The 53,724-nt window shown below is 61.7% G+C and carries 60 protein-coding genes, 3 pseudogenes and 1 riboswitch (1 of these 64 only partly in view); of the genes and pseudogenes, 35 read left to right on the forward strand and 28 right to left on the reverse strand.

Annotated features, from left to right (window positions below):
* Positions 1-35: 35 nt before the first annotated feature.
* From HMPREF3145_RS02050 to HMPREF3145_RS02085, 8 genes are all read right to left on the reverse strand, one after another.
* On the reverse strand, positions 36-542 hold the full coding sequence (locus tag HMPREF3145_RS02050; RefSeq protein ID WP_070421660.1) for a GtrA family protein: 507 nt from the start codon (positions 540-542) through the stop codon (positions 36-38).
* An 85-nt stretch (positions 543-627) separates the two neighbouring features.
* Entirely contained in the window at positions 628-1,737 is a 1,110-nt protein-coding gene (gene dapC / locus HMPREF3145_RS02055) for a succinyldiaminopimelate transaminase (protein WP_070421607.1), read from the reverse strand.
* Between the two features lie 3 nt (positions 1,738-1,740).
* Positions 1,741-2,064, reverse strand: a complete 324-nt coding sequence (gene fdxA, locus HMPREF3145_RS02060; RefSeq protein ID WP_070421608.1) for a ferredoxin — start codon at positions 2,062-2,064, stop codon at positions 1,741-1,743.
* A 13-nt stretch (positions 2,065-2,077) separates the two neighbouring features.
* Positions 2,078-2,401, reverse strand: coding sequence for a hypothetical protein (locus HMPREF3145_RS02065; RefSeq protein ID WP_210384134.1), 324 nt, complete (start codon positions 2,399-2,401; stop codon positions 2,078-2,080).
* Positions 2,398-3,273, reverse strand: coding sequence for an N-acetyl-1-D-myo-inositol-2-amino-2-deoxy-alpha-D-glucopyranoside deacetylase (gene mshB, locus HMPREF3145_RS02070; protein ID WP_070421609.1), 876 nt, complete (start codon positions 3,271-3,273; stop codon positions 2,398-2,400). Before mshB ends, HMPREF3145_RS02065 begins: the two co-directional genes overlap by 4 nt.
* Complete coding sequence (locus HMPREF3145_RS02075; protein ID WP_070421610.1) at positions 3,270-4,892, reverse strand: ABC transporter family substrate-binding protein; 1,623 nt, start codon at positions 4,890-4,892, stop codon at positions 3,270-3,272. The genes mshB and HMPREF3145_RS02075 overlap by 4 nt, the downstream gene beginning before the upstream one ends.
* A gap of 10 nt (positions 4,893-4,902) precedes the next feature.
* On the reverse strand, positions 4,903-6,819 hold the full coding sequence (typA, locus tag HMPREF3145_RS02080) for a translational GTPase TypA (RefSeq protein WP_070421611.1): 1,917 nt from the start codon (positions 6,817-6,819) through the stop codon (positions 4,903-4,905).
* A 74-nt stretch (positions 6,820-6,893) separates the two neighbouring features.
* Entirely contained in the window at positions 6,894-7,220 is a 327-nt protein-coding gene (locus HMPREF3145_RS02085; protein WP_070421612.1) for a hypothetical protein, read from the reverse strand.
* A gap of 277 nt (positions 7,221-7,497) precedes the next feature.
* On the opposite strand from HMPREF3145_RS02085, the gene HMPREF3145_RS02090 reads away from it, so the two are divergent.
* From HMPREF3145_RS02090 to HMPREF3145_RS02115, 6 genes are all read left to right on the forward strand, one after another.
* On the forward strand, positions 7,498-8,115 hold the full coding sequence (locus tag HMPREF3145_RS02090; RefSeq protein WP_246817466.1) for an Rv1157c family protein: 618 nt from the start codon (positions 7,498-7,500) through the stop codon (positions 8,113-8,115).
* A 3-nt stretch (positions 8,116-8,118) separates the two neighbouring features.
* On the forward strand, positions 8,119-8,655 hold the full coding sequence (locus HMPREF3145_RS02095) for a ribonuclease FAU-1 family protein (RefSeq protein WP_070421614.1): 537 nt from the start codon (positions 8,119-8,121) through the stop codon (positions 8,653-8,655).
* A gap of 388 nt (positions 8,656-9,043) precedes the next feature.
* Positions 9,044-10,747 carry an ABC transporter family substrate-binding protein gene (locus tag HMPREF3145_RS02100; RefSeq protein WP_070421615.1) on the forward strand — a complete coding sequence of 568 codons (1,704 nt, stop codon included), beginning with the start codon at positions 9,044-9,046 and terminating at the stop codon, positions 10,745-10,747.
* A 128-nt stretch (positions 10,748-10,875) separates the two neighbouring features.
* Entirely contained in the window at positions 10,876-11,859 is a 984-nt protein-coding gene (locus HMPREF3145_RS02105) for an ABC transporter permease (RefSeq protein ID WP_070421616.1), read from the forward strand.
* Between the two features lie 103 nt (positions 11,860-11,962).
* Positions 11,963-12,952 carry an ABC transporter permease gene (locus HMPREF3145_RS02110; RefSeq protein ID WP_101733235.1) on the forward strand — a complete coding sequence of 330 codons (990 nt, stop codon included), beginning with the start codon at positions 11,963-11,965 and terminating at the stop codon, positions 12,950-12,952.
* On the forward strand, positions 12,949-14,874 hold the full coding sequence (locus HMPREF3145_RS02115) for an ABC transporter ATP-binding protein (RefSeq protein WP_070421617.1): 1,926 nt from the start codon (positions 12,949-12,951) through the stop codon (positions 14,872-14,874). Before HMPREF3145_RS02110 ends, HMPREF3145_RS02115 begins: the two co-directional genes overlap by 4 nt.
* Here the strand turns inward: HMPREF3145_RS02115 and HMPREF3145_RS02120 are convergent.
* The 9 genes from HMPREF3145_RS02120 to HMPREF3145_RS02160 form a co-directional block, all read right to left on the reverse strand.
* On the reverse strand, positions 14,864-15,328 hold the full coding sequence (locus HMPREF3145_RS02120) for a nucleoside/nucleotide kinase family protein (protein WP_070421618.1): 465 nt from the start codon (positions 15,326-15,328) through the stop codon (positions 14,864-14,866). The genes HMPREF3145_RS02115 and HMPREF3145_RS02120 overlap by 11 nt on opposite strands.
* On the reverse strand, positions 15,325-16,086 hold the full coding sequence (locus HMPREF3145_RS02125; protein WP_070421619.1) for an energy-coupling factor transporter transmembrane component T family protein: 762 nt from the start codon (positions 16,084-16,086) through the stop codon (positions 15,325-15,327). The genes HMPREF3145_RS02120 and HMPREF3145_RS02125 overlap by 4 nt, the downstream gene beginning before the upstream one ends.
* A complete protein-coding gene (locus HMPREF3145_RS02130) occupies positions 16,083-17,417 on the reverse strand; it encodes an ABC transporter ATP-binding protein (protein ID WP_070421620.1) in 1,335 nt (444 codons plus the stop codon). The genes HMPREF3145_RS02125 and HMPREF3145_RS02130 overlap by 4 nt, the downstream gene beginning before the upstream one ends.
* A complete protein-coding gene (locus HMPREF3145_RS02135; RefSeq protein ID WP_070421621.1) occupies positions 17,418-18,020 on the reverse strand; it encodes an ECF transporter S component in 603 nt (200 codons plus the stop codon).
* Positions 18,012-18,115: riboswitch (TPP riboswitch) on the reverse strand. It overlaps the preceding gene by 9 nt.
* A 92-nt stretch (positions 18,116-18,207) precedes the next feature.
* Positions 18,208-19,893, reverse strand: coding sequence for an ABC transporter ATP-binding protein (locus HMPREF3145_RS02140; RefSeq protein WP_070421622.1), 1,686 nt, complete (start codon positions 19,891-19,893; stop codon positions 18,208-18,210).
* Complete coding sequence (locus HMPREF3145_RS02145) at positions 19,890-20,840, reverse strand: ABC transporter permease (RefSeq protein WP_070421663.1); 951 nt, start codon at positions 20,838-20,840, stop codon at positions 19,890-19,892. Before HMPREF3145_RS02145 ends, HMPREF3145_RS02140 begins: the two co-directional genes overlap by 4 nt.
* 37 nt (positions 20,841-20,877) lie before the next feature.
* The gene (locus HMPREF3145_RS02150; protein ID WP_070421623.1) at positions 20,878-21,804 is read right to left on the reverse strand and encodes an ABC transporter permease; all 927 of its coding nucleotides are present in this window, start codon (positions 21,802-21,804) and stop codon (positions 20,878-20,880) included.
* Positions 21,805-21,923: 119 nt separating this feature from the next.
* The gene (locus tag HMPREF3145_RS02155; protein ID WP_070421624.1) at positions 21,924-23,501 is read right to left on the reverse strand and encodes a peptide ABC transporter substrate-binding protein; all 1,578 of its coding nucleotides are present in this window, start codon (positions 23,499-23,501) and stop codon (positions 21,924-21,926) included.
* Between the two features lie 223 nt (positions 23,502-23,724).
* The gene (locus tag HMPREF3145_RS02160; protein WP_070421625.1) at positions 23,725-25,326 is read right to left on the reverse strand and encodes a peptide ABC transporter substrate-binding protein; all 1,602 of its coding nucleotides are present in this window, start codon (positions 25,324-25,326) and stop codon (positions 23,725-23,727) included.
* Between the two features lie 216 nt (positions 25,327-25,542).
* On the opposite strand from HMPREF3145_RS02160, the gene HMPREF3145_RS02165 reads away from it, so the two are divergent.
* The 5 genes from HMPREF3145_RS02165 to HMPREF3145_RS02185 all read left to right on the forward strand — a co-directional run bounded on the left by HMPREF3145_RS02165 (position 25,543) and on the right by HMPREF3145_RS02185 (position 31,220).
* Positions 25,543-26,502, forward strand: coding sequence for a DUF808 domain-containing protein (locus tag HMPREF3145_RS02165; protein WP_070421626.1), 960 nt, complete (start codon positions 25,543-25,545; stop codon positions 26,500-26,502).
* A 20-nt stretch (positions 26,503-26,522) separates the two neighbouring features.
* Positions 26,523-27,599, forward strand: a complete 1,077-nt coding sequence (locus HMPREF3145_RS02170; protein ID WP_070421627.1) for a hypothetical protein — start codon at positions 26,523-26,525, stop codon at positions 27,597-27,599.
* A gap of 53 nt (positions 27,600-27,652) precedes the next feature.
* Entirely contained in the window at positions 27,653-28,072 is a 420-nt protein-coding gene (locus HMPREF3145_RS02175; RefSeq protein ID WP_070421628.1) for a cupin domain-containing protein, read from the forward strand.
* Between the two features lie 127 nt (positions 28,073-28,199).
* Positions 28,200-29,702 (forward strand): DUF4185 domain-containing protein, encoded by a 1,503-nt coding sequence (locus HMPREF3145_RS02180; protein WP_070614106.1) that lies wholly within the window; start codon positions 28,200-28,202, stop codon positions 29,700-29,702.
* A 33-nt stretch (positions 29,703-29,735) separates the two neighbouring features.
* Positions 29,736-31,220, forward strand: a complete 1,485-nt coding sequence (locus HMPREF3145_RS02185) for a DHA2 family efflux MFS transporter permease subunit (protein WP_246817464.1) — start codon at positions 29,736-29,738, stop codon at positions 31,218-31,220.
* 41 nt (positions 31,221-31,261) lie between these two features.
* Here HMPREF3145_RS02185 and HMPREF3145_RS02190 read toward each other — a convergent pair whose 3' ends face one another.
* Complete coding sequence (locus HMPREF3145_RS02190) at positions 31,262-31,777, reverse strand: pyridoxamine 5'-phosphate oxidase family protein (RefSeq protein ID WP_070421631.1); 516 nt, start codon at positions 31,775-31,777, stop codon at positions 31,262-31,264.
* Positions 31,778-31,823: 46 nt separating this feature from the next.
* Here HMPREF3145_RS02190 and HMPREF3145_RS02195 point away from each other — a divergent pair, with 46 nt between their 5' ends.
* A complete protein-coding gene (locus HMPREF3145_RS02195; RefSeq protein WP_070421632.1) occupies positions 31,824-32,600 on the forward strand; it encodes a spermidine synthase in 777 nt (258 codons plus the stop codon).
* Between the two features lie 16 nt (positions 32,601-32,616).
* Here HMPREF3145_RS02195 and HMPREF3145_RS02200 read toward each other — a convergent pair whose 3' ends face one another.
* Positions 32,617-33,108, reverse strand: a complete 492-nt coding sequence (locus tag HMPREF3145_RS02200) for a 2'-5' RNA ligase (protein ID WP_070421633.1) — start codon at positions 33,106-33,108, stop codon at positions 32,617-32,619.
* Positions 33,109-33,146: 38 nt separating this feature from the next.
* Here HMPREF3145_RS02200 and HMPREF3145_RS02205 point away from each other — a divergent pair, with 38 nt between their 5' ends.
* The 5 genes from HMPREF3145_RS02205 (at position 33,147) to HMPREF3145_RS02225 (ending at position 37,619) form a co-directional block, all read left to right on the forward strand.
* Positions 33,147-34,166 (forward strand): hypothetical protein, encoded by a 1,020-nt coding sequence (locus HMPREF3145_RS02205; protein ID WP_070421634.1) that lies wholly within the window; start codon positions 33,147-33,149, stop codon positions 34,164-34,166.
* Positions 34,163-34,450, forward strand: coding sequence for a hypothetical protein (locus HMPREF3145_RS02210; RefSeq protein WP_070421635.1), 288 nt, complete (start codon positions 34,163-34,165; stop codon positions 34,448-34,450). The genes HMPREF3145_RS02205 and HMPREF3145_RS02210 overlap by 4 nt, the downstream gene beginning before the upstream one ends.
* A gap of 118 nt (positions 34,451-34,568) precedes the next feature.
* On the forward strand, positions 34,569-35,780 hold the full coding sequence (locus HMPREF3145_RS02215; protein ID WP_070421636.1) for an ABC transporter substrate-binding protein: 1,212 nt from the start codon (positions 34,569-34,571) through the stop codon (positions 35,778-35,780).
* On the forward strand, positions 35,780-36,862 hold the full coding sequence (locus tag HMPREF3145_RS02220; protein WP_083279338.1) for a FecCD family ABC transporter permease: 1,083 nt from the start codon (positions 35,780-35,782) through the stop codon (positions 36,860-36,862). The genes HMPREF3145_RS02215 and HMPREF3145_RS02220 overlap by 1 nt, the downstream gene beginning before the upstream one ends.
* A gap of 4 nt (positions 36,863-36,866) precedes the next feature.
* Positions 36,867-37,619, forward strand: coding sequence for an ABC transporter ATP-binding protein (locus tag HMPREF3145_RS02225; RefSeq protein WP_070421638.1), 753 nt, complete (start codon positions 36,867-36,869; stop codon positions 37,617-37,619).
* Between the two features lie 56 nt (positions 37,620-37,675).
* Here the strand turns inward: HMPREF3145_RS02225 and HMPREF3145_RS02230 are convergent, their stop codons facing one another.
* Positions 37,676-38,449, reverse strand: a complete 774-nt coding sequence (locus HMPREF3145_RS02230; protein ID WP_070421639.1) for a MerR family transcriptional regulator — start codon at positions 38,447-38,449, stop codon at positions 37,676-37,678.
* A 51-nt stretch (positions 38,450-38,500) separates the two neighbouring features.
* On the opposite strand from HMPREF3145_RS02230, the gene HMPREF3145_RS02235 reads away from it, so the two are divergent.
* The 4 genes from HMPREF3145_RS02235 to HMPREF3145_RS02250 all read left to right on the forward strand — a co-directional run bounded on the left by HMPREF3145_RS02235 (position 38,501) and on the right by HMPREF3145_RS02250 (position 42,290).
* Entirely contained in the window at positions 38,501-38,995 is a 495-nt protein-coding gene (locus HMPREF3145_RS02235; RefSeq protein WP_070421640.1) for a DUF1707 SHOCT-like domain-containing protein, read from the forward strand.
* A gap of 37 nt (positions 38,996-39,032) precedes the next feature.
* Entirely contained in the window at positions 39,033-40,127 is a 1,095-nt protein-coding gene (locus HMPREF3145_RS02240; protein WP_070421641.1) for a hypothetical protein, read from the forward strand.
* Between the two features lie 82 nt (positions 40,128-40,209).
* Positions 40,210-41,721 (forward strand): HNH endonuclease signature motif containing protein, encoded by a 1,512-nt coding sequence (locus HMPREF3145_RS02245; protein WP_070421642.1) that lies wholly within the window; start codon positions 40,210-40,212, stop codon positions 41,719-41,721.
* A 20-nt stretch (positions 41,722-41,741) separates the two neighbouring features.
* Positions 41,742-42,290 (forward strand): DUF488 domain-containing protein, encoded by a 549-nt coding sequence (locus HMPREF3145_RS02250; RefSeq protein ID WP_070421643.1) that lies wholly within the window; start codon positions 41,742-41,744, stop codon positions 42,288-42,290.
* Between the two features lie 37 nt (positions 42,291-42,327).
* On the opposite strand, the gene HMPREF3145_RS02255 is transcribed toward HMPREF3145_RS02250, so the two are convergent.
* Complete coding sequence (locus tag HMPREF3145_RS02255; RefSeq protein WP_070421644.1) at positions 42,328-43,179, reverse strand: trypsin-like serine protease; 852 nt, start codon at positions 43,177-43,179, stop codon at positions 42,328-42,330.
* A complete protein-coding gene (locus HMPREF3145_RS02260; RefSeq protein WP_070421645.1) occupies positions 43,160-43,999 on the reverse strand; it encodes a DUF418 domain-containing protein in 840 nt (279 codons plus the stop codon). The genes HMPREF3145_RS02255 and HMPREF3145_RS02260 overlap by 20 nt, the downstream gene beginning before the upstream one ends.
* Before the next feature lie 83 nt (positions 44,000-44,082).
* On the opposite strand from HMPREF3145_RS02260, the gene HMPREF3145_RS02265 reads away from it, so the two are divergent.
* The gene (locus HMPREF3145_RS02265) at positions 44,083-44,751 is read left to right on the forward strand and encodes a response regulator transcription factor (protein WP_210384137.1); all 669 of its coding nucleotides are present in this window, start codon (positions 44,083-44,085) and stop codon (positions 44,749-44,751) included.
* Positions 44,748-45,779 (forward strand): sensor histidine kinase, encoded by a 1,032-nt coding sequence (locus tag HMPREF3145_RS02270; protein ID WP_070421647.1) that lies wholly within the window; start codon positions 44,748-44,750, stop codon positions 45,777-45,779. The genes HMPREF3145_RS02265 and HMPREF3145_RS02270 overlap by 4 nt, the downstream gene beginning before the upstream one ends.
* On the opposite strand, the pseudogene aac(3)-XI reads toward HMPREF3145_RS02270, so the two are convergent.
* A pseudogene (aac(3)-XI, locus tag HMPREF3145_RS02275) lies at positions 45,776-46,221 on the reverse strand (aminoglycoside N-acetyltransferase AAC(3)-XI). The gene HMPREF3145_RS02270 and the pseudogene aac(3)-XI sit on opposite strands and share 4 nt — an antisense overlap.
* 138 nt (positions 46,222-46,359) lie before the next feature.
* On the opposite strand from aac(3)-XI, the gene HMPREF3145_RS02280 reads away from it, so the two are divergent.
* Positions 46,360-47,397, forward strand: a complete 1,038-nt coding sequence (locus HMPREF3145_RS02280) for an FUSC family protein (RefSeq protein WP_070421648.1) — start codon at positions 46,360-46,362, stop codon at positions 47,395-47,397.
* Here HMPREF3145_RS02280 and HMPREF3145_RS02285 read toward each other — a convergent pair.
* Positions 47,394-47,816, reverse strand: coding sequence for a VOC family protein (locus HMPREF3145_RS02285; RefSeq protein ID WP_083279339.1), 423 nt, complete (start codon positions 47,814-47,816; stop codon positions 47,394-47,396). The two genes, HMPREF3145_RS02280 and HMPREF3145_RS02285, sit on opposite strands and share 4 nt — an antisense overlap.
* 99 nt (positions 47,817-47,915) lie before the next feature.
* On the opposite strand from HMPREF3145_RS02285, the gene relB reads away from it, so the two are divergent.
* Genes relB through HMPREF3145_RS02305 form a run of 4 tightly spaced genes read left to right on the forward strand, consistent with a single transcriptional unit; the run spans position 47,916 to position 49,541 of the window.
* Positions 47,916-48,131, forward strand: coding sequence for a type II toxin-antitoxin system RelB family antitoxin (relB, locus tag HMPREF3145_RS02290; RefSeq protein WP_070421650.1), 216 nt, complete (start codon positions 47,916-47,918; stop codon positions 48,129-48,131).
* Between the two features lie 9 nt (positions 48,132-48,140).
* A complete protein-coding gene (locus HMPREF3145_RS02295) occupies positions 48,141-48,428 on the forward strand; it encodes a type II toxin-antitoxin system RelE family toxin (protein WP_070421651.1) in 288 nt (95 codons plus the stop codon).
* 21 nt (positions 48,429-48,449) lie between these two features.
* Positions 48,450-48,893 (forward strand): alternative ribosome rescue aminoacyl-tRNA hydrolase ArfB, encoded by a 444-nt coding sequence (gene arfB / locus HMPREF3145_RS02300; protein ID WP_070421652.1) that lies wholly within the window; start codon positions 48,450-48,452, stop codon positions 48,891-48,893.
* 48 nt (positions 48,894-48,941) lie between these two features.
* The gene (locus HMPREF3145_RS02305; RefSeq protein WP_083279341.1) at positions 48,942-49,541 is read left to right on the forward strand and encodes a putative glycolipid-binding domain-containing protein; all 600 of its coding nucleotides are present in this window, start codon (positions 48,942-48,944) and stop codon (positions 49,539-49,541) included.
* A gap of 4 nt (positions 49,542-49,545) precedes the next feature.
* Here the strand turns inward: HMPREF3145_RS02305 and HMPREF3145_RS02310 are convergent, their stop codons facing one another.
* On the reverse strand, positions 49,546-49,806 hold the full coding sequence (locus tag HMPREF3145_RS02310) for a HigA family addiction module antitoxin (protein WP_070421666.1): 261 nt from the start codon (positions 49,804-49,806) through the stop codon (positions 49,546-49,548).
* Between the two features lie 34 nt (positions 49,807-49,840).
* Positions 49,841-50,122 carry a type II toxin-antitoxin system RelE/ParE family toxin gene (locus HMPREF3145_RS02315; RefSeq protein ID WP_005290974.1) on the reverse strand — a complete coding sequence of 94 codons (282 nt, stop codon included), beginning with the start codon at positions 50,120-50,122 and terminating at the stop codon, positions 49,841-49,843.
* A 331-nt stretch (positions 50,123-50,453) separates the two neighbouring features.
* Here HMPREF3145_RS02315 and HMPREF3145_RS02320 point away from each other — a divergent pair, with 331 nt between their 5' ends.
* From HMPREF3145_RS02320 to arfB (HMPREF3145_RS02325), 3 genes and pseudogenes are all read left to right on the forward strand, one after another.
* Positions 50,454-50,762: a VOC family protein gene (locus HMPREF3145_RS02320; protein WP_070421653.1), complete on the forward strand. Its 309-nt coding sequence runs from the start codon at positions 50,454-50,456 to the stop codon at positions 50,760-50,762.
* Positions 50,763-50,833: 71 nt separating this feature from the next.
* Positions 50,834-50,902, forward strand: a pseudogene (locus HMPREF3145_RS11965) (hypothetical protein); the annotation flags it as partial.
* A gap of 31 nt (positions 50,903-50,933) precedes the next feature.
* On the forward strand, positions 50,934-51,377 hold the full coding sequence (arfB, locus tag HMPREF3145_RS02325) for an alternative ribosome rescue aminoacyl-tRNA hydrolase ArfB (RefSeq protein WP_070421667.1): 444 nt from the start codon (positions 50,934-50,936) through the stop codon (positions 51,375-51,377).
* A 157-nt stretch (positions 51,378-51,534) separates the two neighbouring features.
* Here arfB (HMPREF3145_RS02325) and HMPREF3145_RS02330 read toward each other — a convergent pair whose 3' ends face one another.
* Positions 51,535-51,897 carry a VOC family protein gene (locus HMPREF3145_RS02330; protein ID WP_070421654.1) on the reverse strand — a complete coding sequence of 121 codons (363 nt, stop codon included), beginning with the start codon at positions 51,895-51,897 and terminating at the stop codon, positions 51,535-51,537.
* Positions 51,898-52,082: 185 nt separating this feature from the next.
* On the opposite strand from HMPREF3145_RS02330, the gene HMPREF3145_RS02335 reads away from it, so the two are divergent.
* The 3 genes and pseudogenes from HMPREF3145_RS02335 to HMPREF3145_RS12130 form a co-directional block, all read left to right on the forward strand.
* Positions 52,083-52,328: a ribbon-helix-helix domain-containing protein gene (locus tag HMPREF3145_RS02335; protein ID WP_070421655.1), complete on the forward strand. Its 246-nt coding sequence runs from the start codon at positions 52,083-52,085 to the stop codon at positions 52,326-52,328.
* Positions 52,318-52,572 carry a hypothetical protein gene (locus HMPREF3145_RS02340; RefSeq protein ID WP_070421656.1) on the forward strand — a complete coding sequence of 85 codons (255 nt, stop codon included), beginning with the start codon at positions 52,318-52,320 and terminating at the stop codon, positions 52,570-52,572. The genes HMPREF3145_RS02335 and HMPREF3145_RS02340 overlap by 11 nt, the downstream gene beginning before the upstream one ends.
* Before the next feature lie 93 nt (positions 52,573-52,665).
* Positions 52,666-52,911, forward strand: a pseudogene (locus HMPREF3145_RS12130) (alkane 1-monooxygenase); the annotation flags it as partial.
* Between the two features lie 46 nt (positions 52,912-52,957).
* Here HMPREF3145_RS12130 and HMPREF3145_RS02350 read toward each other — a convergent pair.
* Positions 52,958-53,347, reverse strand: coding sequence for a heavy metal-responsive transcriptional regulator (locus HMPREF3145_RS02350; protein WP_005290994.1), 390 nt, complete (start codon positions 53,345-53,347; stop codon positions 52,958-52,960).
* Between the two features lie 98 nt (positions 53,348-53,445).
* Between HMPREF3145_RS02350 and merA the strand changes: the two genes are divergently transcribed.
* On the forward strand, positions 53,446-53,724 hold the 5' portion of the coding sequence (gene merA, locus HMPREF3145_RS02355) for a mercury(II) reductase (protein ID WP_070421657.1). 1,143 nt of this gene lie beyond the right edge of the window; only the first 279 of its 1,422 coding nucleotides appear in the window; it begins with the start codon at positions 53,446-53,448; its stop codon lies beyond the right edge, outside the window.

The following is a 53,724-nucleotide window of genomic DNA, read 5'->3' on the forward strand; positions in this document are numbered from 1 at the left end:
GGATAACTCCAACACCAAATTCCACAAACCACTGGTTAGACGGTTTTTGGCGTTTTCGGTTTTCCGAAGGTCCAGACCTTATTGATCACAAAGTTCACCGGCATCGCGATCAGTGTGGAGATGGCTTGGGCCCAGTAGGATTTGGTGCGCAGGCCGGTGGAGTCGTCGAAAAGTGAATCGGAGAGTCCGATGGGGGTCGTCGGGTTCATGAGCAACGTCATGCATGTCAGCGACACCGCGAACGCGAGCGCGCCGGTGGCCAAGAAGGGGAAGAACCCGCGCAGCCAGGAGCGCGCGTGCACCCCACGGAATGTCCAGGAGCGGTTGAGCTGGTAGTTCCACGTGTTGGCCAGGAGGAACGCCAGGGTGGACATGAGGTGGTACCAGCGGATGTTCCAACGGGTGGAGCCGAGTTGCATGAACACGTCGTTGGCGTGCAGATCAAAGCCGTTCTCTAAGGCTTTGTTGGCCAAGTAGAACACGACGAAGTTCACGAGCACGCCGGAGCCGCCGACGATGCCGAAGCGCAAAAATTGCCGCAGCCCGGCAACGAGGCGTACGGCAGTGCTGCCGCTTTCGGGCGCGGTGGCGTGCTGGTCGCCGGCGGCCGGCGACGGATGAGTGGGGTTAGTCAACGGTGTTTCCTAGGCGGGCGACTGCCGCTTCGATGCGCTCGTCGGGTGCGGTGAGCGAGATGCGCACGTGTTGGGCGCCGGCGGGGCCGTAGAAGTCGCCGGGGGCGCCGAGGATGCCGTGGTCGGCGAACCAGTTGAGGAGTTCGCGCGAGTCCATGCCGTCGTGGCGGGCCCAGAGGTAGAGTCCGGCGTCGGAGTCGTCGATAGTAAGACCTGCGTTTTGGAGGCCCTTCATCAACACAGCGCGGCGTGTGGCGTAGGTGGAGCGCTGCATTTGTTCGTGCAGGTCGTCGCCGAGGGCGGCCACCATGGCGGCTTGGATTGGGCCGGGCACGATGAGGCCGGAGTGCTTGCGGATAAGCAGAAGTTCTTGCACTAGGGCTTCGTCGCCGGAGATGGTGCCGGCGCGATACGACGCCAGGTTGGACGTCTTGGACAGCGAGTGCAGGGCGAGCAGGCCAGTGTTGTCGCCGTCGGTGACGGACGGGTGCAGGATGGATACCGGTTCGGCGGACCAGCCGAGGTAGAGGTAGCACTCGTCGGAGGCGATGATTGCGCCGGTTTCGCGGGAGAATTCCACCCAGGCGCGCATCTGCTCGACGCCAAGGACTGCGCCAGTTGGGTTCGACGGTGAGTTGATGAAGACGAAGGCGGCGTCGCGGGGTGCGGCGGCGGGGTCGTCGCAACGAATAACTTCGCAGCCTGCCATCAGCGCGCCGACCTCGTAGGTGGGGTACGCGATCTCGGGGATCACAACTTTCTCGCCGCGCAGGCCCAACAATGTGGGCAGCCACGCGACGGCTTCTTTGAGCCCGATCACGGGCAGCACGGAGCGTTCGGTCAACCCTGCGATGCCGAAGCGGCGGGCGTGGGAGGCCACGATCGTTTCGCGCAATTCCGGCGTACCCGCGGTTTGCGGGTAGCCGGGCGTTGCGGCAGCTTCGGACAGCGCGAGTTGGATGGACGGGGCGACTGGGTCGACGGGGCCGCCGACGGAAAGGTCGATCAGACCGTCCTCATGGGATGCGGCGTGCTTGCGCACGTCGGCGATGGTGTCCCATGGGAAGTCGGGCAGCTGTGATCCGAGTGGGGTGCGTGCCACGGTTTAGTCCTGGTTCTGCGGCGGCAGTGCTGCGACGAAGGGGTGGTCGAAGTCCTGTGGGCCGGTCTTGGCGGCGCCGCCTGGCGAGCCGAGTTCGTCGAAGAAGCCGACGTTGGCGTCGTAGTATTCGCTCCACTCGTCGGGGGTGTCGTCTTCGTAGAAGATGGCTTCGACGGGGCAGGCAGGTTCGCAGGCGCCGCAGTCGACGCATTCGTCGGGGTGGATGTAGAGCATGCGCTTGCCCTCGTAGATGCAGTCAACGGGGCATTCTTCGACGCAGCCGCGGTCCATGACGTCGACGCACGGTTGAGCAATCACGTAAGTCATGGGAAACAGTATGTCACTTCGTCTTGATCAGTGGCCAAACGCCTCCGGCGATTCCGGTGAGAAGGAGTGCGAGGGTCCACCCGGTTGGAGGGAGGATGACCATGGAGGCGAACAGTGCTGCTGCCCAGACGGCAAGCGGAACAATCATGCTTTTCGACGACCACAGCCGCGCCGTCTTCGCCAACACCGCATTAAACACCGCTGCGATGATGACCCAGAACCAGTTCAGGTACGCCACTTCCAGGATGAGCGAGCCGAGGGCGCCGACGCTCAGCCAGGTGATGCCGGCGATGGCTTCCCCGCGTGAAAAATTGTCGCGGATGACGGGTTGGCTCATTTGGGGATTCCGGATAGGACGTGGGTGGCGTCGTCGTGAAGTGGCGTGCCTGCGCCGAGTTGGAAGTGTTCGACGCGTTGGATGGGCTGGGTGATGAGGTTGGACAGGGCGTAGTAGACGACGGGACCTTGGGCGATGGCGGCGTGGGGGTTGACGTCGGTGGTGCGGCCGTCGGCGATCCAGAGTTGGGTGGCGTGGGCACGCATGGCGGCGATTTTGGCGCTGTAGGCGTGGTCGTCAAGGGAGACGGCGATGTCGGAGGTGGCGACTCCGTCGAGTTCGCCGGGTTGGGCAAGGCGCCAGCCGTCGGGGGCGGTCTCGGGCGTAAGCGCTGCGGTTTCTTCGGCGAGGCGCACGGCCCACAGGATGCGCGGGATAGCGACGCGTTCGGCGGCGGTGTGGGTGATTTCGTGGGCGCGGATGTGGTCCGGGTGGCCGTAGCCGCCGTCGGGGCCGTAGGTGATGACAAGGTGGGGGCGCTCGGCGTCGAAGATCGCGGCGAGTTCGGCTACTGCGGCGTCGCCGGAGTTGACAAAAGCGCGCGGGTTGCGGCTTGCGGGCGAGCCGGCCATGCCGGAGTCGCGGAAGCGGCCAGCTCCGCCGAGGAAGGTGCCGCGCGCGCCGATGGCGGCCAACGACTCGCGTAGTTCGCCGATGCGGAAGCCGCCTAGCTGGTCGGCTTCGTCGACGACGAGGTGCTGGTACGGCTCGCCGATAACTTCGCCTTCTTCGCCGAGTGTGCAGGTGACGACGAGGACGTCGGCGCCACGTCGGCTCAGATCGGCGATGACGCCTGCGGTGGTGATGGCTTCGTCGTCAGGGTGGGCGTGGACGGCCACTACCCGGTAGCCGGTGAGGTCGCGCGTTGTCATGGTTTCTCCTTCGGTGTCGGGCCTACTGTATCGGCCAGTTGCCAGCGGGCGGCGTCGCTGATACCCCCGGGCCAGGTGGAGACGCCTGGGATGGCGACGCCACCGGAGGATGCTGCGATGCGTGTTTCGTTGAGGATGGGCACCCACACGGCGTCGCGCTCTTCGGCTTCGGCCACGGCTGCTCGGGCCTCGGTCGCACTCATGGTCCCGTCCAGGATTCGCCCGGCGAGCGCTTCGTTGCCCACGGAGCACAGGCCGGAGAGGTTGCCAGCACGCGAAGTTTTGGACGGACACGCCATGCGGCTGGCAAGCGTGGTCATGGACGTGGAGTTGCGCTGCCACACCACTGCCAGGTCAACTTCCGACGATGGCAGGCTGCGCCCGGCGAGCGTCGTCGCGTCGGTAGAGGTGAGTTTTGCGGGAATGCCGGCGCCGTTGAGGATGTCGACAAGCGTGCGCGCCGCTGCGGCCGCCGCCGGGTCCATCGCATCCGCCCCGACGCGGATGGACACGGTGCGCGCTCGTAGCGCTGCGGTGTCCTTCTCCCCCGGCGTGAACGCATGCTCTGCTACGGCCAGGTTGGTGCTGCGGCCGGCGGCGATGTGGGCGAGCAGGGGGACGTCGATAAGCGATCGCACTTGCTCGCGCATTGCTTGGTCGAGCCCGCTTGTCGCGGAGATGACGACGCCAAGCACGCGTGACGACGACCCCTCGCGCACCTCTACTCCAGGCACCCGGCGAAAGACCTCTTGCGTGGTTTCCTGCGGCGTGACGTCGGCGAACGCGAGCTGGCCGGAGCGCAACTGGTCGGCGGTTTGTGTTGTATCGCGCGCGGCGGTCAGCGTCAAAATGTCCACGCTTGCTGGCTCAGTACCCCAAAACCTGTCGTTTCTATTCAGCACTACCGTGCCGCGGGCCCGGCCGACATCTGCCATGAGGAAACGCCCGGCAGACGCAGGGACCATGTTGCGCAGTGCGAACGGGAAATCGCTGGCGTCAGCGGCGAACAGGTGCGACGGCAGCAGGTAGGCAAAGAGCTCCTCGCGGTTGGCCACGGGGCGCTCAAAGTCCACATCGACGACCTTGCCGCCTTGACCAGAAATGCGGATCGCCTGAATTGCCCGGTAGGCCGCAGGGTTGACGGTGCCGGCGGTGGTCACCATCCCGCGCCACAGGTAGGCAAAGTCGGATCCGGTAATCGGGGTGCCGTCAGACCACTGCGCCTCCGGTGCGATGACGTAGCGCACGGTTTGGGCCGCGGGCGAGGTCGGCAGCGTTGAAACCCCCACCAGCAGGTCCCTGTTCGGGCTCGTGCCCACATATGCGCTAGGCAGGGTGAGGTCTGCGATGGCACGCACCGTCGAGGAATCGTCCGCAATCAGGTGCGGGTTAAAGCCTCCTCGTACAGGGTCGACGCCCACTTGTACCTGGGTGCGGTCGCTGCGGCGCGGGTTGTCGTCGGAAGGTGTCGTCGATACGCCAGATGTCTCGCTTTGGGCGGATTCCGGCTCAACGAGCGGCGGTGGGCCCGGGTTCGCCGAGCACGACGCGACGAGGCAAAGCGCGGAAAGCGCCGCCGCAGCACGGGTGGCTGGGCGGCGCGATCGAGGAGGCTGCATGAAGAACAGGCTAGCTGTTCTTCTGCTTCGCACGGGAGCGGGCACGGCCACGCTCGGTAGCGTTCAGGATGAGCTTGCGCACACGCATCGCCTCAGGGGCAACCTCAACACATTCGTCCTCGTCACAGAACTCGATGGCCTCATCCAGGGAGAGGGTACGGGCCTTCTGCAGCGTGACAGTCGCGTCCGCAGTGGCGGAACGCATATTGGTCAGCTTCTTTTCCTTGGTGATGTTGACGTCCATGTCCTCGTCACGCGAGTTCGCACCAACGACCATGCCTTCGTAGGTCTCGGCACCCGGCTCGACGAAGAAATCGCCGCGGTCTGCAAGCTGCTGCAGGGCGTACGCGGTGACCTGGCCGGAACGGTCGGCGACGAGCGAACCGGTCGGGCGGCCCTTGATCTCGCCGGCCCACGGACGGTGCTCGATCGAGTAGGAGTTGGCAATACCGGCACCACGGGTCTCAGTGAGGAAGGTCGTACGGAAACCGATCAGGCCACGCGACGGGACGTCGAACTCCATGCGGACCCAATCGCCGGAACCCGCGTTGGACATTGCGGTCATCTGACCCTTGCGGTTTGCCATGAGCTGGGTGACAGCACCCTGGTGCTCCGACGGGACGTCGATGATCATGTGGTCGTACGGCTCGTAGGTCTTGCCGTCGATCTCCTTGGTCACTACCTGCGGCTTGCCAACGGTGAGCTCGAAGCCTTCTCGACGCATCGTCTCAATCAGCACGGTCAGCGCCATCTCGCCACGGCCCTGGACCTCCCACGCGTCCGGACGCTCGGTCGGCAGCACCTTGATGGAGACGTTACCGATGAGCTCCTGATCCAGACGAGCCTTGACCATGCGGGCGGTGAGCTTGTCGCCACCGTTACGGCCAGCCATCGGCGAGGTGTTCACGCCGATGGTCATGGAAATTGCCGGATCGTCGATGGCGATGCGCGGCAGCGGCTCGACGTGCTCCGGATCGCACAGCGTGTCACCGATCATGATGTTTTCCGCACCGGAGACAGCGGCAATGTCACCTGCGACAACGTCGCCTTCAGCCGGAACACGGTCGAGGCCCTCGGTGACGAGCAGCTCAGCGATCTTGACGTTCTTAACCTGCTGGTTGCCGTCCTCGTCGTAGTGGACCCATGCGACCTGCTGGCCCTTCTTTACCGAGCCCTTGAACACACGGATCAGGCCGATGCGGCCCAGGAAGGAGGAGGAGTCCAGGTTGGTCACCTGTGCCTGGAACGGAGCGTCGATCTCAGCGGACGGCTCCGGCAGGACGTCGTAAATGACGTCGAACAGCGGCTGTAGGTCCTCGTTGTCCGGCAGGTTGCCGTTGCCTGGGTTTTCCAGGGACGCGCGGCCTGCACGGCCTGAGGTGTACAGCACCGGCAGCTCGAGGAGGTTCTCAGCAGCCTCTGCAGCCTCCGGGTCCTCCAGGCCAGCGCCAAGTTCGAGCAGGAGGTCCTGTGCTTCCTCAACGACTTCGTCGATACGTGCGTCCGGACGGTCAGTCTTGTTCACACAGATGATGACCGGCTTCTTCGCTTCGAGGGCCTTGCCCAGGACGAATCGGGTTTGCGGAAGCGGGCCTTCGGAAGCATCGATCAGCAGCACGACACCATCAACCATGGACAGGCCGCGCTCGACCTCGCCACCGAAGTCGGCGTGGCCCGGGGTATCGATAACGTTGATGACCAGGTCCGCACCGTCCTTGCCTTTACCGGCGCGACGGATGGCGGTGTTCTTGGCCAAAATGGTGATGCCGCGCTCGGACTCGAGCTCGCCGGAGTCCATCACGCGGTCGCCATGCTCGCCGTGGTCGCCGAAGACGCCGGACTGCTCCAGCATGGCGTTGACCAGGGTGGTTTTGCCGTGGTCAACGTGGGCGACGATAGCTACGTTGCGAAATTCAGGGTGCGACACTCAACAGATCCTTTTACATTGTCGGAAATAACGGTTACACGATACTCCCCAGCTAAGTTGAGCGCACCTCTCCGCTACCCCTCCAACGTGGCGCGGAGCTCTGCAAACGCGTCATTGAAGAACTGTTCGGCCGTTCCAGTAGTAATGACAGCCCCTTCCGTCCCTCGCGCGGAGAGCTCGACGGTGGTGGTGCCATCGCCGTTATCTGCGGCATCGATAGCCAGCGGCGCCTGGTAGTCCTTATTCAAATACACACCGATAAGACGGAACTTCAGTGCACTGCCGACGTTGACAGCCAGTTCGCTGGCGGTTTTGTCCTTGACATTGAACTTGTCCAGTCCGGACAGCCGCTGCTCAATCTCTTGCAGTGACAGGTTGGTGGTGAACGTCTGGGCATCCATTGTGATCAGTCCTTTCAGTGTTGGGGACAACGGATCTCACGTTCTCACGGGTCTTAAATGTGCCCGTGCTCACAAGGGTAAACAGATAAAACTGGGAGAACACCGAGAGTTTCTGGACAATTCCCCCTACAAAATCAACGGTTTCCACTTGACGCTGTTACTTATGTGACTAATGTTGCTTGAGTTAATGTCCGTGGCCCCTATGTAATAAAGGACAGCCGTGCGCACTCCCCGATCTTTTGCACGCTCCGCCGTCGCGGCGGTTTGCGCTGCCGGCATGCTGATTGCCGGCGTCGTCGATACGCAAATGGCTCATGCCAAATCATCGAACCCGCTCGATAGCCTTGGCCGCCCCACCCCCGAGACCGCCGCCCGAGTCCACGCGTTCGCGGACCAACCACAGGTGCCGGAACAGGTAGGCAACGCACTTCGCACCGCAGTGAACTTCTTCGCTGGCACCGGCGAGCTCGGCGGACCTCCGCTACCCGAGGACGCCCCCGCCTTCACGCAGTTCGCCTGGCCGACGGTCTCCGGGCACTGCATTGGCAAGGGGCTGCACTCGACCGCGTCCGCAATTGCGGTACCGGGACCGACCAAAACACCAGCGCCAGGCGCAGGCGCGGGACAGACCACGTTTGTATTCACCGCACTGGGCACCCCGGCCGCCGCCAAGGACCAGGGGCTCATGAAGGTGTACTGGGTTAACCTCAACACTTTTCGCACCGGCGTAACACCTTTAGATAACAACGGGATAAACCCAACAGGACCGTCCACCCTGTCCGCCACCGCGAACACAGGCAAGGGCCGCGTCCTCGCAGTCGTCGACGGTGCAGTACGCACCACCGACAAGACCTGCGCATTTGCCCCGACCGCCGCTTCGATCAACGTGAGGTAACCGATGACCGTCGACCTACACCCGGTAAAGCAAGAGACCTTTGACACGTCCGCGAACATCAACACGGACCCAAAGGGATTCCTGCGCGAGGTAGACACGTACCAGGTCACCGACTTTGGCCTCTACATGGCACGCGGGGCGAATCACCCCGAGTTCGGCTACCTAGAAAGCTGGCTGCTGCCGGAACTCGGCCTGCGGGTAAACATCTTCCACTACCGCGAGGGCGCAGAGCGCGATCAGGACTTCTACTTCGACATCGCCGACATTGACGTTGATGGCGATATCTGGCGCACACGCGACCTGTACGTCGACATTGTGTCGCTGACAGGCAACCCGATCGACGTGCTTGATATCGACGAACTCGCAGCCGCGACGTCTGCAGGCTTGATCACTGCCGAGGAGGCAGAGAAGGCCATGGACGTCACCCTCAACGCCGTTGAGGGCATTACTCGGCACGGCGACGATGCCATGCAGTGGCTGCGCGCCCTGGGTATTGAACTGACGTGGGCGGACGAAGTCGAGTTAACTCCTGTGGCATAACACCCCAATTCCCGTACTGCACCCCACCTGCACCCCGCAGGTGGGGTCATTTTATGCGAATAACATTCACGATCCGTGAAGAAGCTGAGAAAGCGTTGCGATGGCTACAGATGCCTATCAGCGTGCAGAAACACCCATTCCTGTCATAGCCCTGTGAGGCAGCGTGCATTTCGCCGTAAATTACTTTTCACAAACACTGTGAACTGCCTAACACTTCATGTAAGTTTTTGTGCAACCTGATTACGTCGTGTTCACCTGAGCTTCAAGTTTTGGTGGGCCCAATCGTGGTGCAGGGGTCGTCGAAATACCCATTTCGTCGTACCGCCCAAACACGGGCAACCGTCGCAAAGTTCTCTGCGTACGGACGATCACTGAAAGGACCCAGACCATGAGCAAACGCCTCCGTGTCGCCGCTCTCGCCGGACTCTCCTCCCTGTCCCTCGTCCTCGCCTCCTGCTCCTCGGATGGCGGAACCGAAGAGACCACCGCAAACCAGGCCGGACAGGACTCCGCGAACTCCAAGGAAGCTGACAACTCGGGCGAGCAGCTCGAAGTCAACGCTGCCGGTGATTACAACCCGCTCGAGCGCGACCAGATCCAGGATGGCGGCGAGCTCACTCTCGCGATTACCGAAATTGCTGAGCAGCAGAACGTGTTCCACGCGAACATGACGTCCTACACGGACACCATCTGGAGCAAGTACAACCCGCAGCTCACGCTTTTCGACGGCGACGGCACCTATCACCCGAACCCGGCTTATCTGACCGACGTGAAGGATGAGACCGTCGACGGCAAGACCGTGGTCACCTACACCATCAACCCGGACGCCGTGTACAACGACGGCACCCCGCTTGACTGGACCGCCTTCGAGAACACCTTCAAGTTCAACAACGGCTCCAACCCGGATGTCCAGGTCAACTCCACCGACGGCTACGAGCTCATCGAGTCCGTCGAGCGCGGCGAGGACGACAAGCAGGCCGTGGTCACCTTCAAGCAGGCATACCCGTGGTGGGAGGGCCTCTTCGGCACCCTCGTGCCGCCGCAGGTCAAGGACGCGGACACGTTCATGAACGCTTACCTGAAGAAGGTCAACCCGGAGTGGGGCGCTGGCCCGTTCAAGGTTGAGAACGTTGACTTCGAAGGCGGCACCGCCTCCTTCGTCCCGAACGAGAACTGGTGGGGCGAGAAGCCGAAGCTGGACAAGATCACCTACCGCCAGATGGAAGACCAGGCATCCCTGAACGCCTTCCGCGCAGGCGAGATCGACGCAACCGGCGTTTCTTCCCGTGACCGTCTGGCAACGGCGAAGGAGATGGGCGACTCCATCGAGATCCGCACCGCCCTGAACCCGGCGAACTACCTGATGACGATCAACTCCACCGCCCCGGGCCTGGACGACATCAAGGTCCGCGAGGCCATCATGCGCGGTGTTGACCGCGAGCAGCTCGCCGCGATCCGCTTCCAGGGCCTCGGCTACACCGAGGATCTGCCAGGTTCGTTCAACCTGTACCAGACCCAGCCGGGCTACGAGGACAACTTCGGCGAGGTCATCCAGTACGACCCGGAGAAGGCCAAGGAGCTGCTCAAGGAAGCAGGCTACGACGAGTCCAACCCGCTGTCCGTGCGCTACGTCACCCTGGGTGACTCCCCGATGATCCAGGCGACCACCACTGCCCTGCAGGCAATGCTGCGCAACATTGGCATCGACGTCCAGGTTGAGGAGCGTCCGAGCTCTGACTTCTCCAAGGTCGTCTCCGAGCGCGACTTCGACCTGTTCATGTCCGGCTTCCGCTCCTCCGACCCGTTCGGTGTGGCGTACTTCGGCCAGATCTACAAGTCCGATTCCGAGCTGAACAAGTCCGGCACCGGCACCCCGGAGATGGACAAGAAGATTGAGGAACTGCAGCAGCTCCCGGATGCTGACGAGCAGATCAAGCGCGCAAACGAGCTTGAGAAGGAAGCCCTGGCTCAGTACGGCATCATGCCGTACGCCAACGGCCCGGCCATCGTCGCCGTGAAGAAGGGCCTGGCAAACTTCGGTGCTAACTCCTTCGCGATCCTCCCGATCGAGAACGTGGGCTGGGCGAAGTAACCGTAACGGTTCGACGCACGTGAAATCCACGAACTGAGTGCGAGCCCGCCCAGCATTCCCACGCTGGGCGGGCTTCCAATCTTTCTCAATAACTCCCCCGTCCGCCCACCACGGAACTGAGAGACACTATGTTTCGATACCTGATCCGGAAGACGCTGAGCTGGGGCTTGATTGTTTTTCTTGCCACCAACCTCACGTTTTTTCTCGCCAGCTTTTTCCTCGATCCCCGCGCCAACTACTTTGGCCGCCGACCACCTCTGCCAGAAGAGCAGATCGATGCACTGCTCGATCCGTTGAACTTGAACCCAAACACACCAATCTTCGAGCGTTGGTGGACGTGGCTTACTGGCGTCCTGACTCGTTGGGACTGGGGTAAATCCCCGATCGGCGACTCCGTCAATGAACAAGTCTCCTACCGCATCTGGGTCTCCGCGCAGCTGACCCTGTTTGCCACCCTGCTGTCGATCCTCCTCGGAGTCGCCCTCGGTGTGTACACTGCGTCGCGCCAGTACAAGCGCGCCGACCGCATGTGGCAGGGCATCTCGATCATCACGATGAACATTCACGTGGTCGTCGCCTCGATCGCCGTGGTGTGGTTCGGTCTGAAGGTCAACGAGTGGACCGGCAAGCGCGTCTTCTACGTCACCGGTGCTTCCAACCCTGGCGTTGAAGGGTTCTTCCCGAAGATGGTCGACTACGCCCAACACCTCGTGCTCCCCACCTTGTCACTGTTGATCATTTCGTATGCGGGCTATCACTTCATGCAGAGAACACTGCTGTTGGATAACTTGAACGCCGATTACGTCCGCACCGCCCGCGCGAAGGGCCTAACCAAGGCGCAAGCAGTGCGCAAACACGCGCTGCGAACCTCGCTAATTCCGGTTGCTACCTCGGTGGCGTTCTCGGTGCCCGGCATCTTCACCGGTGCCGTGATGACGGAGCGCATCTTCGCGTGGCAAGGCATGGGCCAGTACTTCATCCAAACGATTGCGCGTAACGACGTCCACGGTGTCGTCGTTGTGGCCGCATTCGGTGCCGCAATGACCGCAGTGTCCGCTATCTTGGCCGACCTCATCGTTGTTGCCCTCGACCCGCGCGTGCGCGTGAGCTAAGGAGATCACAGCCATGACAAACAAGCCACCACGCGGTACATCCCGCAAGCTCAGTGACCCCCGCGCCCACGCCACCTCGAGCGAGCTGGCGCTGCACGCCGCAATGCCGGTCAACGACATGACCGCCATCTCTGAGACCGGCCGCCAGGCCGACGGCGTGATGAGTAAAGACAAGAACACGCCGCCAATCCTGCCGAAGCAGGGCGATAGCATCGAAGATCAGCAGACGATGCGCGCAACGCGTAAGTCGAAGATTTACCTGCGCCGCTTCATGCGTAACAAGGCCGCGGTTGTCGGCCTGGTGATTTTCTTCCTGATGGTACTGCTCGCGCTCTTTGGCAAGTTCATGACGCCGTGGAGCTACGACGACCCGGACTTCATGAACCTGTCCGTCGCGCCCTCCGCTGAACACTGGTTTGGCACTACTGACTCCGGCAACGACCTGTTTGCACAGGTGGTGCACGGCCTCGGTCGCTCGCTGTCGATCGCTGTGCCGGCATCGATTGCCACGACGGTGATCTCCGCGATTGTCGGTGCAGGTGCTGCCCTGTTTGGCGGAAGCTTGGAGAAGATTGTGCTGGCAGTGATCCACTTCCTGCTGGCTGTGCCGACGTTCCTCATCATCGCCCTGCTGGTATCCGGCTCGGGCGGCGACTGGAAGGTGCTCACCGTCGTGCTCATCGCGTTTGGCTGGATGTACTCAGCACGTGTGATTTGGTCCTTGTCGTTGTCCATCCGCGAAAACGACTATGTGCGTGCCGCCAAGTTCATGGGCGTGTCCAACTCCAAGACAATCGTGCGCCACATCATCCCGAACGTCGCGTCGCTGCTGATTATCCAGCTGATGTTGGGCATCGTGTCCACGATCATGTCTGAGACCGCCCTGTCGTTCTTGGGCCTCGGTGTGAAGCTTCCGGACGTGTCCCTGGGTACGTTGTTGCAGTCTGGTACCGCAACCCTGGTGACCGCTCCGTGGCAGTTCTACTTCCCTGCCCTCGTCCTGACCTTGCTCACCGTGTCCATGGCGTTCATCGCCGATGGTCTGCGTGACGCACTCGACCCGAACTCGAACTCTGGAGGTTCTGCAGCATGACAACCAGCATCAACAACTCGGGTTCCCCGGTGCTTTCGGTACGCGACCTCAACGTGTCGTTCCCGTCGGAGGCCGGCGTGGTCCGCGCGGTGCGAGGCGTGGATTTCGATCTCCTCCCAGGCCGTACCCTCGGCATCGTGGGCGAGTCAGGTTCCGGCAAGTCCGTCACCTCTCTCGCTGTCATGGGCCTGTTGCCGGATTACGCCAAGGTCACCGGTTCTGTGAAGTTTGAGGGCGAGGAGCTCCTGGGCAAGTCGGATGCCGCAATGTCGAAGATTCGTGGCAACGGCATCGGCATGATCTTCCAGGATCCGCTGTCCGCTCTGACCCCGGTGTACGACATCGGCACGCAGTTGGTGGAAGCCATCCAGGCGCACACGAACATCTCTAAGTCGAAGGCGATGGACCGTGCCGCGGAGTTGCTCGACCTGGTGGGTATCCCCGAGCCGAAGAAGCGCCTGCGTTCCTTCCCGCACGAGTTCTCGGGCGGTATGCGTCAGCGTGTGGTGATCGCAATCGCAATTGCGAATAACCCGAAGGTGCTTATTGCCGACGAACCCACCACAGCCCTCGACGTAACCATCCAGGCTCAGATTCTGGAAGTGATCAAGAAGGCGCAGCGTGAGACCGGCGCTGCCTGCATCATGATTACCCACGACATGGGTGTGGTCGCAGGCACCGCCGATGACGTGCTGGTGATGTACGGCGGCCGACCGGTGGAACGCGCCGAGGTCCACCAGCTTTTCGGCAACCCGAAGATGCCGTACTCAGTGGGTCTGCTGGGTTCCACTCCACGTGTGGATCAGCCATCGAACGAGCCGCTAACGTTTATCGACGGCAACCCGCCGATGCTCATCGACGTCGCCGACCGCTGCCAGTTCGCACCACGCTGCCCCATCGCCACCGAGGCCTGCCTGACGCAGGAGCCGCCGCTGGTGCCGAACAAGGGCGACGAAAACCACTTGGTCGCTTGTGTGCGCCACGACGAGATTGAAAACGGCACCCTCAACGGCAAGCCGCTGTTCCCCGCCCCTGTGCTGCCGGAGAACAAGTTCGCCGGCATCCCGCGCGAGGAGCGCGAAGTCACCCTCGAGGTAGAGAACCTTTACCGTGCGTTCCCACTGACCAAGGGCGCGCTGGTGAAGCGCCGCATCGGCACCGTGGAGGCTGTGAAGAACATCTCCTTCGATGTTCGCGCCGGCGAGTGCATGGCCATTGTGGGTGAGTCCGGTTCCGGTAAGACCACGACCCTGCTAGAGATCATGGGCCTGGATCCACAGGGTGATTCCCGCATCGTGATCTGTGGCAAGGACGCGGCGAAGATGAGTGCGTCGGATCGTCGTCAGGCACGCCGCAATATTCAGATGGTGTTCCAGGATCCGATGAGCTCGCTGAACCCGCGTATGACGGTCAAGGAGATCATCCAAGAGCCGTTGGATGCGTTGGGCTACGAGGGCGACAAGGATGCCCGTATCTCCGAGCTCATGCGCACGGTGGGTCTGGATGAGAAGCAGTTGGACCGCTTCCCTGGCCACTTCTCTGGTGGTCAGCGTCAGCGCATCGGCTTGGCGCGTGCGTTGGCCACGAACCCTGCGGTGATCGTGCTCGACGAGCCGGTATCGGCCCTCGACGTGTCCATCCAGGCCGGCGTGATCAACCTGCTGGATTCGCTCAAGCGCAAGCTTGGCTTGTCCTACCTGTTCGTCGCACACGATCTGTCGGTGGTGCGCCACCTGTCGGATCGTGTGGCCGTGATGTACAAGGGCGACTTTGTGGAGTTCGGCGAGACCGACGACGTCTTCGACAACCCGCAGCACCCGTACACGAAGGCGCTGCTGTCGGCGATTCCGATCCCCGATCCGGATGCGGAGCGCTCCCGCGTGCGTACGGTGTACAAGCCGGCGGAGGAGGCTATCTCCTAACCGTCACATCGACGGGCAGCGTCGGAAGTCGTGCTTCCTGCGCTGCCCACATCCCCCACCAGGGGGCGTAGCCCGGGTCCCTGCGCAGGGCCCGGGTTTTTCGCATCTTTAGGTCGGCGGTCACGCGGATGGTGTTGACGGTTCCACGCGCCCGGGCGGCGCGTATCGACGACTCCGTGACCGCCCCAACACCTTCCACCACAAGATCCTCTGCGGGGTCGAGCGGCACCCACTCGGCGCGCTCGTGGTTGATCCAGTCCCAGCGCCAAAACCCTGGCCTGGCAGGGTGCAGCACATCGCGGGCGACCATCGCAGCACCTGCTTCGAGGCCGTACCAACCGGGGTAAAAATCGTCGAGGTGCACCACCCGGATACCGAGCGCGTCGCCGATCTGGTTGGCCAGGGTGGTCTTGCCGGAGCCAGATGGGCCATCGATGAGCAGGGTGTATGTCATCGCACTGACCACACTGGGCGCAGGTCGCCTGTGAGCCACGCGATGCCAAGTGCGACAAGTGCCATGCCAAGGCACACAACCATGACGCCCCAGTCGCGGCTGCGCAGTTTGGATTCTCGGGCCCAGGAGCGCTTCGTCGGTCCACCGAAGCCACGGGCCTCCATTGCGGTGGCGAGTTTTCCGGCACGGCGCAGCGACATCACCAGCAGCCCGAATGACAAGGTGAACCAGTATTTGATCTTGCCTTGGTCAGCGATGCCGCGGGCGCGGCGCGATCGGCGCATGGCGTCGAGGTCGTCGCGAAGCAGTGTGAGCATACGAAGCGCCGCGACCGTGCCGATGACAAAGCGTTCGGGGAGACGAAGGACTTGGGAGAGGCCGTCGCCAAGGTCAGTCGGGTCGACATCGGCGGATAGCAGCACCACCGGCAGCGCGATGGCGAGCACGCGCAACACCATCGCACCAGCGAGAGACACGGAGAGTTCCGTGACGTGAATCAAACCCCAGTTCAGGTAGGTCTCCCCGCCCGCCTGTCCGTAGAGCGCCATCGGGATACCGGCCAGGGGCGCGACGATGAGGATCGGCAATGCGCGTTTGAAAAAGCGTCCGTAGCCAAGCCCGCATAGCGGCACCATGAGCAGCGTGAACGCGAGCACCACGGTGGCGGAAACCCAGTCCACGGTGAACATCAACGGGGTTGTCAGTAGCGCCAGGCCAAGGATCCGGGTCACGGGGTTGATGTTTGCCAGCAGGTTCATGGCTGACCCTCCCCTGCCGTGATGTGTTCGGTGTGGTCTCCAAGCGATGCGATAAACGCTTCGTCGTGGGTAATCGAGATGACCGTGACGCCCTTGTCCGTGAGTTCGCGGATCAGGCCGACGAGTTCGACGAAGGTGCGATCGTCCTGGCCGAAGGTCGGCTCGTCCAAAATAAGCAACTTCGGAGCGTTGACCAGCGCGGTTGCCACCGAAAGTCGGCGTTTCTCCCCGCCAGAGAGTGTGAACGGGTTGGCGTCGACGAGGTGGGTCAGGCGCAAACGCTGCAGCAGATCATCGATGCGTTCCTGCGGCGCACCAGACAGCGCCATTTCCTCGCGCACGGTGGCAGTGACAAATTGGTGTTCCGGTTCCTGGAAGACGTACCCGATGCGTTGCGCCAGATCTGCCGAGGACCAGTCAATCGACGGCTTGGCTAGCCCCTGGCGGATAGTTTCCGAGTACTCCACCCGCCCTTGCTTCGGCGGTGTTAGCCCGGCAAGTACCTGCACGAGCGTAGTTTTTCCCGAGCCGTTTTCACCGGTGACCACAGTGGAGAACCCCTCAGGCGCAAGCACCGTGCGCGGCGGGCCGAAGCGGGTGAGCAAGTTCTGCGTCGCAACCGCAGCCGGCGTGCCAGCGGGAACCTGCTTCGCCGGCGGCAACGAAGGCACCTGCGGTAGCTCTTCTTCGGTAATGCGGCGAAAACCGTCCGCATCCAAGCGGTAGTAGGTGTCCACCACGTGCGACCAGTGCTTGGGGCGGTGCTCCACCACAATCAGGGTCGCGCCGGTGCGTGTGCAGACGCGGTCGACAGCGTTGATGACCTCGTCGCGGCCACGCGGGTCGAGGTTCGCCGTCGGCTCGTCGAGCACCAAAATATCGGCTCCCATGGCCAACACTCCGGCCAGTGCAAGGCGTTGCTTCTGTCCACCGGACAGGCGTGATGTGGGGTGATCGAGCGGCAGGTCCAAGCCGACGGCGCCCAGCGAAGCCTCAACGCGACGCCAAATCTCATCGCGCGGCACGCCAAGATTTTCGGCGCCGAACGCGACATCGTCGCCCACGCGCGACAGGATTGTTTGCGCCTCCGGGTCCTGCAGCACCATGCCTACTGTGCCGTTGACCTCGAGGGTGCCGGTTTTGCTGCCGTCCTCGGAGTCGTCGATAAGTTTCGCGATGACCGCGAGCAACGTGGACTTGCCGGAACCAGAGTCGCCGGAGATGAGGATGCGCTCGCCGCGCTCGACGTCGAGATCAACGCCAGTAAACGCAGGCTGGGGACGCGTGGCGTGCTGGTACGTCAACCCTCGAGCACGAATCGCCAGCGTCATTTACGCAGCCTGGTTGAAACGCTCACGACCTGCGCCGAAGCGGTCCAGCGCACCGGTCTTCGCGAGTGCCTTGACCAGGTAGTGGCACAGCACGCCGCCAAGGATCGCACCAGAGATGACCATGCAGGTCAGGTAGATGATGTTGAACTGCAGGCTCATCGCCAGGTTCGCCGACAGGAACAGCTCGAGGATGAACGCGCCGACAGCGGAGCCGATACCGGCCAAGATTGCCACCGTCAGATCGAAGCGACGGTACGCGAACAGCAGGAAGATCAGCCCTGCGCCAAGGCCCTGTGCAAGGCCCGAGTAGAGCGTCTCAATGCCCCACTGGCTGCCGATCAACGCTGAAACCGACGCCGCGATGACCTCGACGAACACGGCTGCGCCAGGCTTGCGGATGATCAGCCCGCCAAGCACTCCGCCGGTGAACCAGATACCGGTGACCAGGCCACCGAGGCCCGGCGTCAACGTATCCAGCGCCTTAAACCCTGCGTAGCCAACGCTGTTCCACACCCAAAACAGCAGACCACACGCCACACCGAGGACGGCGGCGGTGACAATATCGATTACACGCCAAGAATTGTTCTTAACAGGCACAGTCATGTGCTTTCCTTCCTATCGCCGGCATTACCCGGATCAGGTTCAACGGTCCGCCCAAAGGCATCTCAGCTGCGAACGCAGCACCCGTGTGTGTTCAGTTCTCGGAGGCGATGCTACAACACGCCCCAGACATGCTTATCGACGACGTCCCGCATCGGTGCGGTGGCGTCGTCGATAAGCAATTATGCTCCTAGCCGCGCCCCAACTCGATGTGGAGACCCGGCACGGAATCGATCAGGTTGCGGGTGTAATCCGCCTGCGGGTCGGCGAAGATCGCATCCGCCGGCCCCTGCTCCACAACCTTGCCCTGGCGCATCACCACAATGTCGTCTGCGGTCTCGCGGACCACAGCCAAGTCGTGGGTAATGAACAGGTAGGACAGGTTCATCTCGGCCTGCAGCCCCTTGAGCAACTGCAGAATCTGGTCTTGCACAAGCACGTCGAGGGCCGAGACCGCCTCGTCGAGGACGATGACCTCCGGGCCCAACGCCATCGCACGCGCAATCGCGATGCGCTGACGCTGACCGCCAGAGAGCTCGTTCGGGTAGCGACGCATCGCGGACCTCGGCATCTGCACCATGTCCAGCAGCTCCGCCACGCGAGCGTCACGCTCCTTACGCGAACCCACCTTGTGCAGGCGCAACGGCTCCTCGATGCAGCGGTAGATCGAGTACATCGGGTCGAGCGAACCGTACGGGTTCTGGAACACCACCTGCATCTTGCGACGCAGATTGAACAGTTCCTTGCGGTTTAACTCCGAGATGTCGCGGCCCTCGAAGTACACGGTGCCGCTGGTCGGCTCAAGCAGGCTTAGCGCCATGTTGGCCACAGTGGACTTGCCGGAGCCAGACTCACCCACCAGCGCAAGCGTGGTGCCGCGGCGAAGATCGAAGGACACCTCATCGACCGCGCGCAGTGTCTTCTTCGCACCCTTTTGGCCACGGACGTCGAACTCCTTGACCAGGTTATCCACCCGGATGACCACGTCCTCCGGCTTGGTCTCGGCCACCGTGACGTCTTCATCCTTCAGCGCAGCGTGCGTACGCGCGGCTGCCAGCGACGGAGCCGCGTTAACCAGCCTGCGGGTGTACGGATGCTTCGGGTTGCGCAAAATATCCAGGCTCGGTCCGCGCTCAACCACACGGCCGCGGTGCATAACCAGCAGGTGGTCAGCGCGCTCTGCTGCAAGCCCCAGGTCGTGAGTGATGAACAGCAGCGCGGTCTGGGATTCCTGGGTGAGCATCTCAAGGTGGTCCAGGATGCGCTTCTGCACGGTCACATCGAGGGCAGACGTGGGCTCGTCGGCAATGAGCAGCTCCGGGTTCGCAGCCAAGCCCATCGCGATGAGTGCGCGCTGGCGCATGCCACCGGAAAACTCGTGCGGGAACTGACCCGCACGACGCTCCGCGTCCGGCAGGCCTGCATGCTCAAGCAACTCGATGACGCGCTGGTGGCGCTCGGAGCCTTCGACGATGTTGTTCGCCTTCAGCGACTCCTCCACCTGGGTACCGATACGCCACACCGGGTTCAGGTTAGACATCGGATCCTGCGGCACCAGACCAATCCTGTTGCCGCGAATCTTCTGCCAGCCCTTCTCATCGAGCTTGGTCAGTTCCTCGCCGCGCAGCTTGATCGAGCCGCCAGTGACCTTGCCGGTGCCAGGCAGCAGGCCGAGCACCGCCATGGCGGAGGTGGATTTGCCCGAACCGGACTCGCCCACGATCGCGACCTTCTGGCCCGGGTAGATCGTCATATCGAAGTCACGCACAGCCTCAACCACACCCGTGGAGGACTCGAACGTGATGCGGAGGTCGGTCACCTCAAGCAGCGGCTCGGGCGCGCCAGTGTTGTTGGCTTTACCGATTGCCGTGGTCATCGCTTCCTCGCCTTCGGATCAAGGGCGTCGCGCACAACGTCGCCCATCATGATGAAGCTCAGCACCGTCAGTGCGAGCGCAATTGCCGGGTAGAACAGCACCATCGGCTGGGTGCGTAGCGACGCCTGCGCAGCCGAAATATCGCCACCCCACGACACCACCGTGGACGGCAGACCGATGCCCAGGAAGGACAGGGTCGCTTCGGCCACGATGAACTGGCCGAGCGCAACCGTGGCGTACACGATCACGGGCGCCGCGGCGTTCGGCAGGATGTGGGAGGTGATGATCTTCCAGTCGCTCGCCCCCACCGCGCGGGCGGCGGTGACGAACTCGTCGTTCTTAATCCCCATCACTGCACCGCGGGTGATGCGGGCGATCTGAGTCCAGCCGAACATGGACAGCGCGAATACCACCATCCAGATCGAGCGCTTGTTCTGGAACATGGACATGACGACGATCGCGGCCAGCACGAGCGGCACCGCGAAGAAGATGTCAGTCAGACGCGACAGCAGTGTGTCCCAGATGCCGCCGAAGTAACCGGCGATCGCACCGATGAGGCCACCAAGCACGGTCACGATCAGTGTGGTCAGCACGCCGACCGTAACCGATGCGCGAGCACCGTACATCATGCGCGAGTAAATATCGCAGCCTTGACGGTCAAAGCCGAAGATGTGCCCGTCCGTCGGCCCGTTCAGCGAGCGCGACAGCATGCACTCGCGCGGATCGACGCTGGTGAACAGACCAGGGAACACAGCGACGGTGACGGCAAGCAGGATCAATACTGCAGAGAACCAGAACAGCGGCCTGCGACGCAGGTAGTTCCAAGCTTCAGCCCACTGGCTGGTGGGTGTACCGGCATCCGGCACAGCATCAACTGCGCCGAGGCCAGTCTCATCGGTCTCTGCGACGTAGTATTCCTGACCGCGCAGCACCCCAGCATTGGCCATCGTGCGATCAGCCGACATTTCAGGTTGTGGAATGGAATTAGTCATAGCGGATCCTTGGGTCGAGTACTGCGTAAAGCAGGTCAACGATGAGGTTGGCAACGATGTAGATAATCACCAGCACAGTGGTGATCGACACGACGGTCGCGGGCTCGCCCTTAATGATCGACTGGTAGATCGTGCCACCGATACCGTTAATGCCGAAGATGCCTTCGGTCACAATCGCGCCACCCATCAGCGCACCAAGGTCAGCGCCAAGGAAAGTCACGACCGGGATCATGGAATTGCGAAGCACGTGGCGAGTCATCACGGTACCGTCGCTCAGACCCTTAGCTCGCGCGGTACGGACGTAGTCTGCGCGAAGGTTTTCGCTCACGGACTGACGCGTCAGCCTGATCACGTACGCGCACGACAGCGCACCAAGCACGATCGCAGGCATGAGCAACGCTTCAAATGACTCATTGCGCCCCACCGTTGCAGGCAACAGTCCCCACTTCACGCCGAAGAGGTACTGCATGACAAAGCCGATCACGAACGACGGGACGGCGATGACGATCAGCGATGCGACGAGAATCGTGGAGTCGAAGACACCGCCGCGGCGCACACCGGCGATCACGCCGAAGATGATGCCGAACACAGCCTCAAACGCCAGCGCCATCAAACCGAGCTTGATGGTCACCGGGAACGCGTTGGCCATGACCGACGCGACGGGCTGGCCGGAGAAGGTCTTGCCAAAATCGCCCATGAAAATGCCCTTGATGTAGAGCAGGTATTGGACGATAAATGGTTTATCAAGGTTGTATTCCGCTTCGATGCGGGCGCGGGCGGCCTCGGACAGGCCGCGGTCTCCGCCAAGCGCCTGTACGGGGTCGCCCGGCATGAGGAACACGAGGGCGTAAAGCAACAGTGTGGCCCCGAAGAAGACGGGGATCATTTGGAGCAGTCGCCGCCCGATATAACGCAGCATGGTTCCGGGCTCTCCTTTTCCATGTGAGTCGGGACGAAAACCAGTATTGAGTGTGAAACGAGTAATGACCCGCCGCAAAATGCGAACGGGCCACTTTGCGTGGTTGCTTAGGTTACCACTTAGTTTTTGGTGATCTGATGCAGCACCGGAAGTGAGCGCCAGGAGAACGCGACGTTCTCTACGTTTTCGGAGTAGCCACCTGCAACGTTGGAGTACCACAGTGGGATCGCTGGGAGATCCTCAAACAGAACCTTCTGCACCTCGTTGTACTTTTCAGCGGCAGCCTCCGGAGAAGCTGCGGTTGCTGCTTCTTCCAGCAGTGCGTCGACTGCCGGGTTGGAGTAACGCGCATAGTTCGAGGAAGCACCCGTGCCGTACAGCGGGATCAGGAAGTTACCCAGCGACGGGTAGTCAGCGCTCCAGCCGGTACGGAATGCGCCCTTGACAGCGTCGTTGTCCATATCGTCGAGCATGGACTTGAAGTCCGGGTAGGCGTTGCCCACTGCCTCGATGCCGATGGCGTTGCGGATGGAGTTCGCAACAGCATCGACCCATGCCTGGTGGCCACCATCGGAGTTGTAGGAGATCTCCAGGTCACCGGTGTACGGGTTGATCTTGTCGGCTTCCTCCCACAGGCGCTTTGCCTCCTCCGGGTCGTACTTGAGCACGTCGACGCCCTCAAGGTTGTCGGAGTGGCCCGGGATCACCGGTGCGGCAAAGTCGGTCGCCGGGGTGCGGGTGCCGTCGAAGATGGTCTTGGTGATCTGGTCGCGGTCGATCGCCTTAGAGATTGCCTGGCGACGAAGCTTGCCTTCCTCGCCGCCGAAGTGCTCTTCGTTCTCGTTGATGGTGATCGACTGGAATGCAGCGGCTGGCTGGTTCACAGCGCGCTCGCCAAGCTCGTCTTCGAAGTTGGCCAGTGCAGAATCCGGCACAGCATCGAGCACGTCGAGATTTCCGGAGAGCAGGTCGGCATAGGCCGCGTCCTGCTGGGCGTAGAAGATGAAGTTCACGCCGTCGTTCTGCGCCTTGCGATCACCCTGGTACTCCTCGTTCGGCACCACGATGGCGTCCTGGTTGTGGTTCCACTCCAGCAGCTTGTAAGGGCCGTTCGAGATCGGGTTTTCGCCGTACGCTTCCATGTCGTCGAACGCAGACGGGTGAAGCGGCGAGAATGCCGTGTAGCCGAGGCGCTGCGGGAAGTCAGCCTCCGGCTGCTCGAGCTCGATGGTGAAGGTCTTGTCGTCGATAACCTCCAGGCCCTCGAGCGGCTTTCCGTCCTCGTAGCCCTTGATCGGCTCGAAGAAGTACGCGTTCATCTGGGAGTTCTCGACTGCGTAGTTCCACGCGTCGACGAAGTCCTTCGCCGTCACCGGGGTACCATCGGCCCACTTCGTGTCCTTCAGCGTGACACGGTAGGTCTTCTCACCCTCGAGATCGATGGACTCTGCGAGCTCGTTGTGGCTTTCGCCGTCCTTGTCGTAGTAGGTCAAACCTGCGTACAGGACATCGACGATGCGGCCGCCGCCAGTCTCATTCGTATCTGCGGGCAGCAACGGACGCTGCGGCTCGGAACCGTTGGTCAGAACGTAGTTTCCAGCTCCGTCGGCAGAATTGTCGGCGGAGCCACCACATGCGGCAAGGCCGAGCGCCAGTGCGCCGGCGCCGAGGGCGGCAACTGCTTTCTTGATATGCACCTTGACTCCTTGTGTCTTTTCATGTTTTCGCATGTTGTGCTGTCAAACACTCAGCGTGCTCTAAGGAGTCCACCACAATAAACGTAACCTCCCATAATCCGGCCGCCCCGCGCGTGCGGTCCAATGGACCGAAAAATAGAAACTGCGCCGCCACAACCCAGGGGGGATGTGGACGGCGCGGTCGTTGCCGTTGTCGCGAATCTAATTCGCCAACAGCGGGGTGTTACTTCTTGGTGATCTGGTAGTAGAGCGGTACCTGGTTCCAGCCGAAGACAACGTTGTCAACGTCCTCGGAGTAGCCACCGGTCAGGTTCGAGTACCACAGCGGGATTGCTGGCAGATCCTTCAGCAGGATCTCCTGCGCCGCGTTGAGGTCCTTCACGGCTGCTTCCTGGTCTGCTGCACCGTTGGCCTTCTTCAGCAGGTCGTCGAACTCAGCGTTGGAGTAGTCGCCGTCGTTCGAGCCTGCGCCGGTGCCGTACAACGGGCCAAGGAAGTTGCTCAGCAGCGGGTAGTCTGCCTGCCAGCCGGTACGGAATGCGCCTTCGATGGTGCGGTTGGTCACGTCATCGCGCAGGGACTTGAAGTCCGGGTACGCGTTGCCCACTGCCTCGATGCCGAGGGTGTTGCGGATGGAGTTCGCAACAGCATCGACCCATGCCTGGTGGCCACCGTCAGCGTTGTAGGAGATGGTGAACTCGCCGGTGAACGGTGCGATTGCGTCGGCTTCAGCCCACAGACGCTTCGCCTCCTCCGGGTCGTACTTCAGTACCTCAACACCGTTGAGGCTGTCGGAGTGGCCCGGCAGCACCGGGGAGGTGAAGTCCGTGGCCGGGGTGCGGGTGCCGTCGAAAATCGTTGCCGTGATCTCCTCGCGGTTGATCGCACGCGAGATTGCTTGACGACGAAGCGCACCCTCCTCACCGCTGAAGTGGTCGGCCTTCTCACCGATCGTCATGGACTGGAAGATCGCTGCCGGCTGGTTCACTGCACGGTCGCCGAGCTCGTCTTCGAAGGTGGCGAATGCAGAGTCCGGGATGGCGTCGAGGACGTCCAGGTTGCCGGAGAGCAGGTCGGCGTAGGCGGCGTCCTGCTGCGCGTAGAAGACGTAGTCCAGGCCGTCGTTCTGGGCCTTGCGCGGGCCGTCGTACTCAGCGTTCGGGACAACAACTGCGTTCTGGTTGTGGTTCCACTCGGACAGCGTGTACGGGCCATTGGAGATCGGCTTCTCACCGTACGCCTCGATGTCGTCGTATGCGGACGGGTGCATCGGGAAGAACGCCGTGTAGCCAAGGCGGCTCGGGAAGTCAGACTCCGGCTGGGTCAGCTCGATGGTGAAGGTCTTGTCGTCGACAACTTCGAGGCCTTCGAGCTTCTTGCCCTCCTCGAAGCCCTTGATCGGCTCGAGGTGGTACGCGCCGAGCAGCGAGTTCTCTACCGTGTAGTTCCATGCGTCGACGAAGTCCTTGGCCGTGACTGGGGATCCGTCGGACCACTTCGCGTCCTTCAGGGTGACGCGGTAGCCTGCGTCGCCTTCCGGCTCGATGGACTCGGCGATATCGTTTTGCACTTCGCCGTCGCCGTCGTAATAGACCAGGCCTGCGAAGATCTGGTCGATGATGCGGCCGCCACCGGTCTCGTTGATGTTGCCCGGTACGAGCGGGTTCTGCGGCTCCGAGCCGTTGACAAGAACGTAGTTGTCGCCACCGCCGTTGTTGGTACCTTCAGCGCCACCGTCTGCAGAATCGTTTGAGTCACCGCAGGCGACCAGACCGAGCGTCAGAGCACCGGCGCCAAGAATCGCCGCTGTCTTCTTCAGTTGCATGTGTTCTCCTTCGACCAAGTATGGAGCCAAGGAATGTCCTGTGGCTCACAATTTGGATGTCCATGTATTTCACCACACTTGACGGTCGCCCGTGCGAAGTTTCACAAATATCTTTTGAAACGCTGTGAGCACCGTGTGTCAGGAGGTACGTGCAATACACTCAAGGCCCGTGGCGTTTGCGTCGCAAAGCAGTTGCACCTGTATGAAAGGACCCTCATGGCCGGTGGCCTCCTCGCACTTCTCGACGATGTCGCACTGATCGCACGACAAGCCGCGGCAAGTGTCGACGATGTCGCCACCCTGACCGCAAAAACATCCACGAAAGCAGCCGGGGTTGTAATCGACGATGCCGCGGTCACCCCGCAATACGTCTCCGGTGTTACCCCGGCGCGTGAGCTTCCGATGATCTGGCGCATCACCAAAGGATCCCTGCGCAACAAACTGCTGTTTATTCTGCCGATCGCGCTGCTGCTCAACGCGATTGCACCGTGGGCATTGGTCCCGATCCTCATGCTTGGCGGCGCATACCTGTGCTTTGAGGGCGCGGAGAAGATCGCCCATAAGCTTTCCTCCGACGCCGAGGAGCAGCAAGAACAAGCGGTCAATAGAACAGAGCAGGACGAGGATTCCCTGGTCAACAGCGCGATCCGCACGGACTTGATCCTTTCTGCGGAGATCATGATCATCGCGTTGGACGAGGTCAAGGACCAGTCAATTTGGATGGAGGCCGCAGTACTGCTCGCGGTTGGCATTTTCATCACGTTTGCCGTCTACGGCGCTGTGGCGCTACTAGTGAAGATCGATGACATCGGCCACGGCATGATCAAGCGCGGCAACGCACCGAAAACCGGTCACGCACTGGTGAAAGGCATGCCGTACGTGCTTAGCACCATCGGCGTTATCGGCACTGTTGCGATGCTCTGGGTCGGCGGTCACCTCATTGTTCGTGGCCTCGACGAGGTCTTCGGCATTGACTGGCCACACCACATCATCGAAAAGGGTCAGGAACTCGTCGGTGGCGGTGTGCTTGGCTGGTTCGTGGACACCGGCGTCTCGCTCGTCGTTGGCCTGATCGTCGGCTTCATCATCGTCGGCATCGTCACTGCTGTGGGCAAACTGCGCGGTGGTGACGCATCCGAGCGCTCCCAAGAGACTGCCCCGACGGACGCTGCGTAGGCTGCGCCTACAATGCGCCCATGGCACAAAAGCTTTACCCACTGGCTCCATCCACATGGGGTGCGGCCGTTGAAATCCCCGTAGATCACGTCTCCCAAGCGGCGTTGTTCTCGGATTTCGCTGGTAAGCGGGGCACCTCCTACGTGCCCGTCGTGCTTGAGGCGAACCCCCTCAACGCCTCGTGGCGTTTGCGGCTACACAATGCAGCATCGCAAAACAGCATGCTGGCTGGACCAGTGCTCGGGGAAGTTTCGCCGCAGTGGCGTTCGCTTTTCGACGAGGTGGAGCGCGTCCACTCCTCAATCCTGAAACCCGTCGCCCTGGCGGCAGTGAAGTTGGAACGCGACATCGGCCAATTCGAGGTCAACTTGTTGCTGCCCGAGCCCCAGTTGACGGTTCCGCGCAACAACGCACCTGAGACCGCCACTGTCCTGCGTGCCGGCGACATGTTGGTCATCGACACCACCGAAGGGGAATTTAACGCGGCAGATCTAGCACACCGCTCCCCTGGCCAATGGTTCGTCGGATTGCAAGCGCTCGGCGACACCGCCGTCGCGACCCTGGATGGCAAGGTGCTCGGCTCGCTTGCGGAGCCCGAGGTCGTCGAATGGGTTCGCTCCTACGAGCACGGCAACCTTTGGGCACGCGCGATCCTGCTCGACGGCATGGCGGCGCTGGATGCCGCAAGCCCGGACGAAGGCACCGACACCGTCCCGCCGCTATCGGCGGCGCCGGCACGCCAGATCACGCCGTGGCAAGTGATCGACTTTCCAGACGGCAGCTGGGCCATCACCGTGGAGCGCGACGCAGCGATCGACCCCCAAGACACGGTGCACCCGAAGCACACCGCACGCTATGTCTCGCTCGAGGGCAAAGGCCGCCCAGACGAGCTCGACGCACCGACGGAGATGTTCGCGCGTCTCGACGAGACCGAAACACCCGACAAGCCCACAGCGCCCGCAGCGCCCGCGAAGCGCCCGGACGCAACACGAGTTGCGCAGAACGACCGCCCAGAGGGCTACCTCACCGAGGTGGAGAAGGTCCAGCTCAGGAGGCGGAACCGGAAGCGTCGTCGTGGTGGAAGGCATCGTCGATAAGCAAAAGCTCCTATGGTGGGAACCGTAACGAACCCGAAGTTTAAGGAGCGATCATGGCTGACCATGGACCGAATCCGTACGTCGTTGACATTGAAAAGGCGACGCTTGATAACGAGGCGTTCCGCGACACCCTGTGGACCGGCAAGTTCCTGCAGCTGACCGTCATGACCATCCCGCCGGGCGGCGAGATCGGCGCTGAGATCCACGACGGCCATGACCAGTTCCTGCGCCTCGAAGAAGGCGAGCTGCGCGCAATGATCGGCGCATCCGAGGACGACCTCGAAGTCGACGAAGTGATCAAGGATGATTGGGCAGCATTCGTCCCGGGCGGCAAGTGGCACAACTTTGTCAACGAGTCCGACAAGCCGGCAAAGCTGTACTCCATTTACGCACCGCCAGAGCACAAGCCGGGCACCCGCCACGAAACCAAGGCGGACGCGGATAACGACCCGGATGAACACGACGCTGTCTAATCCAAACACAGGCAGCGTACAGCAATAACGTCACGGCCCCGAGCACCTGCCGGGGCCGTTTTCGTCTGCTACATTCTAAGGGCTTATTCACACGCAATTCGACATCTTTGTTTAAGAAGGCCCTCCCATGCGTTTCCCCTCTCGTCGCAACGCTTTGCTGTGTGCAACCACCGCAGGCAGCTTGCTCCTCGCCGGTTCCGTATGCGCCCCCGCGCACGCTCAGTCCAGCCTGAGCTCTTCTAGCTCGTCTGGTTCGTCCGGCTCGTCGCGACCCTCATCACCGTCAAACGAGTCCTACACGTTCCCGAAACCACCTGAGAAGCGTGCGTCCGACCCTGTGACCATGCCCGACGGCACAATCGTGCAGGTGATGGACGATGTGCTGGGCAAGTATTCGAAGCACGTCGGGTTTAAGGACGGCGACCTGGGTGCGATGGCGCCACTGAACAACAGCAAGGAGTTCGCCATGATCTTCGGCGACTCCTTCCGCGAATCCATCAAGGGCCCCAAGAACGAATGGTTGAGCCCGGTTGGTGTTGTGGCGAAGATGAACGACGACGGGTTCATTGAGATTGTCCGCCCCCTGAACAACGGACGCCGTGTGGAAAGCCTGGTGTCGTACCACCACACCGACAACCTGACGCTTATCCCGTCGGATGTGATCAACCTCGACGGCACCTTGTACATGCAGGGCATGTGGAACAAGGGCATCGGTAACGTGCTCTACACGGAGATCTGGAAGTCCACCGACAACGGCCAGACCTGGAAGTCGATTTCCAAAACCCCAACGAATTACATTCCGGGAGGCCTCGGCGACCTGATCACCTGGGAGAAGGGCCCGGACGGCTACGTGTACGTGATGTCGAGTGCCTTCACCCGCAAGGAAAAGGTTTTCCTTTCGCGCTTTAAGCCGCAGGACATTGCGGATCGCAGCAAGTGGGAGCTCTACGACTACTCCGAACCCGACGCCGACAAGAAGTGGAGCAACGTCGCTGCCCCAATTCTGTCGGACGGTGTCAAGGCCGGCGAGATGAACCTGCGCTACATCAACGGTCACTGGGTGCTCGTGATGTTCAACGAGGAGAAGCTGGCCATCGAGGTACGCATCTCCGACACGCTTGAGCAAAACTGGGACAACGTGCCCGTGGCGACGATTGCCAAGCACGGCTCCTGGCTCAGGCCGCAAAATCCCAAGAACTGGTCGCAGCCTTACGGCGGCTACATCGTGCCTGGGTCCACGATTGACAACATGGACATCGTCGTCTCCCAGTGGAACACCGGCACGAACGACCGCTACATGTCCACCCAGTTCAACGTGAAGGGCCTGGACACCTTCTTCGGCATCAACATGGATGAGGCTATCGAGGACGACAAGGTCCTGGAGGTCGAAGAGCACGCCGCCACCGACACTCCGGACATGCAATCCGAGGAAAACCTGGTCCAGAGCAAGCCGGAGACGCTCCTGTCCTCCGAGGACAACGACGCTCTGCGCACCACAGGCATCGTGTTGGGCGTCGTCGCCGCACTTGGCGCGGCTGGCATGCTGGTGTTCCCGTATGTGAAGGACCAGATCCCGCAGCAGGTCGTCGATATGCTTCCGCCTCAGATTCGACAGATGCTCGGCCTCTAGCCACCCCTGGGAAAGCCCAGTATCATCTCGGCAGTGACTGTCCCTGTAAAGCGCTCGCCGTGGCCTGCTCTGTGGAGCATGATGCTGGGCTTTTTCATGATTTTGGTGGATTCCACCATCGTCTCCGTAGCCATCCCGGCGATCTCTGACGGGTTGGAGGCGTCATATAACGAGGTGTTGTGGGTCAACAGTGCTTACCTGCTCGCCTACGCGGTGCCGCTGCTGATCACGGGGCGTCTCGGGGACCGCTTCGGGCCGCGCACGATCTATCTGATCGGCCTGACAATCTTTACTGTTTCTTCGCTGGCGTGTGGCTTGGCGGGAAGTTCGGCTGCGCTCATCGCCGCCCGCGCTTTCCAAGGTTTGGGTGGCGCGCTGGTGACGCCGCAGACGATGTCGGTGATGATCCGCACGTTCGCGCCGAAGGAACGCGGCGGCGCCATGGGTGTGTGGGGTGCGACTGCCGGCCTTGCCACGGTGACCGGACCTCTGCTGGGCGGTGTGCTTGTCGACGCCGCCGGGTGGCCCTGGATCTTCTACGTCAACGTCCCAATCGGCATCATCGGCCTCATCCTGGCCTGGATATTTGTGCCGAAGCTGGAGCAGAATAACCGCCACTTCGACTGGCCCGGGGTGGTGCTCAGTGCGCTTGGCATGTTCTGCCTCGTCTTCGGCGTGCAGGAGGCCCAGCACTTCGGCTGGGACTGGCGCGTGTGGACCCTGCTCGTCGTTGGCGTTGTTGCGATGGTGTTCTTCTTCCGCTGGCAGTCACGCCAATCCACGAACGCATTGGTGCCGCTTGCACTTTTCGACGACCGCAACTTCTCCCTCGCCGCCTTCACCATCTCCACCGTCGGCTTCGCGGTATCCACTTATGTCATTCCGTGGATGATCTACATCCAAACCGTCGGCGAGCTCTCCCCTACCCACGCCGCATTGCTGATCTTGCCATCCGGCTTGGTCTCCGGCGTGTTGTCGCCGTACATCGGCAGACTCACTAACACGCACGACCCGAAGCCGTTCGCCATAGCGGGAATGACGCTGGCGGCGCTGAGCATCGGAGCAACCGCACTGATCACAACACCTGGGGTTGACCCGAACTGGATGTATGCCATTTCGGTGATCTACGGCGTGGCCAACTCGATGATTTGGGGGCCACTTTCCATGATTGCCACCCGCAACCTGGACCCAAAGTTGGCGGGTGCCGGTTCGAGTGTGTACAACACCACCCGCCAGATTGGTGCAGTGATCGGATCGGCAGCAATTGCCGCGATGATGTCCGCGCAGCTCGATTCGCGGTTGGGTACACACGCGGGTGCGAACGGCGGCGCCGCGGAGACACCGCCAGCATCGCCAACTGCATCGCCAACGCAGGTTTCCGGCCCCCTTCCGGAGTTTTTGCACGAGCCGTTTGCGGCTGCGATGGCAACGTCGATTTGGTTGCCGTGCCTCGTTATCGCCACCGGCGCTCTGACTGCCTGCTTCTTTGCAAAAACCAAGTCCTGGGGCAGCGCCTAGAGAGGTAGGACCGTAGCGGAACAGCGCCTAGGTTGGTGCGCTTAAGGGCGCGGCATGATGCGAACGCGGTCCCAGTCACCGTGGTCATTGAGCACGTAGGCCACGCGATCCGAGTTCGAGCGGTCGTCCCAAAGGTTGAAAAATTCGAAGTGGTTCGGCTCCACCCGCCAGAGGTTGAAGCGGTCACCATCGACAACGCGCGACGCAGCGCCGCGGATGCGCACTGCCCGGCGCATGGGCTGCCACCAGAAATTCAGCGCAGCGGCCCAGCTCTTCTCAAGCTGGTCCACCTTGGCCGTTCCTGTCGCGGTTCCGAAGTGGAAGCCGTCGGAGTTGAGGTACAACAGGTCAACAACTCGCGCATCGGGTTGACCCTTGTCGTCCACTGTGGCCACGGTTACCGCAGTAGGGTCGCCGACTTCGTTCTCCACGGCTTCTTTAAACCACGTGGCAAACAGTTCGTTCGGGTCGGCAGGAATATTGTCGGGATCAAACTTTCCCAGCGAGATATGTTGCTTGGGCAGCTCACCGATATAATCCTGCGACAAGTAGATCATGCAGCGATCGTAACAACTGGTCCGACCCTGTGCTGGTATTTCCCTTATGAACTCCTCACGGCGTAAACCTCGTGCGCCAAAGCGACGCATCACGGGCACCTACCCCATTGCTTCAGGCCACGCGGCCATCATCGCGGATCCGGACCGCGACGGCGGCTACACGTTAGAGGTGAATAACGTCCCGTCGTCGTATGTGGTGCCCGGCGCGCCCGAGGTGTTGGAGTACGACTACATGCGGTGGATCGCGGGGTTTATCCAGGGGTTTGTGGAGGACCGGCCCCTCGCGCCGTTTGCTGCGGTGCATCTGGGTGCTGCGGGGTGTGCGTTGCCGAGTTATGTGCAGCATCGGTGGCCGAGCAGCAACGTTGCGGTGGAGCTGGATGGTCAGTTGGCGCGGTTGGTGCGCGATGCGTTTGATCCGCCGGTGGCGATCAAGGTGGCGGAGGCGCGCGCGTTTACGCATGCGTTGCTGGAAGGTTCGGTGGATGTGATTGTGCGCGATGTGTTCGCTGGCCCGGACACGCCCCGCCCACTAACCACGGTGGAGTTTTATCGGGCAGTACATCGAGCGTTGTGTCCAGGTGGGTTGTTTGTGGCGAACATTGGAGATGCCGCTGGTCTTGCACGCACGCGTGCGGAATTAGCGGGTTTGAGCGAGGTGTTTCGCCACACCATGGTCGCGGCAAGTGCGCCGGTGCTCGCCGGCGGCGCGTACGGCAACGTGGTGGTCGCGGCGTCTGATCAGCCGTTGCGGTGTTGTGCTGACGTGCCGTCGAAGTTGGGGCAATTGCTTATCGACGACACCCCGCCCCACCACGACTAACCCACCGCAAGGGACTTCAGAGCCGTAACTCAGTGCCCAGCGACGGCTGGTAGAGCGCGGCGTATTCCGCGGTGAGTTCTTTGAAGTGCGGGGATGTGACCTCGGCTAACGCTGCGATGTAGTCCGGCACCATGGCCTTGGGAATACGCAGTCCCATGGTCAGGTGCGGGATCCAGCGAGCGCCGCGACCGTCCGGGTTGGCGGCGCTGACGCGCTGGGCTGCCGTGTCGAGGGATTCGGGGGCTTCAAGCAGCCAGGCCACGGTTTGTTTGGATTTGGTGCCGAAGACGACGACCCCGGTTCGTCGTAAAGCAGCTGGCAATTCTGGCGGCAGGATGACTGCCGCCTCCCCGATAGCGTTGCGGTGCATTGTCGGTGCGAAGGTAACCGAGATGTGCGGCCGTTGGTGCTGCTGCGGGAAGCCCCGCTCCGCGAGCTCCGCGTAGATCTGCCGAACTGCGCGTTCTTCCTCCTCCGGGATGCGCAACAAAATATTCTCGGGTGACACGCCAGTAGCGTACCTATTTACATGCGTATTGTGGCTGCATGAATCCTTTCGAGCGCGCGCTGGCCGCCGCACCCGATTACGTTCCGTCGTATTTATCCAAGGTTTCACCGGGGGACTTTTCGCTTATAGGCGACACCTGGCAGATCCACGCCCGCACCTACACCGGCGGCGACGCCGTGTATGGCTTGCGCCTCGGCGAGGACGACACTGTGGAGACCGTGACCATCAACGGTGTGGTCACGCCCGATATCCCCGAGTTGCCGCAGCGACCGGTGACGCTTCTGGACTGGTACGACGCCATCGTCTACCTCGACGGCTGCGGGCGCGAAGCCGACCGGCAGGATCCGCGCTGGCACGGCGACGATCTGGATTCCGAACTTCAGCGCGCCGAGCACAACGTGGTCGAGGTGTCCTACACCCCGGTGCGCCTGGAAGCGTTCGCCGACCCGAAGGCCTGCGAGGACTACCTCAACCGTGTCCTTTCCTCCAGCCCAGTGCGAGTCGAGGTACGCGAGCTGTCCTGGCCGGGCAATGCGACACAAACCGGGCTTGGGGATGCCAGCCTGATTGCCGACACCGGCCATCCCGACGCATACTCCCCAGGCCCCTACACCACCTCGATCGAGCCAAACCAGTGGTACGAGATCCTGCAGGACATGGGCTACGCCTCCTACGTCTACGCCCAGTACATGGACGCCGCCGCAAGCACTCAGCCAACCCAGTGTGGTGCGGCGACCGCGTACCGGATCTCCGACCTGCCCGAATACGTCACCTTCGAACCGTCGGCTGAGTACAACTGGTGGGCACTGTGCTTTCCCGACCTGAACTTCATGCTCAAGGTCTCACCCGCCGCCACGCTGCTGTACATCACGGTGGATAACAACGGGGGAAGTGTGGTCGTCGAAAATAGGCACCAGGGGCCGTACGCCAAACGCCACGAACTCCAGGAACGATTCCAGCGCAGGTGGGGGCATCTTGCCGACGACTCCATCCCGCACACCGACGCCGAAATCGACGCCGCAATCGCGACCGCGCTCAAAGCCATTGGGGGTAAATGATGAGCACACGCTTCACAACCGACACCGTCGATTCGCTGCCACCGATGGACACCGACGACGGCTGGTCCCACAAGGGCTGCAACTGGACCAACGCGCCGTGTGGCGACACCGCACAGTACTTCGTGTCCTATCCCTGCCCCGAACATGGCTCAGCGCACGCGGGTGAAACGCTGCTGTTCTGCCCGCGCCATTACGCACTCAGCCTGCTGTACGTGGCCGAGGTCGCCATGCCCGACGGCGACCTGGACTTCGCCGACCTCGTGCTGGAGCACGGGGCGCTCTAAGCGATCCCCCAGCGTCCCCCTAACTCACCCCCAGACACTTGACGCCAAGCCAGGCTTGCCTTACCTTAACTCCGAGGCTTGTAAGGTAAGCCTAATCAATGTTTAGAAAGGTACTGGGTTGAAGCTCATCCAGCGCGCAGGGGTAGCCATTGTCTCCGCTGCAACAGTTCTCGGCCTCGTCGCATGCTCCGGCGAGACCCAACCACAAGACACCACCGCAACGTCGGCGACATCCGCCACGGCGTCCTCGACACGCAAGGCGGACGGTAGCGTCCACGTCACAGACGCTGCGGGACGCACTCTCGAATTCGACGAGCACCCCGACCGCATCGTCCTCGCCGAAGGACGCGCGGTCTTTGCTACCTCTGCTCTGCAAGATGACCCATTCGACAACATCGTCGCCTACGGCCAAGACCTGTTTAAAGCCGCGCCCGCATTCCGCGAGAAGCTTTTCCAGCAGTTCCCGGAAGCCATCGACATGCCCATGATCGGCTCGATTCAAAAGGGTGACGTCACGGTGGAAAACCTGCTCGCACAGGATCCGGACGTAGTCATCATGACGCTCGACCAGAAGAAGGCCACCGAAGAAAGCGGCTTCCTGGCGGACATGGACGCCGCCGGCATCACGTACGCCTTCATCGACTTCCGCCAAAAGCCACTGGAAAACACTACCGTTTCCATGTCCCTGCTCGGCGCCCTGCTGGACAAGGAAGATCGGGCAGCGAAATTCAACGACTTCTACGACACTAAGGTCCGCACTGTGACGGACCGTGTCGCAACCATCAAGGACCGCCCCGACACCTTGGTGTGGACTGCAGCCGGGTTCACCGACTGCTGCAACGTCGCAGGCGATGTCCACCTGGGCACCCTGGTCACCGCTGCAGGCGGGCATAACCTCGGACCTGATGTCATCAGCGTTGACTCTCCAAAGCTCACCGCAGAGAAGCTGGTAGAGATCAACCCGGAGAAGCTCATCGTCACTGGTGGTGAGTGGGCCCGCGATCCGAACAAGACCGAGCAGTTCCAGCATGTCGAACTCGGTTACCAGGCCGACGCCAACACAGCACTTAAAACCTGCTCTGGTCCGTTGGAGATCCCCGGCATCGAGCTGCTCGACGCCCCGAAGAACGGCAACTATTACGCCATCTACCACCAGTTCTACGACAACCCGTTCAACGTGTTCGCCCTCGAAGCGATTGCGAAGTGGCTGCACCCCGAGGAGTTCAAGGACCTCGATCCGGCAAAAGAGTTCGAAGAGTTCCACGACGAATGGCTGCCGTACGACTACAGCGGCACCTTCTTCGTCAACGCGTCGGACGCTAACTCCTAATGGCTACAGCGGTAACACCTCCAGTCATGTTTGACGAGGCAGAGGCAATGGAGGCGATTGCGACGTACCGGCAACGGGGTCGTCGCAAAGCAATCGCGATTGCGGGGCTCACCCTCGCCGCGGTTGTGAGCTTCCTCATCGCAGTCATCGTCGGTCCGTTGGACATTTCGCTCGGCCAGGTTTGGAATGCGGTTTTCCGCCCTGAACTTGTCGACGAGCAAACGCGCACCGTCATCCGCACCCTACGCCTTCCGGCTGCGATCATGGCAGTCCTCGTCGGCGTAGCACTGTCGCTCGCAGGCGCGCAGATGCAGACAATCCTGGACAACCCGCTAGCGGAACCGTTCACCCTCGGTATCTCCGCAGCGGCAGCCTTCGGCGCGGCAATGTCCATCGTCATCGGTTGGGTGGTGTTGCCGAACGCTCAACTCAACTTGGCGTTCACCGCAGCATTGTCGGCACTTGTCGCAGTCGCCATCGTTGCTGCGGCCGCAGTATGGAAAGGCGCAAGCGCCGAATCGATGATCCTGCTCGGCATCGCCCTATCGTTCCTCTTCCAGGCGCTACTTTCGCTGTTGCAATACGGCGCGAACACCGAAGCGCTCCAACAGATTGTGTTCTGGACAATGGGCTCGCTGCAACGCGCGAACTGGACCACCACGTCCATTCTTGCCGTGGTTATTGCAGTCGCCATCCCGTTTTGCGTTGCCAATTCATGGCGGCTTACAGCGCTTCGGCTTGGCGACGACCGAGCCGCCGCCCTCGGTATCAATGTCGCCCGCCTCCGCATCACCACCCTGCTCGTCGCTTCAGTGCTCGCAGCAGCCTCGGTGGCGTTCACCGGCATCATCGGTTTTATCGGTCTCGTCGGCCCGCACGTGGCCAGGATGCTGGTCGGCGAAGACCAAAAGTTCTTCCTACCCGCCTCAGCTGCAGCTGGGGCAATGCTGCTCAGCGTCGCTTACGCCGTATCCCTTTCCATCATCCCGGGCGTGGCGATCCCGATCGGCATCATCACGGCGCTCGTCGGCGTGCCATTCTTCATCTTCCTCATTTTCACCCGCAACCGGCGGAAAGGCTGAAACCATGGCAGTCCAAGTAGACGACCTGACAGTGAAATACGGGCGCAGCACCATCCTCGACTCCATGTCGTTCGGCCCACTAACTGAAGGCAACGTAATCGGCCTGCTCGGCCCAAACGCCGCCGGAAAATCAACGCTGATCAAGACCCTGGCAGGCATTAAAACGCCAACGTCCGGCACCTGCACAATCACTCTCGACGGTGCGACTGTCTCCGACGCTAACCGCCCTCACGTCGTCGGTTATGTACCACAGGATCTGCTCACTGGAGCCTCGCTCACCGCGTTCGAGTCCATCGTGATCGCAGCCCGGCGCGGCGGTGGCTCCACCGAAAATCCCGTCGATGCCACAGCACGCATCATGAGCCGGCTCGGAATCACAGCGCTTGCAGACCGCATGATGTCCGCCATGTCAGGCGGCCAGCGACAACTCGTCGGCATCGCACAGATGTTGGTACGCGAGCCTCGCATCTTGCTTCTCGACGAGCCCACCTCCGCCCTCGACCTCCGCCACCAAGTCGACGTCCTCCAGCTGGTCCGTGAGGTCATCGCAGGCACCGACAAGCTGGCAATCGTCGCCATCCATGACCTCAACCTCGCTGCCCGCTACTGCGACGAGCTACTCGTCATGAAAGGCGGCAAAACGATCACCCACGACTCACCCAACGATGCATTCACACCCGAACTGTTGGAGCAGGTCTACGGCATCCGCGCCAAAGTGCTCCACGACGGCAACGTTCCTGTCATTTGCCCAGTGTAGGTACCAGCACAGATCCAGGGCAGGTCCGGGGCGATCATGGGAGTTGAAGATACGGATTACCCCCACTGCGGGTTGTCCACATCCACGCCGGCATTCTTTGCGTGCGCGGTGATCAGTTCGAGCAGGTAATCCTGCGCGCCATCGTAAGCGGCGTGGAAGCGGTCGTCGCCGACGTACATGCGGGCCAGGATGAGCTGGCGCGCCGGGGTGACGTCGTACCACTGGCCGATGCTCGCGCGGTGACGCTCCACCAACGCCTCGGCCTCCTCGGAGCCCGGCGCGACGCCGGCATCGCGGGCCGCGACTAGGTCCTTAGCCAGCGCGTCCTGCTCTTCCTGGAGGCGCTTGAAGTCGCCGTCACCCATCTGCGCCAGCTTCTCCTGGGACTGCGCCCACTCGGGCGTATCGCCCCAGCGCTGCTGTGCTTCCTCCTGGTAGGCGGGCATGTTCTCGCCGAGGTACTTCTTCATTGCGTCCATGTTGATCGCTCCTTGTGTTGATTCGTTGATGAGTTGTTCGACAGAGGCGAGTTGTTCCTCGAGGGCGTCTCGTCGAGAAGCAAGTGCCTGTTTGTGGTGTTTGAGGGCGTTTGCGAGGGTGTGCGGGGAGGCGCTGAGAAGCGGCGCAATCTCCGCGAGTGGCACGCCAACGCCGCGGTAAAGCGCAATAGCTGCGCCACGTTCAAGATCCGCCTCGGTGTAGATGCGGTGGTCCGCCCACGTGCGCTCCGGTTCGATGAGCCCGAGGGTTTCCCAGTGGCGTAGGGCTTTCGTGGATACACCAAGCGCCTGTGCTGCTTCGCCGATCGTGTACTCGTTATCCTCTGTCATGCATGTGATTGAACAGGTTGCCGCAGGGGCAAGCACAAATTGGAGGCAAACATGGACGATGTGCGTGTAGGCGATTCGGAGCGCTCAGCAGCCCTGGACAGGTTGGGCACACTGTTCGCCGACGGCTACCTCGACGTGAGCGAGTTCGAAGAACGCACAGGGCAGGCTGCAGTAGCGCGCACACGTGGCGAGCTTGCAACGCTTTTCGACGATCTCCCAGACCAACCTGCAGCCCCCGCAAAGCCGTCCGTTTCTGAGATCGAACTGGAGCAAAAACTCGCGGCGAAAAAGAAGATGGATGCCGCCATGGTCGCAACCGGTGTCCTCGGCGCCCTCACATACTTCATCCTCCAAATTGGCTTCGACTGGGATTACGCGTGGGCAGTCTGGCCGATAACTGGTGTTCTGATGATCACCTGGTTCCCCGTGTTCAACATCTCTGAAGAAGAGGATGAAGTCCTCGAAGAGCTGCTACAAAAGGACAAGAAGGAACGCGCGAAGCGCCTCAAGCTCGCGTACGAACGCCGCAAAGAACTTGGGAAATAGCCGGATATTTCCTGTGCACGGCGGTTAGAGTTGACGCATGATATTGCGTCGCGCCCTTGCGCTTGTTGCTGCCAGTTCCGTTGCGTTCGTCTCCGCCTGCGCGGGTGGGGATTCACGGGAGACCGTGGTCGAGACCTCCGTGAAGTGGGTCAACCCTGACGGCTCGGAGGTTGAAGGGGAAGATGTGTCGGATGGTGAGAAGGGGTCGTCGACAAGCAATTGGCGCGAGCTGTACGAGAAAGTCCTCGACGCGCCTGGCGAGCAAATTTTCGATGTTCCGCTGGCCACGGATGGCGAATTAGACTTCACGCTGAACGGTAATTACAACTATGCGCTCGTTGAAGCCAACGGTGGCGGAAACCCGGAGCTGCTGCTCAGCCAGTGGGGCGACAACATGCACTCGGACCGTTATGCCAGTGTCTTGGTGTTCACCACGGACGGTGGGTCGCTGGAAGTTGCTGATCAATCACTCGTATACGGCGCTGCTGGTGCCGGGGGTTTCCGGGCTGGTCTCTATGCCTCCCAGCTCGAGCGTGGCCTGTACCAGACCACGCACTCTTCGGGCACGGGCGAGGGCCAAAGTACCTGGGTGGATCTGGAGGGCGCCTCGTTGGTTGCATCGCAGGAATCCTCTGATTTCTACGCTATGAATCCGTCTCCGCTACACCTGGTCATTGACTGGATGACACTCGAAGACCGAGCACCGCTTGAAACTGGCGAACTTACCGTTCACCTGGAGGAAAGCACTGTCGAGCGCGTCGGTGGCGAGGACGTTGTTATCGAGGGCACTGTGGTGATGAAAACTGGTGCCGAGCTGCAACCCGAAGGCATGCCAAACGGCGAGGACCCCTCGAGTGAATACTTCCTGCTTGAGCTGGATTCTCCCCAGGAGTTCACGGATTACAACCACGCCGGATCCGCGTACACAAAGTCCACGGATTCCGTGGCCCTGGGGCGTCGGGAAATCGGCGCCCGTGGCCACCAGTACCTCCAAAACCTCGATTGGGAGAAGGTCGTTGGACAACGCGCCCGACTGACCGTTGCGCCGCAGTACATGCACTTCCAGACCGACGCTGGAATGCCGGTTGGTGCGCTTCGCGTTGGGCGCTACGAGAGTGTGGAGATTCTTTAAATGTTCGAATGCGTGTTCGAATGGGTCGGGTTGATGTCGTGAGGGGTTGATAGGTTTATGACAACTCACGAAAGGAGGGGCCATGACCAGCACCATCACTCAATGCGTCAACGAGATTTCCGCTGCGCTTCGCACATTAAGCTCGCTTTTCGACGACCCCTCCACCCTCGCATTCAACGACATCCGCCGCGACATGGAACGCCTGGAAGAACAATTTAAAAAGAAGGCAACCATCGACGCCGCATTCGCTTTTATTGCCGAACGCGACGACGCCGGCCGCATCGTTGGCGCCAACTACCCCAACGCATACCTCCAGCAGTACCTCGACCTGTCGAAGGGCGAAGCCTACAACCGCCTCGAGCGCGGACGCCTGCTGTTTGGCCCACCGCCGGAACCTGCCGCTCCCCCTGTGGAGGAAGAACAGGATGACGACCTTTTTGGTGCTGCGGACGAGGACCGTCAGGAGCAGCAGGACCGTCAGGAGCAGCAGCAAGACGACGCCCGCAAGAACTCCTCCCAAGTCAGCGCCGAAAAGCAAGACATCATCCGGCGCGAACTGGACAAACTTCTCAAGGCCGCCGCCGGCGAGCGCACCCGCATCTACGCCGACGCCATGGCCGAAGCGCTCCTGCGCAGCCCGGAAGACCTCCGCCAGTTCGTCCGCCGCGCCGTGGCCGAAGCGAACCGGAAGCACGCTCCCCACTCGAACCCGAATGCGGGGTATGAAAACCGAGGTTTGTCGTTTGGTCGTCGTAAAGCAGATGGCACCGTAGACATCCTCATCAACGCCACCGCCGGCGCCGCCGCGTTGATCAAGGCGCACGCGGACAAAGGTCTCGCGCCGAACTCCAACCTGCCCGCCGACCAGCACAACGAGGTCGATTCCCGCACCCCACGACAGCGGCGCTTCGACCAGTTCTTCGCCATCTTCCAGCAGTACGAACAGGACTGCCAGAAGAAGAACGGTGGCGCGGCCTCGGTGGTGATCTCGATGACGCTCGACGACCTTGCCGACGGCGACGCCTCCATGCTCTACGACACCAACACCGGCATCGAAGTCGACTGCTTCGACCTCATCCGCCTCGGCATGGACGGAACCACCGACTTCCTCCTCCAAGTCGACGGCGTCACCTCAGTGCCACTGTGGATGGGCCGGACCACACGACTCGCGTCGGTCGAACAGCGCATCGCAATGTTCGCCATCCAAGGCGTGTGCTCCTGGCTCGGCTGCACGACCCCAATGACGGAGTGCGAAGCCCACCACATCCTTGCCTGGATCAAGGGCGGCAACACGGACATCGAAAACCTCACCGGACTGTGCCGCGAACACCACAGGTGCAACAACGACAACAGAGACGGCTCCTTGAACAAGGGGTACATGGATTACGACCCCCAAACAGGCAAAGCCGGGTACCGAAAACACCCCTTTGACCCGCTGAAATACAACCAATCAGTACCCGCGAAACACTCCGCAGTCAGCAGAATTTACGCAGCCAAAGGAAGATGCGACTGCGCCCGGACCGGGACACTCGACCCTGCCCTTTACCCGCCGGGTTACCCACCTGGTAGCCCGCCAATACCCAAGGGCGCCTAACGGTGCCTACCCTCGAAGGCATGCGTATCTTCACCGTCGGCCATTCCAACCTCGAGTTTGACCAGTTCACTGACATGCTCGAGGCTTCCGGCGTGCGCTCCATCGTGGACGTGCGCAAACTCCCCGGCTCCAAGAAGTACCCCTGGTTCAACGACGCCCACCTCGCCGAAAACCTACCCGAGCACGGCATCGCCTACTCCCGAAGCGAAGGCCTTACCGGGCGGCGCAACGTCTCCAAAACCATCCCCTTTGAGGTCAACGGAAACTGGCGCAACCGCAGCTTCCACAATTACGCGGACCACGCGCTTGGCGACGAGTTCGCGCAAGCCCTCGCAGAACTCAGAGACCAGGCCATCGAAACCCCAACGGCGATCATGTGCTCGGAAGCAGTGTGGTGGCGCTGCCATCGCCGCATCATCGCCGACCACCTCCTCGCCCACGGCGACGACGTGCAGCACATCATGGGCATGACCCAGCACGGCCCCACCCTAACCCCCGCGAAGCTCAACGACGGCGCCACCGTCGGCGACGACAAAAAGGTGCGCTACCCGGCGAAAGAAACCGAGTAGCACAGTAACACTCAACAAAGCCCCCTAAACACAACGCTTAGTTAGAACGGCGACGCAGCAGCACCAGAAAGCCAGCAACCACGAGGGCCAAAACGCCCAGGCCGATGGCAACGTTACGCCAGGACGCCGATGGCTCAGCCTGCGATTCCGGAGAGGCGGTCGCGGAAGAGTCTGCCGCCTCACCACCAACAACGCTGCGGATCCACTCGGCTTGCTCCGCGACCGGCGCCACCGCGACGGCGGCGTTGGAGGTCATTTCCTCCTCGGTCGGGTTCTCGGGATCCTCAAACAGACCGGCCGACATGACGCCAGCGACCTTGCCGTCGGCGAAGATGGCGCCGCCGGAGTCGCCCGGCTGGATGCGGGCGCCGTTCTTGAGGGCGACCTCGAGGGCGGTTGGGGCGTCGAAAAGGGCGAGCGGGGAATCGCCACGCACCTCGGCCTCGGCGGAGGGCAGCTTTGTGGAGCCGCCCGAGCCGTCGGAGGACCAGCCGTAGATGTTGACTGCGCCAGCGGGGATCTCGTCGGCAACCTCTGCAAACGTGTCTAGCTGCATTTCCTCTTCGGTGTGGAGCAGGGCGATGTCGCCGCGCGGGGCGATCTCGTGGCGGTCGACCTTGTAGACGCGCTGGTCGTCGCCCTGGCCGGTGCGCACCGATCCGCCCGGCTTGGCGGCAGCCTCGACGCAGTGGCGGGCGGTGATCACCCAGTGGGGGTCGATGGCGGTGCCGGTGCAGACGCCGTCGTCGGGGTCGGAGTCGTCGACACGCACGGAGACCACGGGCTTGGCCTCGTCGGCATCACCGGCGAAGGTGGTGCTTTCCATCGCCCATGCTGGCTGGGCGACGAGGGCGCCTGCGACGGCGAGGCTAGCTACGTACTTTTTCACGATTGTTCTCCTTCACTACCGCGGTGATGCGGCGAATTACAGTTTCAAGCGGCCCGCGCTGAAATATCGCGAGCCATACGTAAGCGATCACGATGGCGCCGCCCACGGTCACCCAGACGTTGAGCCATTCGGCGGTGAGCACGTGGATGCAGTACAGGGTCAGCGGCATCCGCCCCAGCGGCGCGAGCCATCCGAGCCACCGTTGCGCCAGGCAGCACAGGGCGCAGATGCTTATCGACGCCCCCACGCTGCCCACAACGTCTATGAGCCCGCCGGTGTGTCCGGTGGCGTCGAGAAGCGGTGGCAACGGTGTGGTCCAGCGCAGCGCCACATCCAGGGCGAACAGCGCCCCGCCGACCACGAGGCCGGGCCACAACGGCATGTAGCGTTTGAACAGGATGCCGGCGATCATGAGCGTGGCCCACATCATGGGTGGGTACGGCCAGGACGACGGCGCGAGCACCGCCGATCCGAAGGCGAGGGCGCACGCGAGCCACAGCAACAGTGGTGTGTCCCAGCGTGGCGCCCAGGCGAGCAGCGCCATGCAGACCCCGATGGTGCCGAGCACCACCACGATCGACCCGGAAAATGGGGCGAGCGCGAAGTGCAGGGCGATCAGAAGGATGCCGCGCACGATGAACTCGGCGGGCTGGGCGCGCATGTACCCCATTGAGACACCGGCGATGAAGGCGAACAGTGCGGCCGGGAAGCCGAACAGCACCTGTGCGGTGATGCCCTCTTGGACGGTGAGGTGCGCGACCATCATGGCGACGAGTGCCACCGCGCGGGCGGCGTCGATTCCTACGTTTCGGGTCTGCATGGCTGTGGAAGTTACGCAACCAGATGTTGCGGTGACGTTAACGTGGACGCAACACCCCCGCCGATACGATCGGGGCCATGACAATTCGGGTACTTGTGGTCGACGACGAAGCCTATCTCGCCGACGCCATCGCCACCGCGCTCAACAACGCGAACATGCAGGCTAGTGCCGTTTACGACGGCCTCGAAGCACGTTCGCGTATCGACGACACCCGCCCCGACGTCGTTGTGCTCGACCGGGACCTGCCGGGGCTGCATGGTGATGAGGTGTGCAGGTGGGTCGTCGATACGCATCCTGCGACCCGGGTGATCATGCTAACCGCATCCGGATCCCTAGACGACAGGCTGGAAGGCTTCGGGCTCGGCGCCGACGATTATCTGCCCAAACCGTTCGAGGTGCCGGAGTTGATCGCGCGGGTTAATGCGTTGGCGAAGCGCAACGCCCCGGCGCGCGGCGAGGTGTATCGCTGCGGGGATGTGCGCCTGGACACCTTCAGGCGCGAAGTTACCCGTGGTGGCGAGACGGTACCGCTAAGCCCGAAAGAGTTCGCTGTGCTCGAGGTACTCATGGAGGCCGACGGCGGGGTGATCTCTGCCGAGGATCTGCTCGCGGAGGCGTGGGACGAAAACGCGGACCCGTTCACCAACTCCCCGCGCGTGACGGTGTCGCACCTGCGCAAGAAGCTAGGCGAGCCGCGCATCGTGCACACCGTGGCCGGCGCCGGCTACTACGTGGCGGAGGAGGAACGATGAGGCTGAGTTTGCGAGCCCGCATCACGGTGATGTTCGTGGCCACGGTGCTTGGGATGGGGTTGGCGCTGATCGGTCTGGTGTATGCCTACCTGAAGCTCACCCCAGTGCCGGTAACGGCCACCTTCCCCACGGTGGAGGACGGTGTCATCATCGACGGCGCGGTGCCGATCACCAGCGAGATCTTGCGCCGCGTCCTGGTTGCCTCGCTGTCGGTGCTTGCCGTGTTGACCCTGCTTGCGGGCGTGATCGGCTGGTTCGTGGCAGGCCTGGTGATCAAACCTCTTCGCGACATTGCCGACGACGCCGCCACCGTCACCCGCGGCGACCTCTCAGCCCGCATCACCCACCATGGTCCCGACGACGAGGTCGGCGAACTCGCAGACGCGCTCAACGTCATGCTCGACGAATTGGCGGGCGCAGTGGAGCGCCAGCGCCGGTTCGCCTCCAACGCCTCCCATGAGTTGAAGACTCCGATCGCAACCATCCAGACCATGGCAGACGTGGCCCTGACCGGCGACGACGGCGGGCTGCGTCCCACGCTAACCCGCGTGCGCGAGGTCAACGCCCGCAGCGCCGACACCGTCGCCGCCCTACTCCAGCTGGCCAACGTGGACGTGCGCGACCGGCAACGCCTCGATCTGGCAGAACTGTGCCGCGAAGTGTGCGCCGACCGTGACGTTCTCGCCGACACCGTGCCCGTGACCGTGGACGCCTCCCCCACCCTGACTCGCCAAGCAGTGGACAACTTGCTGCGCAACGCGCTTACACACGGCCATGACCCTGCGCTCACCCTGCGCAAGGTGGACGGCTTCGCCGAGGTCACCGTGGAATCCGGCGGCGAGGCCTACTCCGCGGCCGAGGTTGCAACCTGGACCGAACCATTCGCGCGCGCCGAACGCACCGCAGGTGCCGGCCACGGGCTCGGGCTGGCACTCGTCGATGCGATCGCGAACGCCCATGGCGGATCCCTGGTGCTTGCGCCGCGGGCCGGTGGTGGGCTCGTCGCAAAGCTATCGCTTCCGGCCTAAAGCTCCCGGATGTAGAGCAGCATGCGGGAGCCTTGCTCGATGTTGGTCAGGCCGTGGCGTTCGTAAAAGCGGCGCGCATCGGTGTCTACCTCGTCGACGTTGATTTGTAATTCGCCGGCGCTGTGCTTGCGGATCTCCTCGAAGACCCGCTGCAGCAGCGCCGTGCCGACCCCGCGATTGCGGTGGGCAGGTGCGACGTAGAGCTCGTCGAGCATCGCCACCGGCCCGTCGTAATACGGGCTCGGGCGCAGGGTGACGTAGGCGAAACCAATATCGCCGGCGAGGAGAACGAAGGCGTCGTCGTGTGCGATGATCTGCGCAAACCGCTCCTCAAGGCCTTCGGGAACCGGGGTATCAAACTCCGTGTTGAAATCGCGCAGCAGCTTTGCGACGACCCCCGCGTCCCCACCTCCGCGACCCTGATCTCGTTGGTTGTAGTCATATGCGCAAACCTTAACGGGCCTCTTCTGAAACATTTTGAAGTGACCATTAGAGTATTTCGAGTGCCCTAGCAGGGCAGCATGAGAAAAGTTCGATATTGAGGAGGCCTCGGTTGCGTCATTTCAGCCCACTATTCACGATGGGACCTGCACGACGCGACCACATCCCCGCCTTCCGCACCGCGCTCGGCGTGGCCATCCCCATGTTTACCCTGCTGGCGCTCGGGCGGCTCGACCTTGCCATCTACGCGAACTTCGGCGCTTTTACCGGCGTGTATGGCCGCCACGCCACCCGCGAGGTTCGTCTGAAGCACCACATGCTTGCCGGCACCGCACTGACCTTGATGGTCACCCTCGGCGCCACCATCGCGTGGTTTGATGTCAGCCCCTGGATCCTGCTAATTGTCACCTCCATCGCTTCATCAGTGTGGGCGACGATCGCCTTGGCCACCGATATGAAACCGACCGGCTCCGTGTTCGTCATCTTTGCTGTCGCCGCCGTCGGTTCATTGAGCAACCCGGTGCATCCGTTGCTTGCCTGCGCCATCGCAGGAGGAGCCGCGCTGGTATGCCTCATCTTGGGCCAGTTTTCCCACCTCATCGGCGAAGGCCCTGGCGGCGATGCGAAGGAAAGCGAGATCCCCACCCGCGCCCCCGATGCTGGCCGGGTGCCCCGCCGCCGCCTTGCGGTCGAGGCGAACCGGTTCTTCTTCGCCCCGCTGCTCGCTGGAACCTTAGGCCTGATTTCGGTGACGCTTTTCGACCCCCTCTCCCACTCGTACTGGGCCATGGTCGCTGCCGCCGCTCCTCTGGTGAACTCCCGGTTTAAGGTGCAGTACTTCCGTGCCATCGAGCGTGTCCTTGGCACCCTGACCGGCATCGCTGTGACCGGCTTCCTCCTGTCGCACCATCCGCAGGGCTGGCAGATTGTGGTCTGGATCGTCGTACTGCAGTACCTGACCGAGATGTACGTGACCCGCAACTACACCATCGCTGCCAGCTTCATTACGCCGACCGCGCTTTTGATGGTGCAAGTTGTCGACGCCGCCCCAGTCGTCCCAATGCTGCTCGCCCGCACCGCAGAAACCATGCTCGGCGCCGTGGCCGCTTTGGCGATCATCGCGGTGGGATACGTGCGCAAGTACCCCGCCGTGGTGCTTCCGCGGAAGGTGAGTTAGCGGGGGCCGTCTCCGGTGCTGATGTTCCATGCGAGCTCGAATTTATCCTCGAGCATTCCGAAATGCGCACCCCATGGCGCCAGCGCGAAGGGCATAGTGACCTTGCCGCCGCCTGCGGTAAGGCGTTCGATGAGACGCTCGCCTTCTTTCACCGACTCAACGTCGACGGTGAATCCAAACACGCCACGGTCGAGAGCGCCTTTCTGATTTTGCAGGTCGTCACCACCACTGATTGTGAACGGTCCGGTCAAAGTGCGGTGCGCAACCGCGTCACGAGGCGGATCGAACGGGAACTGCACACTTTGGTCAAGCTGCTCGCCGTACGTGAGGATCTTCAACTCGCCGCCAAACACGCCGCGATAAAACTCGATCGCCTCTCGGGCATTGCCGGGGAACGAAACGTAAAGCGATGTCTTCATGCGCGCCAGTGTGGGCGGAAGTTGTCGAGCCCTCGATTGACCGTTGCACGCCAGTCACCCGCTGAATACACTGTATTCAGTTTGATGAAAGGGGTACCCATGGCAACGATGACAATCCGGATGGATGACAATGACGCCGAGCTAGTGCGCAAGTACGCGCGCTTCGAGGGCGTAACTATTTCCGACTTCGCCCGCGATGCGATCTTGGAGAAGATTGCGGACGCGCACGATTTACAGGAGCTTCGCGACGCCATCGCTCACGACACCGGCGAGCGCTACAGCCTCGACGAAATTCTGGCCGACCTCGATCAGTAGCAACTTTCAATGAACGCAGCGGCAGGAGAGTACAAGCTCGAATTCACAGCCCGCGCCCGCAAACAGTTGAAGAAGATGGACCGCTTCGACGCGCGGATTATCGCCACCTGGATCAAAGACAACTTGGAAGGTTGCACCAACCCACGAGCATTTGGGAAAGGGCTCATCGCGAATCGGCCCGGCGAGTGGCGCTACCGCGTCGGCACATACCGAATCCTCGCTCTCATCAACGACGGCACAATCACAATCGAAGTGCTTTCAATCGGTCATCGCCGCGAGATCTATCGCGATTTTTAGCTCGGACGTAGGGTGGGCGGCATGAACGACCTGACCATCGCGCCCGGCCCGGGGATCCCCGGCGGCGTGGTCATCGCCGCCGCCGACCTGACGGAGCGGTTTGCCAAATCGTCGGGCCCGGGCGGCCAGGGCGTCAACACCACCGATAGCAAGGTGCAGCTCTCCCTCGATATCGCCACGTGCGCATCGCTTACCGACACCCAACGCCGCCGCATCTTGCGCAACCTCGAGCACCGCCTGGACGGCACCGTCCTCACCGTGGCAGCGTCGTCCCAGCGGTCACAGGTCCGCAACCGCGCCGAGGCGCGCGAGCGGTTGGCCGCCCTGCTGCGCGAGGCGCTCGCCCCGCCGCCTCCCCCGCGCCGCAAGACAAAACCAACCAGGGGCTCGGTACGGCGCCGTCTCGAAGCGAAGAAGCGGCGCTCGGAGTTGAAGTCGACGAGGAAGCGACCTCAGATTCCGTAGAGCTGTCGCCATCGACCACAAGCGCCCTGGGTCAGTAGGCTTCGGCGCATGGAACAGACTTACACATGGCAGCACGTAGACAACCCCTTAATCCAGAACGAGGCCCGAGTGCAGTTTCACCGAACTGGCTTAACGGCTAGCGGTACCCAGGTCGGGGAAGGGTACGAAGCCACCTGGGATCTGAGGGCTGTAGAAAACTGGGTAACTCAAAACGTGGTGGTCAACGTCGTGGGCGACGGTTGGGAGCGCCACCTTAAGCTCACGCGGTCCGAAGATGGCGAGTGGACATCGACTACTAAAGAATCGGGTACCCAGCCGAACGGTCTCCCATCCCCTGGCATTGTGCAACCAGCTGATCTTGAAACTGCACTGGACTGTGATCTCGGACTATGCCCATTGACAAACACGATGCCCATCCGGCGCCTCGGGTTGCTCGAAGAGAATGTCCCCAAGACTCCGCTCATCATGGCCTGGATCGATATGCCCTCTCTCCAGGTAATCGCCTCGGATCAGTACTACAGTTCAATCGACTCACACAAAGTTCGCTACGCAAGCGGAACACGAGGAGTCGATGTAGAGCTCGAAGTCGACGAAGATGGGGTTGTCGTCCACTACCCCGATATGGCGCGACGCGTGTCGGGTCTCTGACTTCCTACGCCGAGGCGGCCTGAACCGGCTGAATCCGCTCGATCTCGGCGAGGATTTTGTCTTCTGCCACATCCAGGTCGTACTGGGCCTGTAACCCGAGCCAGAACTGGGGGCTCATCCCGAAAAACTTCGCCAAACGAAGGGCAGTGTCAGCAGTAATAGCGCGCTTGCCGTGAACAATTTCGTTGATGCGGCGGGGTGGAACGCCGATGGAGACGGCCAGCTTGTGCTGGGTGATCTCCATTTCCTTGAGAAAATCCTCCATGAGGATCTCACCCGGGTGAACCGGAGGGAGCTTGTCAGTGGTAGTCAACGATCTCAACCTCCTCTGGCCCCGCGGCGGACCACCGAAAACAGATCCGCCACTGGTCGTTGATTCGAATGCTGAACTGACCCCGCCGGTCGCCTTTCAAGGCCTCGAGCCGATTTCCCGGGGGAATCCGTAACTCATCGAGAGTCTGCGCGTACCCAAGCTGGCGAAGCTTGCGCAGCGCTACTGAGTGAATGCGGGAATCGATCGAGCGAACCCGCTCTCGATTCCACAGACGCTCAGTGTCCTTGTCAGCGAATGACTGGATCATGTCTCACCCTATCCCCCATAACGCGAAGCGTCAATAACGCACAACGTTAAGTTTGTGCTCACCCGAATGCAATGCACAGCCACTTTACACAACCACACAGTCGCAAGCCCCGCATTACGGTGGCTACCGTGAAGACAATAAACGGGAAGCCGATCAGTGAAGATCAGGTTGATGCTTGGGTCGCCGAAGCCAAAAAAGGCTATGACATCGAGTTCTTACGCTCTCGCGGGAGTGACCCTCGCGATTCAAAACGCTCCACTACGCCGGAAGGCTGAGTCCCCGCGCGGACACCAGGCTGCGCTTTCTTAGCCCCGCTCCCATAATGATGCCGATGAGCGACCCCAACTTCACGATCCGCCAGATCACTTTCGACTGCCTCGAACCGTCCCGGCTCGCCGAGTTCTGGGCGGCCGCAACCGGCTGCGAAATCGCCGCGGATTACGGCGATTTCGTGATGGTTGATTCCACCCCGACGCTAGGGTTTCAGCGCGTTGACGATCCCACGCCTGGCAAGAACCACATGCACATCGACGCTAGCGGAGCGGAGCGCGAATCCTTAGTAGAGCGACTCAAAGGCCTGGGCGCAACCGAACTCGGCACCCACAAAGCACCGGGATTGATATGCCGTCCCTCCAGGTGATCGCGTCAGACTAGTACTACAGCTCCCTCGATTCCGAACTAGTTCGATACGCAAGCGGAACACGTGGAGTCGAAGTCGAGTTAAAGGTCGACGGTGACGGAGTGGTCGCACACTACCCCGATCTCGCACGGCGGGTCTGATGAGGAATCAACCCTCAGTAGGTTGGGCGGCTTGAATGATCTGACCATCGCGCCCGGCCCAGGGATCCCCGGCGGTCTGGTTATCGTCGCCGCCGACCTGACGGAGCGGTTCGCGAAGTCGACGGGGCCAGGCGGACAGGGCGTCAACACCACGGACAGCAAGGTGCAGCTTTCCATCGACATCGCTGCTTGCTCATCGCTTTCCGACCCCCAGCGTCGCCGCGCCCTTCGCAACCTCGAGCCTCGCCTAAACGGCACCGTCCTTACCGTTACCGCATCGACCCAGCGGTCTCAGGTGCGCAACCGCGCCGAGGTACGCCACCGCATGGCTGTCCTGTTACGCGACGCGCTCGGCCCGCCTCCTCCCCCGCGGCGCAGGACCAAGCCGACACGGAGCTCAGTGCGACGCCGTCTCGAATCGAAAAAGCAGCGCTCGGAACTCAAGTCCACACGGTGGCAACCCGAAATCCCCTAGTTCGAACCATTACTGAGTCCTTTTACGTCCCACCTAGAACGTGCCTTACCAAGTACGAGGCTGTCCAGAGAAACATGCAGGTGAGTAACCCACGTCCCGCCAGGCACCTGTGATCTGGATGACCGCTACGTGAAAGAAAGGATTGGAGCGTCCCAATCTACGACTTGTAGAACTCCAGAATGTTGCCGTCTGGGTCAGAGATATACCCAGAGTACGTGTGCCAGGGCATCTTCTGGGGCGATGATCCATTCTGTCGGTAAGCGGTCGGCAGTTTGCTCCAGTATTCATCTACATCGTCAACCGAAAATTGAATAACTGCGCCACCAGATTGAGTGGGACTAGTTTTCGTCGCTTCAGCGAACGTAACCAAGTGAAATACTCCGATCACGCTTTCGTGAAAAGAGACTTCGAAATATCCGTCTTCTGGGGAACTCACTTCGGCATCCGGAAGGGCGCGATAAAAGTCCCATGACTCTTGAAGATCAGTTGTCAAGATAGTGAGGTGATCAAAACGCATCATCGCAGATCCCTTTCTTTTCCGTGAACTCACCGTTTCTCCCACTGTAGACCAAACTCAACGCTGGTTTACGGGATTCACTTCTTGCGGCCAGAGGCTACCCGTTGATTTTGAACTTGATCGAATATCAGTGTTTGTCCACCCTGAGACCACAGCGTCAGCTGCAATTCCGTATTACGGTATCTGGCATGAAGACGATAAACGGGAAGCCGATCAGCGAAGATCAGATTGACGACTGGGTAGCCGAAGCGGAAAAGGGGTACGACGTGGAGATGCTTCGGAAGCGCGGGCGAAAACCACGGGATGAGGAAGCTGCGCAAGTTGTTTCCATCCGCCTCTCCCCTACAGAAATCTCGAGCCTCGATGCGTATGCCGCCTCTCACGGTTGGTCACGTTCGCGTGCTATCCGCGAGGCTCTAAGAAATGCTATTTGAGATCGAGGTCCGCCGAAGTGCTGAAAAGCACGGTATCGCACCAGAAGACTCAATTGTTGCAGCCACCTCAGGCTGCGTTTATAAAGCGCCACTCGACGAGGATCACCCGCAGCGCGAACTTCGGCTCGGATTTGATTCCTCGATGCGGTTGCTGGAGATTGTCGTTCTTCTCTGGGATGACGGCACTGAAGCCATCATCCACTCAATGAAAGCGCGTAAGCAGTATCGAAGTCTGCTTGATTAGCCGCCCGGACACTACACGTTGAACTTGAACTCGACGGTATGTCGTTGCAAAGTTACCCCCTCTCGTTAACACCATCAAAAGGAGTGTTATCCAATGAAAGCGTTCGGCTTCTTAAGCTTCGGGCATTACGCCTTCGGCAGCTAGTGCGGGCCATCTGCGGAAAAGATCGCCAAGACTCGTCTGGAGATCACCCAGGCTGCGGACGAAATCGGCGTGAACAACGCGTCCTTCCGAGTCCACCACTTCGCACTGCAGGCCTCCGCCCCGATGCCGCTGCTGTGTGCTATCGCGGCCACCACCAAAATCATCGAGGTGGGCACCGGCGGCATCGACATGCGCTAGCGCATATCGGGGTTGTAGCGTTTGAGTCATTGACTCCCGCCGTCTACAAGTACCTACACACTTGATCGGTGCTGCACGTTTCAGGATCCGGGTGCGCGGCGTCCTGGCTAAGGTCCGCGATAGTGTCGCGCAGCACGGAGAGCTGCGCGATCTGCTGCTCGATCTCAGCGAGGCGCACGTCAAGCAGGTCGCGCACGTGCTCGCAGGGCGCATGGCCGCCGTCGCGGATGTCGAGGATCTGGCGGATCTGGGCGAGGGTGAGGCCCGCGGCCTGGCCGCGGTGGATGAAGTCGATCCGAGCGACCGTCTCGGGCGCGTAGTCGCGGTATCCGGACGGCGTGCGCTCGGTCGGGGGCAGAAGGCCCTGTTCCTCGTAGAAGCGAAGGGTCTTCGCGGTAGTGCCCGCCCTCTCGGCGAGTTCTCCGATCCACATTGCTGTCTCCCTCCGTGGCCGCGCTTGACCTTCCCCTGCACTGGAAGGTCCAGTATGGCTGAGACAGAGCAGAAAGCCAAGAGTTGACAGGAGTAGCGATGCCTACGAAGTACGATCTCGCCATCATCGGATCGGGAGGCGGCGCGTTCGCCGCTGCGATCCGCGCCAGCACGCTCGGGAAGTCGGTGGTGATGATCGAGCGCGGGACGCTCGGCGGCACCTGCGTGAACACGGGCTGCGTCCCGTCGAAGGCGCTCATTGCCGCGGCCGGCGCGCGGCACGTCGCGGTCGACGCCGCAACCCGGTTCCCCGGGATCGCGACGACGGCGGATCCCGTCGACATGCCCGCGCTGATCGCTGGGAAGCAAGCGTTGGTG

The organism is Corynebacterium sp. HMSC05C01 (genome assembly GCF_001807155.1).
GTDB lineage: Bacteria > Actinomycetota > Actinomycetes > Mycobacteriales > Mycobacteriaceae > Corynebacterium > Corynebacterium coyleae.

Excerpts from the sequence above, each read along its gene's own strand:
- HMPREF3145_RS02240 (WP_070421641.1), top strand. The coding sequence starts at position 39,033 with ATGATATTGCGTCGCGCCCTTGCGCTTGTTGCTGCCAGTTCCGTTGCG.
- HMPREF3145_RS02340 (WP_070421656.1), top strand. The coding sequence starts at position 52,318 with ATGCTATTTGAGATCGAGGTCCGCCGAAGTGCTGAAAAGCACGGTATC.
- HMPREF3145_RS02245 (WP_070421642.1), top strand. The coding sequence starts at position 40,210 with ATGACCAGCACCATCACTCAATGCGTCAACGAGATTTCCGCTGCGCTT.
- HMPREF3145_RS02110 (WP_101733235.1), top strand. The coding sequence starts at position 11,963 with ATGCCGGTCAACGACATGACCGCCATCTCTGAGACCGGCCGCCAGGCC.
- HMPREF3145_RS02335 (WP_070421655.1), top strand. The coding sequence starts at position 52,083 with ATGAAGACGATAAACGGGAAGCCGATCAGCGAAGATCAGATTGACGAC.
- HMPREF3145_RS02145 (WP_070421663.1), bottom strand. The coding sequence starts at position 20,840 with ATGGCCAATGCTGGGGTGCTGCGCGGTCAGGAATACTACGTCGCAGAG.
- HMPREF3145_RS02180 (WP_070614106.1), top strand. The coding sequence starts at position 28,200 with ATGCGTTTCCCCTCTCGTCGCAACGCTTTGCTGTGTGCAACCACCGCA.
- HMPREF3145_RS02085 (WP_070421612.1), bottom strand. The coding sequence starts at position 7,220 with ATGGATGCCCAGACGTTCACCACCAACCTGTCACTGCAAGAGATTGAG.
- HMPREF3145_RS02210 (WP_070421635.1), top strand. The coding sequence starts at position 34,163 with ATGATGAGCACACGCTTCACAACCGACACCGTCGATTCGCTGCCACCG.
- HMPREF3145_RS02195 (WP_070421632.1), top strand. The coding sequence starts at position 31,824 with ATGAACTCCTCACGGCGTAAACCTCGTGCGCCAAAGCGACGCATCACG.
- HMPREF3145_RS02170 (WP_070421627.1), top strand. The coding sequence starts at position 26,523 with ATGGCACAAAAGCTTTACCCACTGGCTCCATCCACATGGGGTGCGGCC.
- HMPREF3145_RS02175 (WP_070421628.1), top strand. The coding sequence starts at position 27,653 with ATGGCTGACCATGGACCGAATCCGTACGTCGTTGACATTGAAAAGGCG.
- HMPREF3145_RS02075 (WP_070421610.1), bottom strand. The coding sequence starts at position 4,892 with ATGCAGCCTCCTCGATCGCGCCGCCCAGCCACCCGTGCTGCGGCGGCG.
- HMPREF3145_RS02250 (WP_070421643.1), top strand. The coding sequence starts at position 41,742 with ATGCGTATCTTCACCGTCGGCCATTCCAACCTCGAGTTTGACCAGTTC.
- HMPREF3145_RS02220 (WP_083279338.1), top strand. The coding sequence starts at position 35,780 with ATGGCTACAGCGGTAACACCTCCAGTCATGTTTGACGAGGCAGAGGCA.
- fdxA (WP_070421608.1), bottom strand. The coding sequence starts at position 2,064 with ATGACTTACGTGATTGCTCAACCGTGCGTCGACGTCATGGACCGCGGC.
- HMPREF3145_RS02305 (WP_083279341.1), top strand. The coding sequence starts at position 48,942 with ATGGAACAGACTTACACATGGCAGCACGTAGACAACCCCTTAATCCAG.
- HMPREF3145_RS02310 (WP_070421666.1), bottom strand. The coding sequence starts at position 49,806 with ATGGAGGATTTTCTCAAGGAAATGGAGATCACCCAGCACAAGCTGGCC.
- HMPREF3145_RS02295 (WP_070421651.1), top strand. The coding sequence starts at position 48,141 with ATGAACGCAGCGGCAGGAGAGTACAAGCTCGAATTCACAGCCCGCGCC.
- HMPREF3145_RS02115 (WP_070421617.1), top strand. The coding sequence starts at position 12,949 with ATGACAACCAGCATCAACAACTCGGGTTCCCCGGTGCTTTCGGTACGC.
- HMPREF3145_RS02230 (WP_070421639.1), bottom strand. The coding sequence starts at position 38,449 with ATGACAGAGGATAACGAGTACACGATCGGCGAAGCAGCACAGGCGCTT.
- HMPREF3145_RS02280 (WP_070421648.1), top strand. The coding sequence starts at position 46,360 with ATGGGACCTGCACGACGCGACCACATCCCCGCCTTCCGCACCGCGCTC.
- HMPREF3145_RS02105 (WP_070421616.1), top strand. The coding sequence starts at position 10,876 with ATGTTTCGATACCTGATCCGGAAGACGCTGAGCTGGGGCTTGATTGTT.
- HMPREF3145_RS02315 (WP_005290974.1), bottom strand. The coding sequence starts at position 50,122 with ATGATCCAGTCATTCGCTGACAAGGACACTGAGCGTCTGTGGAATCGA.
- HMPREF3145_RS02270 (WP_070421647.1), top strand. The coding sequence starts at position 44,748 with ATGAGGCTGAGTTTGCGAGCCCGCATCACGGTGATGTTCGTGGCCACG.
- relB (WP_070421650.1), top strand. The coding sequence starts at position 47,916 with ATGGCAACGATGACAATCCGGATGGATGACAATGACGCCGAGCTAGTG.
- HMPREF3145_RS02130 (WP_070421620.1), bottom strand. The coding sequence starts at position 17,417 with ATGACGCTGGCGATTCGTGCTCGAGGGTTGACGTACCAGCACGCCACG.
- HMPREF3145_RS02095 (WP_070421614.1), top strand. The coding sequence starts at position 8,119 with ATGACCGTCGACCTACACCCGGTAAAGCAAGAGACCTTTGACACGTCC.
- HMPREF3145_RS02235 (WP_070421640.1), top strand. The coding sequence starts at position 38,501 with ATGGACGATGTGCGTGTAGGCGATTCGGAGCGCTCAGCAGCCCTGGAC.
- HMPREF3145_RS02160 (WP_070421625.1), bottom strand. The coding sequence starts at position 25,326 with ATGCAACTGAAGAAGACAGCGGCGATTCTTGGCGCCGGTGCTCTGACG.
- HMPREF3145_RS02320 (WP_070421653.1), top strand. The coding sequence starts at position 50,454 with ATGAGCGACCCCAACTTCACGATCCGCCAGATCACTTTCGACTGCCTC.
- HMPREF3145_RS02190 (WP_070421631.1), bottom strand. The coding sequence starts at position 31,777 with ATGATCTACTTGTCGCAGGATTATATCGGTGAGCTGCCCAAGCAACAT.
- HMPREF3145_RS02350 (WP_005290994.1), bottom strand. The coding sequence starts at position 53,347 with ATGTGGATCGGAGAACTCGCCGAGAGGGCGGGCACTACCGCGAAGACC.
- HMPREF3145_RS02120 (WP_070421618.1), bottom strand. The coding sequence starts at position 15,328 with ATGACATACACCCTGCTCATCGATGGCCCATCTGGCTCCGGCAAGACC.
- HMPREF3145_RS02090 (WP_246817466.1), top strand. The coding sequence starts at position 7,498 with ATGCTGATTGCCGGCGTCGTCGATACGCAAATGGCTCATGCCAAATCA.
- HMPREF3145_RS02140 (WP_070421622.1), bottom strand. The coding sequence starts at position 19,893 with ATGACCACGGCAATCGGTAAAGCCAACAACACTGGCGCGCCCGAGCCG.
- HMPREF3145_RS02135 (WP_070421621.1), bottom strand. The coding sequence starts at position 18,020 with ATGACTGTGCCTGTTAAGAACAATTCTTGGCGTGTAATCGATATTGTC.
- HMPREF3145_RS02100 (WP_070421615.1), top strand. The coding sequence starts at position 9,044 with ATGAGCAAACGCCTCCGTGTCGCCGCTCTCGCCGGACTCTCCTCCCTG.
- HMPREF3145_RS02125 (WP_070421619.1), bottom strand. The coding sequence starts at position 16,086 with ATGAACCTGCTGGCAAACATCAACCCCGTGACCCGGATCCTTGGCCTG.
- HMPREF3145_RS02285 (WP_083279339.1), bottom strand. The coding sequence starts at position 47,816 with ATGAAGACATCGCTTTACGTTTCGTTCCCCGGCAATGCCCGAGAGGCG.
- mshB (WP_070421609.1), bottom strand. The coding sequence starts at position 3,273 with ATGACAACGCGCGACCTCACCGGCTACCGGGTAGTGGCCGTCCACGCC.
- arfB (WP_070421652.1), top strand. The coding sequence starts at position 48,450 with ATGAACGACCTGACCATCGCGCCCGGCCCGGGGATCCCCGGCGGCGTG.
- HMPREF3145_RS02205 (WP_070421634.1), top strand. The coding sequence starts at position 33,147 with ATGAATCCTTTCGAGCGCGCGCTGGCCGCCGCACCCGATTACGTTCCG.
- HMPREF3145_RS02225 (WP_070421638.1), top strand. The coding sequence starts at position 36,867 with ATGGCAGTCCAAGTAGACGACCTGACAGTGAAATACGGGCGCAGCACC.
- HMPREF3145_RS02150 (WP_070421623.1), bottom strand. The coding sequence starts at position 21,804 with ATGCTGCGTTATATCGGGCGGCGACTGCTCCAAATGATCCCCGTCTTC.
- HMPREF3145_RS02165 (WP_070421626.1), top strand. The coding sequence starts at position 25,543 with ATGGCCGGTGGCCTCCTCGCACTTCTCGACGATGTCGCACTGATCGCA.
- HMPREF3145_RS02330 (WP_070421654.1), bottom strand. The coding sequence starts at position 51,897 with ATGATGCGTTTTGATCACCTCACTATCTTGACAACTGATCTTCAAGAG.
- HMPREF3145_RS02065 (WP_210384134.1), bottom strand. The coding sequence starts at position 2,401 with ATGAGCCAACCCGTCATCCGCGACAATTTTTCACGCGGGGAAGCCATC.
- HMPREF3145_RS02260 (WP_070421645.1), bottom strand. The coding sequence starts at position 43,999 with ATGCAGACCCGAAACGTAGGAATCGACGCCGCCCGCGCGGTGGCACTC.